This is a genomic window from Halalkalibacter sp. APA_J-10(15), assembly GCF_023017105.1.
In the GTDB taxonomy this organism is placed as follows: domain Bacteria; phylum Bacillota; class Bacilli; order Bacillales; family Bacillaceae_D; genus Halalkalibacter.
Map to the genome: position 1 here is coordinate 57,672 of NZ_JALKEV010000014.1, position 57,671 is coordinate 115,342.

48 protein-coding genes and 1 pseudogene (2 of these 49 cut by a window edge) are annotated in these 57,671 nt (G+C 37.3%); 40 read left to right on the forward strand and 9 right to left on the reverse strand.

Translation table 11 applies throughout. The annotated features are described in order from the left end of the window. From MW695_RS16075 to MW695_RS16105, 7 genes are all read left to right on the forward strand, one after another. Positions 1–850: the 3' portion of a PucR family transcriptional regulator gene (locus MW695_RS16075; RefSeq protein WP_247106379.1), read on the forward strand. The gene continues 812 nt to the left of window position 1, outside the view; only the last 850 of its 1,662 coding nucleotides appear in the window; the start codon falls outside the window, past its left edge; its stop codon occupies positions 848–850. Between the two features lie 13 nt (positions 851–863). Next, the gene (locus tag MW695_RS16080) at positions 864–2,084 is read left to right on the forward strand and encodes an amidase (protein WP_247106380.1); all 1,221 of its coding nucleotides are present in this window, start codon (positions 864–866) and stop codon (positions 2,082–2,084) included. Further along, positions 2,050–2,904 carry a fumarylacetoacetate hydrolase family protein gene (locus MW695_RS16085; protein WP_247106382.1) on the forward strand — a complete coding sequence of 285 codons (855 nt, stop codon included), beginning with the start codon at positions 2,050–2,052 and terminating at the stop codon, positions 2,902–2,904. The genes MW695_RS16080 and MW695_RS16085 overlap by 35 nt, the downstream gene beginning before the upstream one ends. 38 nt (positions 2,905–2,942) lie before the next feature. After that, complete coding sequence (ggt, locus tag MW695_RS16090; protein WP_247106383.1) at positions 2,943–4,574, forward strand: gamma-glutamyltransferase; 1,632 nt, start codon at positions 2,943–2,945, stop codon at positions 4,572–4,574. Between the two features lie 18 nt (positions 4,575–4,592). Continuing rightward, a complete protein-coding gene (locus tag MW695_RS16095) occupies positions 4,593–5,165 on the forward strand; it encodes a chromate transporter (protein WP_247106385.1) in 573 nt (190 codons plus the stop codon). Beyond that, complete coding sequence (locus tag MW695_RS16100; RefSeq protein WP_247106386.1) at positions 5,162–5,692, forward strand: chromate transporter; 531 nt, start codon at positions 5,162–5,164, stop codon at positions 5,690–5,692. Before MW695_RS16095 ends, MW695_RS16100 begins: the two co-directional genes overlap by 4 nt. Positions 5,693–5,781: 89 nt before the next feature. Further along, positions 5,782–6,498 carry a potassium channel family protein gene (locus MW695_RS16105; protein WP_247106387.1) on the forward strand — a complete coding sequence of 239 codons (717 nt, stop codon included), beginning with the start codon at positions 5,782–5,784 and terminating at the stop codon, positions 6,496–6,498. Between the two features lie 106 nt (positions 6,499–6,604). Here the strand turns inward: MW695_RS16105 and MW695_RS16110 are convergent, their stop codons facing one another. From MW695_RS16110 to modA, 3 genes are all read right to left on the reverse strand, one after another. Further along, on the reverse strand, positions 6,605–9,973 hold the full coding sequence (locus MW695_RS16110; RefSeq protein ID WP_247106389.1) for an efflux RND transporter permease subunit: 3,369 nt from the start codon (positions 9,971–9,973) through the stop codon (positions 6,605–6,607). 355 nt (positions 9,974–10,328) lie between these two features. After that, positions 10,329–10,991, reverse strand: coding sequence for a molybdate ABC transporter permease subunit (gene modB / locus MW695_RS16115; RefSeq protein ID WP_247106391.1), 663 nt, complete (start codon positions 10,989–10,991; stop codon positions 10,329–10,331). After that, on the reverse strand, positions 10,988–11,740 hold the full coding sequence (gene modA, locus MW695_RS16120) for a molybdate ABC transporter substrate-binding protein (RefSeq protein ID WP_247106393.1): 753 nt from the start codon (positions 11,738–11,740) through the stop codon (positions 10,988–10,990). Before modA ends, modB begins: the two co-directional genes overlap by 4 nt. Positions 11,741–12,162: 422 nt before the next feature. Between modA and MW695_RS16125 the strand changes: the two genes are divergently transcribed. The 8 genes from MW695_RS16125 (at position 12,163) to MW695_RS16160 (ending at position 17,132) form a co-directional block, all read left to right on the forward strand. Continuing rightward, on the forward strand, positions 12,163–12,831 hold the full coding sequence (locus tag MW695_RS16125; protein ID WP_247106394.1) for a response regulator transcription factor: 669 nt from the start codon (positions 12,163–12,165) through the stop codon (positions 12,829–12,831). A gap of 1 nt (position 12,832) precedes the next feature. Next, positions 12,833–14,179, forward strand: coding sequence for a sensor histidine kinase (locus MW695_RS16130; protein ID WP_247106396.1), 1,347 nt, complete (start codon positions 12,833–12,835; stop codon positions 14,177–14,179). Between the two features lie 124 nt (positions 14,180–14,303). Further along, positions 14,304–14,471, forward strand: a complete 168-nt coding sequence (locus tag MW695_RS16135) for a hypothetical protein (protein WP_247106397.1) — start codon at positions 14,304–14,306, stop codon at positions 14,469–14,471. Between the two features lie 48 nt (positions 14,472–14,519). Beyond that, positions 14,520–15,200 carry a zinc metallopeptidase gene (locus tag MW695_RS16140; RefSeq protein WP_247106399.1) on the forward strand — a complete coding sequence of 227 codons (681 nt, stop codon included), beginning with the start codon at positions 14,520–14,522 and terminating at the stop codon, positions 15,198–15,200. A gap of 28 nt (positions 15,201–15,228) precedes the next feature. Next, on the forward strand, positions 15,229–15,711 hold the full coding sequence (locus tag MW695_RS16145) for a DUF5392 family protein (protein ID WP_247106401.1): 483 nt from the start codon (positions 15,229–15,231) through the stop codon (positions 15,709–15,711). 114 nt (positions 15,712–15,825) lie between these two features. After that, positions 15,826–16,101, forward strand: coding sequence for a hypothetical protein (locus MW695_RS16150; protein ID WP_247106402.1), 276 nt, complete (start codon positions 15,826–15,828; stop codon positions 16,099–16,101). A 65-nt stretch (positions 16,102–16,166) separates the two neighbouring features. Beyond that, a complete protein-coding gene (locus MW695_RS16155) occupies positions 16,167–16,346 on the forward strand; it encodes a YwbE family protein (protein ID WP_247106403.1) in 180 nt (59 codons plus the stop codon). Positions 16,347–16,406: 60 nt separating this feature from the next. Then, a complete protein-coding gene (locus tag MW695_RS16160) occupies positions 16,407–17,132 on the forward strand; it encodes a hypothetical protein (RefSeq protein ID WP_247106404.1) in 726 nt (241 codons plus the stop codon). A gap of 82 nt (positions 17,133–17,214) precedes the next feature. Here MW695_RS16160 and MW695_RS16165 read toward each other — a convergent pair whose 3' ends face one another. Beyond that, positions 17,215–18,291 (reverse strand): M42 family metallopeptidase, encoded by a 1,077-nt coding sequence (locus tag MW695_RS16165; protein WP_247106405.1) that lies wholly within the window; start codon positions 18,289–18,291, stop codon positions 17,215–17,217. Positions 18,292–18,697: 406 nt separating this feature from the next. Here MW695_RS16165 and yiaA point away from each other — a divergent pair, with 406 nt between their 5' ends. Continuing rightward, positions 18,698–19,168, forward strand: a complete 471-nt coding sequence (yiaA, locus tag MW695_RS16170) for an inner membrane protein YiaA (protein ID WP_247106406.1) — start codon at positions 18,698–18,700, stop codon at positions 19,166–19,168. A 515-nt stretch (positions 19,169–19,683) separates the two neighbouring features. On the opposite strand, the gene MW695_RS16175 is transcribed toward yiaA, so the two are convergent. Beyond that, a complete protein-coding gene (locus MW695_RS16175) occupies positions 19,684–19,944 on the reverse strand; it encodes a hypothetical protein (protein ID WP_368859661.1) in 261 nt (86 codons plus the stop codon). Positions 19,945–20,174: 230 nt separating this feature from the next. Here MW695_RS16175 and MW695_RS16180 point away from each other — a divergent pair, with 230 nt between their 5' ends. From MW695_RS16180 to MW695_RS16210, 7 genes are all read left to right on the forward strand, one after another. Beyond that, a complete protein-coding gene (locus MW695_RS16180) occupies positions 20,175–21,548 on the forward strand; it encodes an MATE family efflux transporter (RefSeq protein ID WP_247106409.1) in 1,374 nt (457 codons plus the stop codon). Between the two features lie 614 nt (positions 21,549–22,162). After that, a complete protein-coding gene (locus MW695_RS16185) occupies positions 22,163–23,434 on the forward strand; it encodes an extracellular solute-binding protein (RefSeq protein WP_247106410.1) in 1,272 nt (423 codons plus the stop codon). Between the two features lie 69 nt (positions 23,435–23,503). Continuing rightward, the gene (locus tag MW695_RS16190; RefSeq protein WP_247106412.1) at positions 23,504–24,385 is read left to right on the forward strand and encodes a carbohydrate ABC transporter permease; all 882 of its coding nucleotides are present in this window, start codon (positions 23,504–23,506) and stop codon (positions 24,383–24,385) included. A 22-nt stretch (positions 24,386–24,407) separates the two neighbouring features. Beyond that, entirely contained in the window at positions 24,408–25,277 is an 870-nt protein-coding gene (locus MW695_RS16195; protein WP_483299867.1) for a carbohydrate ABC transporter permease, read from the forward strand. A 68-nt stretch (positions 25,278–25,345) separates the two neighbouring features. Beyond that, the gene (locus tag MW695_RS16200; protein ID WP_247106413.1) at positions 25,346–25,777 is read left to right on the forward strand and encodes a hypothetical protein; all 432 of its coding nucleotides are present in this window, start codon (positions 25,346–25,348) and stop codon (positions 25,775–25,777) included. Positions 25,778–25,855: 78 nt separating this feature from the next. Further along, entirely contained in the window at positions 25,856–27,337 is a 1,482-nt protein-coding gene (locus tag MW695_RS16205) for an alpha-N-arabinofuranosidase (RefSeq protein WP_274169712.1), read from the forward strand. Positions 27,338–27,591: 254 nt separating this feature from the next. Next, on the forward strand, positions 27,592–30,396 hold the full coding sequence (locus tag MW695_RS16210; protein ID WP_247106415.1) for a GGDEF domain-containing protein: 2,805 nt from the start codon (positions 27,592–27,594) through the stop codon (positions 30,394–30,396). 143 nt (positions 30,397–30,539) lie between these two features. On the opposite strand, the pseudogene MW695_RS16215 reads toward MW695_RS16210, so the two are convergent. Next, positions 30,540–30,801, reverse strand: a pseudogene (locus MW695_RS16215) (transposase domain-containing protein); the annotation flags it as partial. A gap of 119 nt (positions 30,802–30,920) precedes the next feature. Here MW695_RS16215 and sufU point away from each other — a divergent pair. The 3 genes from sufU to MW695_RS16230 are packed head-to-tail and all read left to right on the forward strand — an operon-like array spanning position 30,921 to position 32,727. Further along, positions 30,921–31,343 carry a Fe-S cluster assembly sulfur transfer protein SufU gene (gene sufU, locus MW695_RS16220; RefSeq protein WP_247106416.1) on the forward strand — a complete coding sequence of 141 codons (423 nt, stop codon included), beginning with the start codon at positions 30,921–30,923 and terminating at the stop codon, positions 31,341–31,343. Positions 31,344–31,358: 15 nt separating this feature from the next. Beyond that, on the forward strand, positions 31,359–32,288 hold the full coding sequence (locus tag MW695_RS16225) for a CobW family GTP-binding protein (RefSeq protein ID WP_247106417.1): 930 nt from the start codon (positions 31,359–31,361) through the stop codon (positions 32,286–32,288). Between the two features lie 52 nt (positions 32,289–32,340). Beyond that, positions 32,341–32,727: a (2Fe-2S) ferredoxin domain-containing protein gene (locus MW695_RS16230; RefSeq protein WP_247106418.1), complete on the forward strand. Its 387-nt coding sequence runs from the start codon at positions 32,341–32,343 to the stop codon at positions 32,725–32,727. A gap of 501 nt (positions 32,728–33,228) precedes the next feature. On the opposite strand, the gene MW695_RS16235 is transcribed toward MW695_RS16230, so the two are convergent. Next, on the reverse strand, positions 33,229–34,410 hold the full coding sequence (locus MW695_RS16235; protein ID WP_247106419.1) for a GTP-binding protein: 1,182 nt from the start codon (positions 34,408–34,410) through the stop codon (positions 33,229–33,231). Positions 34,411–34,570: 160 nt separating this feature from the next. Here MW695_RS16235 and MW695_RS16240 point away from each other — a divergent pair, with 160 nt between their 5' ends. The 12 genes from MW695_RS16240 to MW695_RS16300 all read left to right on the forward strand — a co-directional run bounded on the left by MW695_RS16240 (position 34,571) and on the right by MW695_RS16300 (position 50,205). Continuing rightward, entirely contained in the window at positions 34,571–35,776 is a 1,206-nt protein-coding gene (locus MW695_RS16240) for a GTP-binding protein (protein WP_247106421.1), read from the forward strand. 13 nt (positions 35,777–35,789) lie between these two features. Next, positions 35,790–36,326 carry a dCTP deaminase gene (dcd, locus tag MW695_RS16245; protein WP_247106422.1) on the forward strand — a complete coding sequence of 179 codons (537 nt, stop codon included), beginning with the start codon at positions 35,790–35,792 and terminating at the stop codon, positions 36,324–36,326. Between the two features lie 865 nt (positions 36,327–37,191). Further along, positions 37,192–39,231, forward strand: a complete 2,040-nt coding sequence (locus MW695_RS16255) for a methyl-accepting chemotaxis protein (RefSeq protein WP_247106423.1) — start codon at positions 37,192–37,194, stop codon at positions 39,229–39,231. Positions 39,232–39,347: 116 nt separating this feature from the next. Then, a complete protein-coding gene (locus tag MW695_RS16260) occupies positions 39,348–40,595 on the forward strand; it encodes an MFS transporter (RefSeq protein WP_247106425.1) in 1,248 nt (415 codons plus the stop codon). Between the two features lie 146 nt (positions 40,596–40,741). Next, a complete protein-coding gene (locus MW695_RS16265; protein ID WP_247106427.1) occupies positions 40,742–43,027 on the forward strand; it encodes a glycoside hydrolase family 95 protein in 2,286 nt (761 codons plus the stop codon). Between the two features lie 138 nt (positions 43,028–43,165). Continuing rightward, positions 43,166–44,059 carry a fumarylacetoacetate hydrolase family protein gene (locus tag MW695_RS16270; RefSeq protein ID WP_247106429.1) on the forward strand — a complete coding sequence of 298 codons (894 nt, stop codon included), beginning with the start codon at positions 43,166–43,168 and terminating at the stop codon, positions 44,057–44,059. Positions 44,060–44,321: 262 nt separating this feature from the next. Then, complete coding sequence (locus MW695_RS16275) at positions 44,322–44,828, forward strand: DUF2243 domain-containing protein (RefSeq protein WP_247106430.1); 507 nt, start codon at positions 44,322–44,324, stop codon at positions 44,826–44,828. Then, positions 44,828–45,628 (forward strand): cytochrome c oxidase assembly protein, encoded by an 801-nt coding sequence (locus MW695_RS16280; RefSeq protein WP_247106433.1) that lies wholly within the window; start codon positions 44,828–44,830, stop codon positions 45,626–45,628. Before MW695_RS16275 ends, MW695_RS16280 begins: the two co-directional genes overlap by 1 nt. 125 nt (positions 45,629–45,753) lie before the next feature. Continuing rightward, positions 45,754–46,398: a helix-turn-helix transcriptional regulator gene (locus MW695_RS16285; protein ID WP_247106435.1), complete on the forward strand. Its 645-nt coding sequence runs from the start codon at positions 45,754–45,756 to the stop codon at positions 46,396–46,398. Positions 46,399–46,409: 11 nt separating this feature from the next. Beyond that, complete coding sequence (locus MW695_RS16290) at positions 46,410–47,222, forward strand: pyruvate, water dikinase regulatory protein (protein ID WP_247106436.1); 813 nt, start codon at positions 46,410–46,412, stop codon at positions 47,220–47,222. 498 nt (positions 47,223–47,720) lie between these two features. Continuing rightward, positions 47,721–48,275 (forward strand): glycerol-3-phosphate responsive antiterminator, encoded by a 555-nt coding sequence (locus tag MW695_RS16295; RefSeq protein WP_260505920.1) that lies wholly within the window; start codon positions 47,721–47,723, stop codon positions 48,273–48,275. Positions 48,276–48,552: 277 nt separating this feature from the next. Further along, complete coding sequence (locus tag MW695_RS16300; protein WP_247106437.1) at positions 48,553–50,205, forward strand: glycerol-3-phosphate dehydrogenase/oxidase; 1,653 nt, start codon at positions 48,553–48,555, stop codon at positions 50,203–50,205. Between the two features lie 170 nt (positions 50,206–50,375). Here the strand turns inward: MW695_RS16300 and MW695_RS16305 are convergent, their stop codons facing one another. Together MW695_RS16305 and MW695_RS16310 are read right to left on the reverse strand one after the other, a co-directional pair. Continuing rightward, positions 50,376–52,040, reverse strand: a complete 1,665-nt coding sequence (locus MW695_RS16305; RefSeq protein WP_247106439.1) for an L-lactate permease — start codon at positions 52,038–52,040, stop codon at positions 50,376–50,378. Between the two features lie 183 nt (positions 52,041–52,223). Continuing rightward, complete coding sequence (locus MW695_RS16310; protein WP_247106440.1) at positions 52,224–53,027, reverse strand: UTP--glucose-1-phosphate uridylyltransferase; 804 nt, start codon at positions 53,025–53,027, stop codon at positions 52,224–52,226. A 643-nt stretch (positions 53,028–53,670) separates the two neighbouring features. Between MW695_RS16310 and MW695_RS16315 the strand changes: the two genes are divergently transcribed. Then, positions 53,671–55,752, forward strand: a complete 2,082-nt coding sequence (locus tag MW695_RS16315; protein WP_247106442.1) for a flagellar assembly protein A — start codon at positions 53,671–53,673, stop codon at positions 55,750–55,752. Positions 55,753–56,056: 304 nt separating this feature from the next. After that, positions 56,057–57,671, forward strand: partial view of a bifunctional aldolase/short-chain dehydrogenase gene (locus tag MW695_RS16320; protein ID WP_247106443.1) — the 5' portion only. It continues 455 nt past the right edge of the window; 1,615 of the gene's 2,070 nt are visible here — the first part of the coding sequence; the start codon lies at positions 56,057–56,059; its stop codon lies off the right edge, out of view.

The following is a 57,671-nucleotide window of genomic DNA, read 5'->3' on the forward strand; positions in this document are numbered from 1 at the left end:
TGCCAATATTGCGGCAAGGAAGCAGATTGAAAAGAGGTACATGGATCAATTTTTGAAAGATGTCTTATTGGGTGAGGTGACATCTGATGTAGATATGGAAATTCGAACACAGTCTCTTGATTTAGACTTTGAGAGAAAGTGGTATCAAGTGTTTATCATGGATGGGAAAGATAAAGGAGCTATGAAAGAGGAACTTTCATACATGGTGTCGACGTTATCAAAAGCGATAAAGGGACAGTTATATGGAACAATTTTACTAGGAGAGTTTACTTTTTTACTTATTGATCATACGAAAAAATCACTAGAAAGAAGCTTTGGTCTTATTCAAAAGGAAGTCGATCGATTTATAAGTTATAAGAATATGCAGGAGTCTTATACGTTATGTGTTGGTGATCACGTAAATGATATAAAGAATATTCAAGAAAGCTATCATAAAGCGGTTAAAGTGAACACGATTCGTCAGCAATATACAACGGATAAAAAGGTGATTCATTATCAAGATTTACATTTGTATCGCTTGCTCTATTTAATTCCGGAAGGAACTGAGGTGATTCAATATACAGAAGAAATGCTCGGAGTTCTTGAACAGGCATCAAAGAAATCAGTCAACTATATTGAAACACTAGAGGCTTATTTCCAAGCGAATCGAAACATTCGTGTGACAGCTGAAACACTTTATACGCATTATAATACGGTTGTTTATCGGATGGAAAAGATATCTGCATTATTAAATGTAGATATTGATGATCCTGAGGTGAGCCTTGAACTGCAGGTGGCACTTAAGCTACGAAAAATGAATCAGTCGCAATTGAAAAAAGTGAAATCACTTGCGCAGAGAATGTATTCATAGAGGAGGAGAAGAGATGGACAAATGGAATGCATTTAAAAAGAATTATTTGAACTTGTATGAAGCCGAAGAAGGTTCTTTAAAAGGAATGACGTTTGCTGTGAAAGATGTCTTTGCAGTAAAAGGAATCGTTGCAGGTGCGGGGAATCCAGATTGGGAAAGAACACATTCATCATCTATTGAGCATTCATTTGCAGTAAAGCGCATGTTAGAAGAGGGGGCGATGTTAAAAGGAACGACACATACAGATGAACTGATGTTTAGCTTGAATGGAGAAAACATTCATTATGGGACCCCATTTAATCCAACGAGCATCGATCGAATACCTGGAGGATCATCAAGTGGTTCAGCTGTCGCTGTTGCGGCAAGTGAAGTCGATTTTGCTCTCGGAACAGATACAGGTGGCTCGATTCGAATTCCGGCAAGTTATTGCGGTGTGTACGGCTTCAGACCAACTCATGGTCTCATTTCAGTAGAAGGAGTCATTCCACTTGCGAAGCGTTTTGATACAGTTGGATGGATGACGAGGGAGCCAGAGTTGCTTTACAAAATCGGTACAATTTTAATGAATCAAGATTATAGTTTGCCTTCCTTTAGACGTATTATCATACCAGAGGATATCATTGAGCTATGTAGTAGTGAATGTCAGCACGCATTTTCTAAGCAAAAAGAACTGATGAAGCCATTCGTTGAAACGATAGATTCTATAAATTTGGCCTCTGAAGGAATGGAGATTTGGTTAAACACATTTAGAACGCTACAAGGCTATCAAATATGGCGTGAGCATGGTCAATGGATTGAGGAGCATCAGCCTACTTTTGGTACAGATATTGATCAACGTTTCAAATGGGCAAAGACGATTAAGAAAGAAGAGTATGATCAGGCAGTATTGCAACAGAGAAAATTAAAGGATCAATTTGTTCGACTTCTTGGTGAGGACAGCTTACTTATGATGCCAACAGCTCCATCGATTGCCCCTCTTCTAAGAGCAAAAGGAGAGAAGTTAGAAGAACAAAGGAAGCGAACGTTATTAATGACATGTGTAAGTGGCTTAATAGGTGCGCCGCAAGTATCAGTTCCTGCTATGAGCATTGATGGACTACCGGTTGGCCTTTCCTTTATTGGATCTACACATCAAGATTTACGCTTACTCCATTGGGTAAAGGAATACCATGAAAAGGTACAGAAGGGAGCATCCACCATTGAAATTAGCGACCATTTTATATCAAGGAAATGAGCAAGCTGCGATTGCTGTAGAGGATGGATATGTCTTAATTGAGACGATCAATCAATATGAACAGTTACAATGGCCGAATACGGTGTTTGAATTAATTACAACAGAAGTGATTGATGATTTGACTAGCTGGTATGAGCAAGAAGGGTGTCAGAGGCTAGAGCGTTATGACAAGGTTGAGGGCAATAAAGCACAGCTTGCTCCGCTTTATCGGCGACCTCGAAAGATTTGGGGAGTCGGTATGAATTATTTAGATGAGAAGCCTAAGCATGTTTCTACCTATTCAGATCCTGTTAGCTTTATGAAGCCGGATACGACGATTATTGGGATGGATGATGCAGTTAAAATCCCAAAAGGGTCAACGAATACAACAGCCGAAGCAGAGTTAGCCATTATCATTGGCAAGCGATGTAAAGAAATTGATCAATCAGAAGCAAGCTATTATATACTCGGATACACCTCTGCGTTAGATATGACGGAAGCAGATATCCATGCTGAGAACCACCGTTATTTAACACGTGCTAAAAGCTTTGATACGTTTTTTAGTTTTGGTTCGTTTTTATTAGTTAATGAAGTGGAAGATGTGAAACAATTATGTGTAGCAACTGTACTGAATGGCAATGTTACGTACGAAAGGAAAGTGGAGCAAATGCGTTATGATCCAGCGTACATCGTCGCCTTTCATTCAAAGGTGATGACACTATTGCCAGGTGATGTGATTTTAACGGGGACTCCAGGTGCTGTCGTTATAAGAGATGGTGATGTGATTGAAGCTCATATGACCGGAACGAAGCCGTTAGTAAATACTGTTGAGCAGCTATAAGGGCACTGAAAAAGTCCAAAAAGAGGAGGTCATCGAGGATGAAAGCATACCGACCGACGACGATGGCACCGGAAGTAATGGTGACAAGTCCTCATTACCTAGCATCACAAGCAGGAGTACGTGTGCTACATGAAGGAGGGAATGCATGGGAGGCAGCGATTGCTGTTGCTTCGACACTAGCAGTTGTTTATCCGCATATGAACGGAATCGGTGGTGATAGCTTTTGGCTTATGTATGATGCGAAGTCAAAATGCATGCGTGGTTTAAATGCAAGCGGTCGTTCTGGAGAAAAAGCAACGATTCCATTTTATCACGAACGAAACTACCAAGATATACCGACACGAGGTTATTTAGCAGCTAATACGGTTCCTGGTGCGGTTAGTGGCTGGGAACAGGTCTTTCATTATTCACAGAAGCACTTGCAAGGAACAGCACGTTGGTCCGACTTATTTAAAACGGCTATTTCGTATGCAGAAAATGGATTTCCAGTTACACCAAGTCAACACTATTGGACAACGTGTAATGTATACAATGAAAGCACGAACCTACAAAACTATCGTGAGTTTAAGAAAACGTTTTTAAATGATTATTGTCAGCCTTTTCAGACGGGTGAGGTTATGACGTTACACGATCTAGGAAGCACACTGGAGGAAATCGCTGAAAAGGGGGCACGGACGTTTTATGAGGGTAGTATCACAAAAGCAATGATTGAAGATATTGAACAGCATGATGGAATGCTCACATTAGATGATTTTGCCTCACATCAATCAGAGTGGGTGACACCTCTCTCTGTTCCTTATCGGGAATATACAGCTTTCAATCTCCCTCCCAATACACAGGGAATGACGTCGCTATCGATTTTAAATATATTGAATCAATTTGACTTCCGTCATGTTGATGTTGATTCAGCCGATTATGTTCATCTCATTCTAGAAGCGACGAAGCTTGCCTTTTCTGATCGTGATCAATGGCTAACAGATCCTCACTTTGTAGATATTCCGATTGATGAATTGTTGTCAGGGGACAGAGCAATCCAAGTAGCGAAGCAAATTCAAATGTCATCAGCACTAAATCATGAAAAGCTCCTTGACCCTAAAGGGGATACGGCTTGGTTTGGAGTCGTTGATCGACATGGACATGCTGTATCTTGTATTCAAAGCATTTATCATGACTTTGGCTCTGGTATTATACCAAAAGGAACGGGGGTGCTTCTGCAAAACCGAGGAAGCTTTTTTTCACTAAATCCAGAACATATTAATAAGCTTGACCCCCATAAGCGGACGTTTCATACATTAAACCCGGCAATGATGACATATAGCTCTGAACCTCTCCTAGTTTATGGTACAATGGGCGGGGAAGGGCAACCGCAAACTCAAGCGGCACTCGTTACGAAAATGATCGATTACGGAATGTCTCCTCAAGAGGCGATTGAAGCGCCGAGGTGGTTATATGGACGAACATGGGGAGCACAATCGAATACGGTTAAAGTTGAGTCGCGGTTGCGCGAGAATGTTTTTAATGAGCTAAAAAGACGAGGACATCCAATTGAAAGAGTAGAGCCATACACAGATATGATGGGTCATGCTGGAGCGATATGGATTGACCCGGAAAATGGGATGAAATATGGTGGAGCAGATCCAAGAGGAGATGGCATGGCAATTGGATATTAATAAGGAGACTAAAGGGGAATGAAACGTTATTGGGATCTTTTTGTCGCTTTTTTTCGATCGGGTATTTTAGGATTTGGTGGTGGCCCATCTGCTATTCCGCTTGTCCAAAAAGAAGTTGTCGATATTTATCAATGGATGAATAATGAAGAATTTGGTGATGTACTAGCTTTAGGAAATACATTACCTGGTCCAATAAACACAAAGATGGCGGGGTATATTGGCTATCGTGTTGCTGGTGTGTTAGGAATGATTGTGGCTGTGTTAGCTTCTATCGTTCCGACCATTTTTTTAATGATAATTCTGCTTGCGTCATTAACTAATTTCAGTGACTATGCATGGGTAAATGGAGTAACAAATGGTGTATTGCCTGTTGTCGGTGTCATGCTGGCGCTTTTGACGTGGGACTTTTTGAAAAATGCAAAATCAGGATTAGGATGGATGGTGTGTATTTTACTTGCGGTCATTAGTGTTGTCATGATCGAACTACTCGGATTGCACCCAGCTATTTTAATCGTGATTTTATTATGTGTTCCTTTTTTCCAGCGATCAAAAACAAAGGAAAGCGTTCAAGAAGGAGGGAGAGCTAAATGATTTATGTTGAGCTTTTTATTGCCTTCTTCATTCCTGGTATAATCGGTTATGGGGGCGGACCTGCCTCGATTCCGTTAATTGAGTACGAAGTCGTTCATCGTTATGAATGGATGACGGTAGAGCAATTTAGTGAAGTGCTCGCACTCGGAAATGCGCTTCCAGGTCCAATCGCTACAAAAATGGCCGGCTACATTGGCTATGACGTCGCAGGTGTGTTAGGAGCGACGATTGCTGTCTTTGCGACTGTTGCACCTTCTTTGATTTTAATGATTGTATTGTTAAGCTTCTTATATAAATTCAAGGATTCTCCGAAAGTGAAAAAGATGACGGCACTGATACGACCAACCATTGCTGTATTACTAGGTGTCATGGCTTACCGCTTTTTTGAAAGCTCCTATGATCATGCAGGAATATGGCAAACGCTCTTACTAGTTGTAATGAGCTATCTTTTATTACATAAATGGAAGGTGCATCCGTCTCTTGTCATCGTCGGTGCGATTGGGTATGGAATTATATTTTTAAGTTGAATAGTAGGAAGCTAGGGGATATAGCCTAGCTTTTTTTGTAAGGAAAAAATATGATTAATAATAAAATCATTGTTGGAAGGAAATAGTGGATGAAGATAAAATGGAATTTAATTTATGAACTCATTATGGTAATCTTAGCCTTTATATCGGTGTTAGTTATTTGGTCAGAGCATTCTAAATGGTATTTTTTAGATCGTATCGTTTGGTTCATATTCGTCATTGATATTTCTATTCGTTTCTTAAGTAGTAAAGAGAAAATTAAATACATGAAAAGATATCCTTTCGATTTAATTGCTATTATTCCTTTTGATTCTATTTTTCAATTAGCACGTATAGCTAGATTGGCTAGAGCTGTGAGACTAATAGCTATAAGTGCCCACTTTTTAAAACCATTTTATACGATACTTAAAACAAATGGCTTACATAAAGTGATTACTTTTACTTTGTGTTTAATCTTTTTATCTGCTATTCCAATAAAGAGGTTAGAGCCTAGTATCGAGACGTATTCAGATGCTCTTTGGTGGGCAGTTGTTACGGCAAAAACAGTAGGCTATGGAGATATTTCGCCAGAGACAGAATTAGGTAGGGTTATTGCCTTTATACTAATGTTATTTGGAATTGGATTAATTGGCATGATCACAGGTTCAATTGCTACTCACTTTCTATCAAATGATAGTAAGGATAACAAAACAATTACACATATAAAAGAAGAATTATCACGTTATGATCAATTAACAGAGGAGGAGCTTGAAAGGTTAATTATTTTAATGGAACAATTAAAAAAAGAAAAAAGGAACATTAGTTAGTGGATGGAACTAAAGTGAAATTCCTAATATTGTGCGTTCCATACCTCATGGAAGTATGAGGTATGGAACGGCGCACGATCATCCAATCTTAAAAAAACTTTGTATTCTATTCTTGATCCTCTTTCTTTCGACGGTCGCGATCTTTTTCTAGCACATCTTCTAGTAAATCTAGTAATTCGTCACGTGAAATACGTGGACGTTGCTCTGAGTCTGAATCGACTTCACGAGTTTCACTGGAATCAGAAGAAGTGTAGACCTCCTCATCTTTTTCTACTTGCTCCAATTCTATTTCATATTCTACCTCTGATAATCGTCTTTCACTGCGCTCTTCTTCATGATAAGGTAAAGCTTTGCGAGAGCTTGAACGCTCATCTAGATCGTACTTTTCTTCGAGTAAATAAGCTGGAATAAGCTGTCCGTCTGGAGTAGCGTATTTTTTATTCATTCGTCTCGTATCTTTATCGAAAAAGCTATAAATAACCGGAATGAAGATTAACGTTAAGAATGTAGAACTAATTAACCCACCAATGACTGTAATCGCCATAGGCTGTTGGATTTCAGCACCTTCACCCATTCCTAATGCAAGTGGAACAAGTCCTAGAATCGTTGTAAGTGACGTCATGAATATTGGTCGTGCACGGTTCTTGACTCCTTCGATGATGGCATCATAGCTTCGTATTCCTTCTTCTTTCTTCTTATTGATATAATCAACTAAAACAATGGCATTGTTGACGACAATCCCAGCTAAGACAATTAAGCCAATGAACGCCATAATGCTAAGTGGTGTTAATGTAAACGTTAGACCGAGAGCAACACCGATGACGACGAGTGGTACACTGAACATAATAACAAGTGGATATTTAAATGATTCAAACTGTGCTGCTAGAACGAGAAAGACAAATACTAACGCAAGTAACAAGGCAAGTGTCAGATCACCGATCGCATCGTCTAGCATTTGCTGATCACCTGTATAAGAAATCGTCGTCTCATTAGCAATATCTAAATCGTCAATCGTTTGTTGAACGAGCTGTGACATTTCCCCTAATGTGTACTGATTTCCATATTGTAAACTAAATTGAACGGCTGATTCTTGGTTGATCCGATTGATCGTAATCGGTCCTTCTCCCTCAACGACTTCAACGACATCTTTTAATGTCACGTATTCTCCTGTTGGGGCTCGAAGGATTAAATCTTCAACAGCTTCAAGTGTTGTAATATATTCCTCATCGTAACGAACATGTACTTCGTAAATGTCATGATCATCTGTCACAATTTGCGTCGCAAAAGCCCCGTTCATCATTTGATTTAGAGATTGAGCTATTTGAGCTGGTGCAAAGCCATTTTCTCTCGCTGCTTCTTCATTTACAAGGAATTGAATTTCTGTCACTGTTTCAGTTAAGTCATTCGTCACCTCATTAAATTCACTCATATCTTCAAATTCTTCCGTTATTTCCATAACGACATCTTCTAAACGATTAGGGTCAGAATCAAGTACGTTAAACGTAATCGTGTTTGGCGCACCGCCCATCATCGCTTGTTGCTGTATCGAAATATCTGCATCTGAAGCAGCTCGTTCCACATCACGGCGAATTGAATCAGCAAATTCAGCGGTCGATATGGACCGTTCATCTAAAGCTCTCATCGTAATGAAAATGGAGGCTTCGTGTGTACTGGAGCTACCTAGGATGGCACCTTCTCCTCCACTTGACCCAACCGTACTCACATAATGAAGAATATCACGCTCATCATCTAACACATCTTCTATGCCTTCAACTGCTGTTAACGTGTCTTCAAGCGGAGTTCCCCGCTCCATTTCGACATCAATTTGGAAAAAACCTTCATCCGTATCAGGGATGAATTCAACACCAACTTGGAATACGCCTATTGCACCAGCTACTAATAGTAAGAAGGTGATACCAAGTACACTTAATCTACGCTTTAAAGCCCATTTAATCGTTGAATCGATCGTAGTGATGAATCGACCTTGCTGGCGTTTTTCTTCAATATTTTCTTTTGGTGCCTTTAACATCCGACTGGCCATCATTGGAACAACGGTTAAAGCAACGGCTAATGACGCTAATAAGCTAAATGAGACTGTCAGTGCAAATTCCATAAATATATCGCCAACGATTCCTGAAATAAAGACAATCGGTAAGAAAACGGAAATGGTCGTTAACGTTGAAGCTGTAATCGCTCCACCTACTTCTTTCGTTCCATCATAAGCGGCTTCTCTAGCAGTCTTTTTCATTGATAAGTGTCGATATATATTTTCAATAACGACAATCGAGTTATCAACAAGCATTCCAATCCCAAGAGCTAATCCACCTAATGTCATAATATTTAGCGAAAGGTTGGTGAAATAAAGTAAGACAAACGTAACGATGACAGAGAATGGGATCGCAATGCCGACAATAAATGGTGTTTTGAAGCTTCTCAAAAAAGCAAACAAAACAATGATTGCGAATAAGCCACCTAAAATAAGTGCAGTCATGACACTTGAGATCGCTTCTTGTATATAGTCTCCTTGATCAAAAACGACAGCGACTTCTAAGTCATTATACTTCTGTTCATCTAATAGTTCGTTTAAACGGTCGTTAAAAGCCGTTGAAACCTCTGCTAAGTTCGCATTTGCTTGCTGTTGAACACTCATCATTATTGAAGGTTCCTGATTCGTTCTCGTAATAGCCCCACCATGGTCGGTAATGAGGTCAACATGAGCAATATCACCAACAGTAATGTCCTCACCTGTTGCTGGATCGACGGAGACAACAATCGTTTCAATGTCACGAATGCTCGTCATTTCAAACAAGACGCGACTTGTGTATTGTAAATCGCCACTTTCTACTAGTCCCCCTGGAGCAGTAACATTGTGGGCTTGGAGAATGGAAACGACATCAGCTTGTTCAAGGTTATATGTTTCGAGTTCATGTTGGTCAAGCTCCACAATAATTTCATCAACAGCTTCTCCTGTCACATCAATGGAAGCAACTCCTTCAGTCTTTTGAAGCTCACGTTCAAGATCAAGAACAAGCTCATTAAAATGGTCCTCATCAGATGATACTGTTAATTGAATGATAGGAAGCTGTGATGGATCAAACTTCAAAAAGCTAGGAGTACCAGCATCAGATGGTAAACTTGCTTGGTTCATTCTGCTTATAATGTCATTTTCAACATCCTCAATGGTCGTATCCCAAGAAAATTCTAAAATCGTCATCGACGCATTTTCCATAGAGATCGAACTAATATTGTTCAAGCCTGGAACGGTAGCTAAGCTATCCTCTAACGGCTCCGATACTTTATCTAATACTTCTTCTGGGCCTGCATTAGGGTAGCTTGTAACGACAGCACCTATCGGCGGGTTAATGTTAGGCATTAATTGTAGCGGAATATTTGTTAAAGAAATCGCTCCTAACAATAGAAATAAAATCATTGCTACCATTGTAAAAATCGGTCTTTTAATTGAAAATTTCGTCATGTTTCCTCTTTTCCTCCTTCATCTACTTACAACGTAAAAGCATCTCCTTCGTTCATTTATTCACAAAAGATGACTACAGCGTCAAAGGTAACATAGGATTATGAACTGAATATGAACACGAAAAATTTAAAGGAAGAATGTAAGGACTGTTTAGAAGTCAACAGGGAAGGTTTATTTTGATGGAGAGGGAGGATGAATGTTATTTATGGTGATTGTCGTTTATTGGAAATTAATTTGATTATGAAATCAATGAGCCTTATGAGATGTGATCGCCATCTCATAAGGGTCATGATCTAAATATAAGAACATGTTCAAAAAGGTCAAAAACCGACCTTTTTGAACAATCACTATAAACTTAAGGTTTCAAACGTTGGACGATTGAGAGTAGGACAAGGGAAAATAGGATCAAAGTGATGACCCAAAAATAGGCCATTTCTGTTCTACCTGATTGAACAGCAGAATAAATAGCGCTAGGCATAGTCTGAGTTCGACCTGGTATATTTCCTGCGAACATAATTGTAGCACCGAATTCGCCAAGTCCTCTAGCGAACCCAAGCATGTAGCCTGTTAAAATATATCGCCACGATAATGGTATGATGATAAAACGGAAAATTTGCTTTTCGTCTCCACCAAGTTGTCGAGCTGCTTCAATCAATTCACCGTCAACAGATTCAAAGCCTGTCCGAAGTGTCTGGTAAATAAGTGGGAAAGCAACAACAGCAGCAGAAACAACAGCAGCCCAAAAGGAAAAGACTAGAGGCTGAGAAAATAGCCATTCGAAAGCTCTGCCAATGAAGCTTTGCCGTCCTAAAAGGATAAGTAAACCAAAGCCGACAACGGTTGGCGGCAGTACCAATGGCAACATTAAAAGCGTATCAAGAGCACTCTTGCCTTTGAATTTCTTGTCTTTCATCCACCATGCAATGAAGAGAGCTGTTATAAAGGAGACGATACTTGCGATAATGATCACTTGTATTGAGATAAAAATTGGAGAAAGAAATTTGTCAAGTGATGTCATGATTCAAACTCAAATCCATTTGATTTGAATATTTCCCTTGCTTCATCGCCTCTTAGCCAATCGTAAAATGCCTTTGCTTCTTCAGGGTGTTCAGTGTCTGTCAATAGTCCTATTGGATAGAGCACAGGATCATTTACTTGCATTTGCTCAATGATGGTCACGTTAGTTGATGCTATAGCATCTGTTTGATACACAAAACCCGCATCGACATTCCCAGTTGCTACATACGTTAGAACACCGCGAACGTCATTAGCAAAAATAAGTCGATCTTCAATATCGTCATACAGATCAGCAAGTGTTAGAGCCTGTTTGGCATATTCTCCAGCTGGCACGGTTTCTGGGTCTCCAATGGAAATCCCTTCGATATCATCATTCATTAGATCAGAAGATGATTCAATATTATGCGTATTTTCTAAATTTGTAATCATAACTAGTTCATTTCGTAATAAAGGTGTATATTCATTCAGAAAACCTTCTTCTTCAAGTTCGATCATCCATGACATTGCTGCAGAAAGAAAGATATCAGCAGGCGCCCCATTTTTGATCTGGTCTTTTAAATTTCCTGAGCTACTATATGTAGGCGTAATGGTTATCGTTTCGTTATCTTCCGTATATCTATCGATTAGTTGTTCCATAGCATCTGTTATACTGGCAGCTGTTGGTACATACAGTTCCACTGTTTGATTTTGATTATGACAAGCTGTTAGAAGTGGCACAGCGATCAAGAATCCTACAACTTTTTTTATCATTGATACTCCCCTTTTTAGAGATTGAGATGTGTGCGATTGGTAAGATCTCTCTTTGGAATTTGTATAAGCAGAGAAGGTCTCCTAAGCCAGCTTATATAATTATAACTAACTATAATTAGTTGTAAACAGATTCAATAGATCCAGTGTTAGATCTGTTGTCAGTACACACCTTATTGACAGTGTAGAAGATACATACAATCTGCCATGTGTTTTTTTCAATGATCCTTTCTATATAAGCAAAAAGGAAACAATTTATAAGTTTCTCTTTATTATATGTATGAAAATGAGAATCGGGTAAATCGGCCATGATGTCACAAAATAAGATCTAGAAGAAGTAAGAGGGTATTAATTCATAATCAGTTCATATTGAAGTGATATACTAAGTGGAAAAGTTGAACAATAATGAAAGCTAGGTGAGTGGAATGAACACCATTTTGGTCGTAGATGATGATGCACATATTCGAAAATTAATTCGCTTATATTTAGAAAATAGTCATTTTCAAGTGATTGAGGCAGCTGATGGGAAGGAAGCACTTACGATGTTAACGACGCATCCGATTGATTTAGCCATTGTCGATGTGATGATGCCGTATGTAGATGGGATTGAGCTAACAGAAGATATACGATCCTTTTTAGATATTCCAATCTTAATGGTAACGGCCAAAAGTGAATCGCGGGATAAAGTAAAAGGATTTAGAGCTGGTACTGATGATTATGTTGTGAAGCCATTCGATCCTGTTGAATTATTATTACGAGTCCAAGCATTATTAAAACGGTATCATGTGAATTCAACAAGTAAAGCGACAGTCGGTTCAACGACAATTGACGTAGATAAGCTCATTGTTCAATCTAAAGAGGAAGTTCTTTATTTGAAAAAGAAGGAATGCGAACTATTATTTACTCTTGCTCACTCATCAGGAAAAATCTTTACGAGAGCTCAGCTCATTGAAAAGATTTGGGGCTACGACTATGAGGGAGATGAACGAACGGTAGATGTACACATTAAACGACTTCGTGAGCAATTAACCGCATTTCCTGAATTGACGATTACAACGGTGAGAGGATTAGGATATCGTCTTGAGGAGGTGTAGTATGTTAAAAAAGAGTGTATACTTGCAAATTGTTATCATATTTATCGGAGTTGTTCTGATTAGTTTAGCGAGCGCTTTTTTTATTTCTTCATCTTTCTTTCATTATGAGGTGATTTTTGATGAGGAAATTTCGAATATGTCCTCAGGAGTTGCCGAAATTATCGAACTAACCGATGTAGATGATCTACCTCAACTAATGGATACCATTAAAACGTACTATTTTAATGCTGTAATTGTTAGTGAAGAAGGAGCAATGATTGGGGAAAACTCGCCATTTGCCAATGAAGTGTCTCAGGCAATTGTTCACCAAGTAACATCACTGAATCAAGGGGAAACGTATATATTACCGTATGAACATAAGGATGCTTACAGAATCATTGGAATTCCTGTTTCGATTGTTGATGACGAAATGCATGCTTTATTTGTTTTTGTAAATTATGAAGAGGAATTTGAATCACTTCAGAAGGTGGTTTTTTTCACGTTATGTCTCGTCCTTATGATTGGCAGTGGGCTTATTTTACTTGCTTCTCGTTATTTGGTGAATCCCGTAAAAAAATTAACGAATGCAGCTAGGGAAATGGCGAAGGGGAATTTCTCAGTTCGAATGGAGACGAAGAAAAAAGATGAAGTTGGAGAATTGATTTCAAGCTTTAACCATATGGCCTCAGAAGTAGAGAAAATTGATCAAATGCGTGAGGATTTTGTTAATAGCGTTTCACATGAGATTCAATCGCCGATTACGTCGATTAGAGGATTCACGAAAGCGATTAAAGACGATGTTGTCCCAAAGCAACATCAAAAGGAATATTTAGATATTATTTATCAAGAAACAGAACGGCTATCTCGTTTGAGTGAGAACCTATTACGACTCGCTTCTCTTGATTCTGAGCAGCATCCCTATCGTCCTGAGACGTATCGTTTAGATGAACAATTACGACGAACTGTGCTTGCAACAGAGCCTTTATGGAAAGAGAAGAGTATTTACGTGTCATTAGAGTTAGAAAAGGCTGAAATTTATGCAGATCAAGATTTGATGGGGCAAGTATGGGTAAATCTACTAACAAATGCGATTAAATATACTCCTGAAAATGGACAAGTCACTATTGAAATTGAACGTGAAATGAGAGGTTTAGTAGTTCGGATAAAAGACACTGGAAAAGGAATTCCAGAAGATTCAATACCTCAATTATTTGATCGCTTTTACAAAGTTGATAAAGCGAGAAGTAGTGCCGTTGAAGGAAATGGACTTGGATTGTCGATTGTAAAAAGAATACTCACTATTCATCAATACTCAATTGAGGTAATGAGTGAGGAAGGGAACGGTTCCATTATTATGGTTCGATTATAAAGTGAAAAAGAGGATACTCCCTATATTCTATGATTTTACATATTTCTTTGCTGTTTGTTCATACTCAGTTCATATATTATTTTTATAATAGTATTAAAGGATACAGTTGGAGGGTGGAGTGTTTATGAAACATGAATTTGTTGGTAAGAATGTGAACAAAGAGAATTCTACAGGACACAAGATTCAAGACGTTGTATCAAAGTCAGTTAAGCAAATAGTTAAGGAATTACAAGACAAAGGAATGGAAGCAGAAGTTTGTGATCGGACAATTTTGTTAAGTATTCAAAGTTGATATGTACCGATGCTTCTATTGCTTCATTAGAAAAGGAGTATGGGTTAAATGATTTTTCATCCAATGGATTTTTTGATTTTTGCTGCTTTAGGATTAGCACTATGGGCACAAACGAAAGTAAAAGGGAATTTTGAGAAATGGTCACGCGTACGAGCGTCTTCTAATTTAACTGGTGCGCAAGTGGCACGTTTGATCTTAGATAAAGAAGGCTTATCTCATGTGAAGGTCGAGCATTCACGAAATGGGACATTATCTGATCACTATGATCCGACAGCCAAAACGGTCCGATTATCAGATCCAGTATTTGCAGGGAATTCAATTTCCTCATTGGCTGTAGCAGCTCATGAAGTCGGTCATGCTATTCAAGATGATACACGTTACGGAATGCTACTACTCCGTCATCGATTGTTTCCAGTCGCTAATATCGGCTCGCAGGTTGCTCCCTTTTTATTCATTGGTGGTTTTGTCCTTGATATGATGAATTTAATTGGTGTCGGAATTGTTTTATTTGCTGCAGCTGTTCTATTTCAGGTGGTCACTTTGCCAGTCGAATTTGATGCAAGTAATAGAGCTAGAAAGAAACTAGTTGATCTCGGTTTAATCGCGAATCAAGAAGAAAAAGGGATAAGCAATGTCTTAAATGCAGCTGCCTTAACTTATGTCGCAAGTACGTTAATGGCTATTTTACAATTAATTAAGTTTATCCTTATTTTTAGAGGAAGAAGATAAAGAAACGAGTAAAGAGGTGTATGAGATGATGTCTTTTAAAGCAAATCAAAAGCAATCACCATATATAGCAAAAGAACTCGCAAAAATTCAATCGAAACTCAAACCATTTATGAAAAAAAGCACCATATATACCTTTATATCGATTCCACTTATCACATTTTCGATGATGAATTTAGGCATTATATTGTTTCAAATTGGGATTAGTCAAGAAATGATGCTGATCGTGGTCATTGCTGCTTTATCTGGTGCATTTGGATTAGCATTATTTAAAGAATCAATGCATGTGAATAAACAAATGTTTCAAACGAGTGTGGATTATATGACTGATCGAATTACGAAAAGTACGAGAATTCCTGATCAATCAAGGGAGCAATATTTAGATCAAATCCAGGCCGAACCTACGAAGGCTGTCAATACGTTTTGTTTATTTTTAGAACAAGAGGAAAGAATCAAGAAAGTAGAAGAAGGTACAGTATCGATTTTCGAAAAGACAAATGATAGGACTAAATAACTCCTAAAAGGTGTATAACTCTTTTGGGGGTTTTTCTATCTGTATGCTAAAATAAAGTGGAAAAAGAAAACGTCATTGTGCATAATTAGCCAAAGTTAAAGGGAGTCGAACGAAATGGAAACGGTTTGGCGAGAGAGCCTTAAGTCTTACTTAAAATTAACTCTATTCATTATGATGGTTATCTCTACTTGTTTAGTTATTTGGACAAGCTTTACAAAAAAAGAAGAAATAGTTCCATTTTTACTGAGTGTTACCTTGTTTTTATGGATTAGCCAGGTGCACATAGAAAATAAAGATGCTAATAAAAAGAATTTGTATCGATTCATATTTGCCATTTCGCTTCTGTCTGTAGTATTTGGAGCGTTTCATATCTTATTTGTTTTTCGTTGATATAGGGCAAATAGCTTATAAACTGTTCATTATGTTACGCTATCATTGAAAAAGGAGAGAACAAAATGCAAATCAAACAAGGTTTAAAAGTAAGGGTCGTTCAAAAGCAAGACCAACGTACAGGCCAGCTAACAGAAGGGATTGTTGCCAAAGTTTTAACAAAATCAGCAACTCATCCTCATGGTATAAAAGTGATGCTTGAAAGTGGTATTGTAGGAAGAGTGAAAGAAGTTATTAGTAATTGACATAGATTTCAAATGATGGAAGGATGCTAGAGAAAGGATTTAAAATGAAGGAGACAGCGTATGTCAATTGATGCTTTTATTATGGGACTCGTTTTTATTATCATTCATTTGTTTGCAAATGAATTAATTCCATCTAAGCGGATCCATCGCTTGAAATGGTTTTCTTTTTCAGGTGGTCTAGCTGTTTCCTATGTATTTGTTTACGTACTACCGACCTTACATAAAGAGCAATTGCACGTAAAACAGTATGGAGATTACTTTAGTATGGAATCTGAGCTGTATTTTATTGGGCTTTTAGGTGTTCTGATCTTTTATGGAATACAGAAAGTCGTTAGAAATGCAGAAAGGGAGGATGAAACTAAAAAGGTGCGTACGCTATTTTGGTTACAAATTCTCTTTTTTGGCTTCTATAATATGCTCGTTGCTTATACGATTATTTCACATGATGTATTGGGAATTCAGGCTGTATTTTATGGCTTAGCGGTAGGTCTTCACTTTGTTGCGGTTGCTCATGATATGTGGCGAGAATATGCAGATATTTATAATAAAATGGGCCGTTATGTGTTAGCGTTAGGAATTGTAGCAGGCTGGGTGATGGGGATGACCGTTCCATTATCTCCATTGACGGAATCGATTATTTTTGCTTTTATTTCTGGAGCTATGATTTTGAATGTTCTAAAATATGAGCTACCTCCTGATGAAGAGTCACACTTTATTACATTTGCTATCGGTGTTGTTGCCTATACGACGATTACGATGTCATTAAAATTTTTCTTTCAATGGTGAAGAGAATGTTCGAAAAAAACCTGCTTTCAACAGATTAGTTGGAGGAAGGAACCTATAAAGTAGAACTTCCTCCAGATTGATGTTAGGATAAACCGATAATCGACTGAATTGTCTTATCATCAAGCTGTTTAATGACCTCGCATAATAAGGTGACAGCATGTTCTAAGTCGTCATAATGAACAATGGAAACATGGCTATGAATATAACGTGAGGCCACACTGACGACTAACGTTGGTACACCATGATGGTTTAAATGGAATTTACCAGCATCCGTTCCCCCGCCGGTCATAATGTCAATTTGATAAGGAATTGAATGCTCTTTTGCGATATTTACAACAAAATCCCGAAGCTTACGGTGAGGAATCATTGATCGGTCCATGAAGCAGAGAACAGGACCTTTACCTAGCTCTAAGCTCGTTTCTTCCTTATTCATCCCTGGTATATCACCTGCAACACCTACATCTGTCGCAAACGCTATTTGAGGCTGAATCATATTGGCTAACGTCTCTGCTCCACGTAAACCAACTTCTTCTTGAACGGTTGCACCTGAATAAAGTGTGTTTGGAAGCTTTTCCTGCTTTAACCTTTCTAAAACCTTTAAAGCGATGTAGCAACCTGCTCGATTATCCCACGTTCGACTTAATAGCATTTTTTCATTAGATAGTGACTCGAATGGGCAAATGGTTGCAATTGGGTCACCGATAGCAACTCCATATGATTCTACTTCTTCGCGAGAGCTTGCCCCGATATCAATAAACATTTTATCAAGAGTAAGAACCTTTTTTCTCTCCTCAGAAGTGAGTACATGAGGAGCCTTTGAGCCGATAACACCAGTAATATCTTTTTGTTTTGATAATACTTTAACACGTTGTGAAAGAAGAACATGCCCCCACCATCCTCCTAATGGACGAAAGCGAAGAAAGCCATTTTTCGTAATGCCGCTAACGATAAAGCCAACTTCATCTAAATGCCCTGCTAACAATATTTTTGACCGACCTTCACCTATTCTTCCAACGATGCTGCCTAAGTGATCGGATTCGATCTGACTCGTATGAGAGGCAATTTCGGTTTTCATCACATGGAAAATACGTTCTTCAAAGCCAGGCAATCCTTCTGTTTCGGTAAGTGTTTTCATTAATTGCAGGTTAGTCTGCTCCATTTAGGAACCTCCTTGTATGTGAGACCTCTGAAAAAATGTAACTTAACTTTTTCAGTGCCATTTATGTACTAGTCATAGGATCACGAATATTAATGAAATTTATTCAAGGGAAAAAGGGGTACTATTTTCAATATTCCTTTATTAAACTGTTGAGAATAAGAAAGTAGTGGATAAGATGAACGTAAACGAAGTAATAAATGGACCTTTTTTGAAGAATTTCAATCACAAATCGTCTAGCTTCATCAAAATTAGTTATGCGTACAAAAATTTTTAATCTGTTATTAATAACAAAATTATCTATGATTTATAAAAATTTTCTATATAATAGAAATAGATAGGAGCGCCGGTACCGTGTATCTGCAAGTGCTCTATTTTATTCGATAAAATGAGGGAGGCGAAACATTCAATGTCTAATGATGATGAAATTTTATTAGTTAAAGGAAAACAAAATGAGTTAAAGCTGAAAATAGAAAGGAAAGAGGGAGAACCGACTCCAGCTTTCAAAGGGGCTTCTTGGGCAGCGTTGTTAATAGGCGTTACTGCTTATCTAATTGGTTTGTTTAATGCATCGATGCAATTGAACGAAAAAGGATATTACTTTGCCGTTTTAATATTTGGACTTTATTCAGCAGTATCTTTACAAAAAGCAGTAAGAGATAAAGACGAGGGGATACCAGTAACTGGTATTTATTATGGTATTAGTTGGTTTGCACTTGTTGTAGCTGTTTCCCTAATGGCTATCGGCTTGTATAATGCAGGGAGTATTATTTTGAGTGAAAAGGGTTTTTACGCTATGTCATTTGTTCTTAGTTTATTTGCTGCTGTAACGGTTCAAAAGAATATTAGAGATGCACAAAGAGCAAAGGAAAGAGATTGAGTTATTATTCATTAATTTTAGTGTAGTGATAAGTCTGTTTTTCGTCATAAATGGTATTTTAGGACGGGGAACAGGAGAATATATCTTGTATTCTTCAATGGTCGGGTGCTATAAATCGAACAAGAATTAAATAAGGATCCACACTTATTTAGAAATATCTAAAATGTGTGGTCCTTTTATGAACATGTGTTAGGGGTTCAGGCTGTATTTAAGACTTGAAGTAGGACTCTAGTTTATTGTGCGTGCTCTTGGTATGTGACGAAGCGGATATATATAATAAAGTGGGTCATAATGTTTTAGTATTAGGGATTGTAGTTGGCTGAATCATGGGAATGATCGTCAATTTATTAAAAAAGGTGGCCGCTCGCCCGTCTATGAGACGTTTTTCTCATAGACGGGCTTAAAACATGTCGCTACACCAGTGACATTAAGATAAACTAACTATCGTTTGGATCGTGTGCTCAACAAGCTGTCTAATGTCCTCTCATAATAAATGAACAGCATGGTCTAAGTTGTCATAATGAACAATGGAAACATGACCATGAATATAACGTTTTGAGTTTGATAACACCAGAAATGTCTTTTTGTTTTGATAATACTTTAACGCATTGTGAAAGAAGAACATGCCCCACCATCCTCCTAATGGACGAAAGCGAAGAAAGCCCATTTTTCGTAATGCCGCTAACGATAAAACCAACTTCATTTAAATGCCCTGTTATTTTTGACCGACCTTCACCTATTCTTCCAACGATGCAGTCTAAATGATCGGATTCGATCTGACTTGTATATCACATGGGAAATACGTTCTTCAAAGCCAGTCAATCCTTCTGTCTCAGTGAATGTCTTCATTGGTTGTGGCTATATGTTTACTAATTATTGTCGAACATAAATTTCTAGTTTCGAAATATTTATGCTTTTGTTATCGTTCGATATTTAGTAAAATGAATGAACCTTGTTAATGATTTTATTGTTTAGCGAATATTTTCATCTTGGAGAAGGAGCGTTTATGTCGAATGCAAATGTGAAACAAGTATCGTTAATTGCAGTTACATGGCCGATATTTATTGAATCATTGCTTCATTTTTCGTTACGTACTGCAGATACATTTATGTTAAGTCAAGTATCTGATGAAGCGGTAGCTGCAGTTGGAGTGGCGAATCAGATTATTATGTTTATGTTCTTTTTGTTTCAATTTATTGCTACTGGCACTTCAGTCGTTATTGCTCAGTATATCGGAGCAAAAAAATATGGAGAAATTAGAAAGTACACAGGTAATGGTATTCTTATTAATTTTTTATTTGGGTTACTTGTAGCTACCGTTCTTATTATATGTAGTTCTCCGTTACTTAGTATTTTTCAATTAGATAAAGAGTTGTTTTCTCAAGCGCAATTATTTTTAATGATTGTTGGTGGAGCGCTTGTTTTTCAAGCGATGATTGTTACGATGTCTGTTGTGATCCAAACTCACGGTTTTACAAAGGAAACGATGTATGTAAGTGGTGGAATGAACATCATGAATATTTTTGGGAATTATTTGTTTATTTATGGAGCGTTTGGTTTTCCACAATGGGGGGTTCTCGGAGTTGCGATTTCAACAGCAACTAGTCAATTTCTTGCTCTTATTGCATTTGCATTAGTTTTATATTATCGAGTCAATCTTCGCTTAACTTGGAATGATTTCATTCATATTCAGAAAGAACGATTAAAAAAAGTATTAAGCATTGGAATTCCTTCATCAATGACAATCATTTCATATTCTAGCAGTCAAATAGTGACAACTGCATTTATTACGTTACTTGGTACTCAAATGCTAGCTACGAGAATTTATACGTTAAATGTTCTGTTTTTTGTCATGGTGTTGGGGATTTCTCTCGGTAGAGGGTCACAAATATTAACTGGACGACTAATTGGTGCAGGGAAAATGGAAGAGGCGTATCGTCAAGGTATTCGAAATACACGATGGAGCATGGTTCTTGCTTTAGCGATGACAGTACTTATTGTCCTTGTTCGTGAACCTTTACTTAGTCTTTTCTCCTCAGATCCCGAAATTATTCAAATGGGAGCAGTTTTACTATTAATGGGCTTCTTATTAGAACCGGGGCGTTGTTTGAATCTAGTATATGGCGCTACTTTGCAAGCGTCTGGGGATGCTCGTTACTTAATGATCGTGTCCGTACTCGTTATCTGGATGTTCAGTGTTCCTCTTTATTACATGCTAGGTATTCATTTTGGCTGGGGACTAATAGGGATTTGGGTTGCTTTTATCGCTGATGAATGGGTTCGTGGGCTTGCATTATGGGCAAGGTGGCGTTCAAGAAAGTGGGAGAAAAAAGCTTTAGTCAAACATGGGAAACAGGAAAAAATCGATACGGCTTCATAGTATAGTGGCGGTATTACAAAGGGTTAGCAACCTTCCTTTGTAATACTTTTTTAGTTTCGGATTGAGGTTGTATGATTTAATGACTAATAAATTCATTAAATTAATGATGGGTATCATAAACAATAAAGTTAAATAAAAGATAAAAAATTTTTGATTGTTTTTTATAGTTTTTTTTATATTTTTAGTGTGAATTGGTTGAAATCCTAGTATAATAAACGAAAAAGTAGTTATGATTACTTTGAAATGACCAAATTAGACGGAAGTTTAATTAGTTACTATAATAGTTTATTATAAATGAAAATATTAACTATAATCAAAATATTAATTATTAATAAAAATAGTGAAAAAAGTATTGCTAAACATAATAGAGTTATATATAATTACTAACAACAGCTCATAAGTACAAATTTTTTATTAAGCGTTTTCAATACTTTACATGTTCGTACATATTGGAAGGCTATTCATTTGTACTTTTTCGATAAAGAAGAGGCTTGACAATTACCTTTATTCAAAATGTAAACGATACCAACTATTATTCTACTTAGTTGGAGTTACGCCATCTATATTATCGACTGAGCGAGTTAAAACGAGACATTTAATAAGGGGGAAGAAACATGAAAAATCCAATGAAATTTTTATTAGGGCTTTCTTTGCTTGTCGTTGTATTAGTAGGTTGTGGCGGGAATCAGAATCAGGTTGAGTTCTGGACGCCGTTAACTGGTGAAGACGGAGCTAACATGGACGCTCTCGTTCAAGCCTTTAATGAAACAGAGCCAGAATTTGAAGTGAATCACGTCGTCACCTCGGATCTATATACGAACCTTTACACCGTATTGAACTCTGGAAGTGGTATTCCTGATTTAACGTTGATTCATGCCGATCGTGTTCCGAACTTTGTGAATCAAGACTTATTAGAAACAATGGATGAAGTGATGGCCCAGCAACCTGAATTAAAAGAAGAGAATTATATTGAAGAAGCATGGAACTCTGGGGTTGTTGATGGAACTGTTTATACGATTCCATTGGATATTCATAGTAGCGCGATGTACTACAATCAAGACCTATTAGAAAAATATGGCGTTGAGCATTGGCTTGACGATGATGTTGTGACCTTTGATGAAATGCTTGAACTTCAAGGTCAAATGGATGAAGGACAGTATGTATTAAATGATGCGTTGTTAGGTTGGGTTGTGTTAGCGCAAATCCAGAACCTTGGTGGAGACGTTGAGGATGAAAATGGAGATCCTGCTGTTAACACTCCTGAAATGAGAGAAGCGATTGAAGCGATTAAACAACTAGCAGATGCTGGGTTAATGACACCGTATGGTGAAGATGGTTATTTATCATTCCAAGCAGGAGATGTCATCTTCTCAACGGATGGTACGTGGAGCTCACTTGGACACGGTATGGTGGAAGATTTAAACTTTGGTGTGACGAACGTATACTCATTTGAGCCAGATGTGTTCCATAATCGTGCTTCTTCACACTTATTCTCGATGCTGAGAAGTGAAGATCGCACTGATGAAAAAGTAGAAGTTATTGCTGATTTCTTAGAGTTTGTTCGTGAGAATTCAATTGAATGGGCTGAAGCTGGTCAAATTGTTGCCAGTGTCGATGTGATTGAAAGTCCAGAATATGACAACTATATGCAGTCATTCTTTACTTCGACTGAGCAACAAACGGAAGGTCTTCACATTTATACGTATGAGCATTATCCGTATGTAGCAGAAGCAATTGATACGTATGTCGCTGATCTTGTTCATGGAGAGATGGACATTGATCAAGGGTTAGCGGAAATGCAATCCTTTGTTGTTGACCGAGTAGAACAGGGAACGTTAGATCTAGAAAATGTAATTGAAGAGCTTGAGGAAGCAGAAGAGGAATAGATGTACGTAAGTAATGTGCCATTTCTTTTGAATGGCACATTACTTTTAAACAAAGGAGGTTGTATAACGGTGAAGAAAAAGATAAATTGGGCTCCGCTTGCCTTTATTGGCCCCCATCTCATTTTATTTATCGTCTTTATTTTAATACCGTCGGTTTACGGTATTTATGCGTCTTTTACAAGATGGAACATGGTATCTGACCCAGTGTGGGTTGGTTTAGATAACTATCGTACGATTCTCCTTAATGAGGAATCGACCTTTTACCGTCAATTCTTTAATGGGATGAAGAATACGTTTATTTTTGTCTTCTTTAGCGTTCCATTTATGATTATTATACCATTATTAATTGCCGCTTCATTGGAACATAAAGAAGTGAAAATGAAAAATCTCTTTCAGACACTTATCTTTATTCCAGGTCTTATTTCCATATCTGCTGCAGCTCTTATTTGGTCCCTTATTTTCAATCGGCAATTAGGGATTGTTAATAATTTGTTTGGATCTGATGTCGTTTGGGCTGCCACTCAACCATACGCTTGGATTACGATTGTTGTTATTACCGTATGGGCTGGTATTGGAGGTAATATGATCATTTATCGTGCTTCGATTAGTAGTGTATCTGAGGAATTATATGAGTCAGCAGAAATTGATGGTGCAGGGCCTGTCCGTAAGTTTTTTAGTATTACGTTACCGTCTATTCAGTTTCCGTTAATTTATACACTTATTATGACAACGGCGGGTGCTTTCAATGTCTTTGCTCAACCGTTAATGATGACAGAAGGTGGTCCGAGACAAAGTACGACCGTATTAATGATGTATATTCGTGATTTGGCATTTAGTCATGGTGAATCGATTGCGGGTATGGCTTCGGCAATGGCTGTATTACTTGGATTAGTTATTTTAGTTATCTCTGCAATTCAATATTATTTAATGAATCGCCATTCCACTTCCTAAGTGTCGTGTAGAATTTTAATTGATGAAGAAAGGTAGGGATAACCAAATGTTTGAAAATATAAAAGTGTCAAAGTATTTATCGTATCTCTTTTTGATTATCGTGAGTGCGATTTGGGTCATACCTGTATTATATGGGATTACGACTTCCTTTCGTTCTCAGACGGAAGTTGTTAGTGCGGGATTCCGGTTGTTACCAGTAAACTGGATCGTTGATAACTATGTGGCGATTTTAGAAAACACGTCTACTGCACCTATTCTCCAATGGATATGGAATTCCATTTTTATTGCGACAACACATACGCTGCTAGTTGTTATTGTCATTGCGATTACAGGATATGGTTATACGCGTATGAATTTTAAAGGACGAGATGTGTTGTTCTTTACATTGCTAGCCATTTCCTTTTTTCCGAATGTCGTCAATATTATCCCATCTTATATGATCATTGACATATTAGGTTGGGTTAACACACCGTGGGCGATGATCGTACCAGGGGTAGCTGGAATGGCTAACATATTCTTAGTGAGGCAGTTTATGAAGGGAATTCCTAAAGAGTTAGATGAATCTGCACGAGTTGATGGTGCAAGTGATTTTAGGATTTTTATTAGTATTATCGTGCCATTAATTAAACCAATACTAATTGTCTGTGGTTTGTTCTCGTTTGTAGGATCATGGAATGATTTCTTATGGCCAGTTATCGTGTATACGGATGTTCAGAAGATGCCAGTAACGGCAGGTTTATTATTGCTTCAAGATGTATATGGTAACTACCGGATGATTGGACAACTAATGGGATCAGCAATCTTAGCGATTATTCCGACGCTATTATTGTTCTTCTTTGCTCAGAAATATTTTGTTCAAGCGATTAAATTAAATGCAGGTTTGAAAGGATAAAAGCCTTTACAATCATTGGAATGCATAGTACTCTTCAACTGAATTCGATTGCAAAGGACTGATTAACAATGGGTGCTAGTGTGAAAGTAAGTAGAAAGCTGGAACGAACCTTTATCATCATTGGTGCAGCATGGAACCTTGTGATTGCGCTCGTTACGATGTTTCAATATTATACATGGTTTCAACGAGAAGGAGCCCTCAAACTAGAAGAGACAGATATGAATACGATGATTGCAGGTTCACAAATGGTGAATAATGTTCTACAAGTGATCCTAATCTATTCTCTATTTATCTTTGTTGGTGCAATTGTGAATTTCTTAATTGCTGTTAAATTACAAGATGACGAGATTCAATATAAAGTATTAATTTGGATAGGTGTCTGGGCTGCTATCATGCTTACGATGACGGATATCATTGGCTTTGCATTGTATTCAATTGCATTTGTTATGTATTTAGCAAAGAATAAAGCGATTAAATTAGCTCATACGAAAACCCATTAGTATAGTAAGCTATATATAAATGTGATTGATATTGTACGTACAAAAGAAGATTTAACAAACAGGATGGAGGGAGACATGATGACAAACAAAGTCATTATTAACACAGATGTTTCAAAGGGAAAGATTAATAAAAATATTTATGGACACTTTGCTGAGCACCTCGGTAGATGTATTTATGAGGGTTTTTGGGTCGGCGAGGATTCTCATATCGAGAATACAAATGGAATTAGAAATGATGTGGTAGAAGCGTTAAAAAACATTAACATTCCAGTTCTACGTTGGCCAGGAGGATGTTTTGCCGATGAATATCATTGGAAGGACGGAGTAGGCCCTAGAGAAGATCGAAAGAGAATGGTTAATACGCACTGGGGCGGAGTCGTTGAAAATAACCATTTTGGTACACATGAATTTATGATGTTATGTGATATGTTAGGAGCAGAGCCTTACATTTGTGGAAACGTTGGTAGTGGAACAGTTCAAGAAATGTCAGAATGGGTTGAATATATGACCTTTGATGGCGAATCACCGATGGCGAACTGGAGAAACGAAAATGGTCGTAAAGAGCCGTGGTCATTAACATATTTCGGAGTAGGTAATGAAAACTGGGGTTGTGGTGGAAACATGCGCCCTGAGTTTTATGCTGATTTATATCGTCAATTTCAGACGTATGTACGTAATTACGGTGATAACAAAATTTATAAAATTGCTGGTGGTGCTAACGTTGATGATTACCGTTGGACGGAGGTACTCATGCGTGAAGCGGCTCATTTAATGGATGGATTAAGTCTACATTATTATGTTCATCCTCACGGCTTTTGGAATAAAGGCTCAGCACTAGATGCGCGTGAAGAAGAATGGTTTATTACGATGAAGAAGGCTCTTCATATGGATGAGCTGATTTCTAAACACTCGACGATTATGGACAAGTATGATCCAGATAAGCGAATTGGAATGATTATTGATGAGTGGGGAACATGGTTTGATGTTGAGCCAGGTACAAATCCTGGATTCTTATATCAGCAAAATACGATTCGCGATGCATTAGTTGCGGGGTTACATTTTAATATTTTCCACGAACATAGTGACCGAGTTCAAATGGCTAACATTGCTCAAACTGTTAATGTACTTCAAGCAATGGTATTAACTGAAGGGGAAAAGATGATCTTAACTCCAACTTATCATGTGTTTGAAATGTACAAAGTTCATCAAGATGCTGAAAAATTAGATTTATCTATTGAAACCGATACGTATCAACTAAATGATGAGAATTTACCATCAGTCAGTGCAACAGCTTCAAAGGACGCTGATGGAAGGATTCATCTTAGCTTATGTAACCTTAATCCAAGTGAAGAATCTAAGGTTACAGTTGAATTGCGAGGGATTTCAAATGTTGAAAATATCGCAGGGCGTGTCCTAACTGCCGAAGAACGTAATGCACATAATACATTTGATAACCCTGAGAATGTGAAACCAGTAGCGTTTGATGGTTATGAAGTGGAAGGTGAACAATTAACGGTTACGTTACCGAATATGGCAGTAGCTGTCATAACAATTGGTTAATGATAACGCGTTTAATTACAGTTTAATCGTTTGATCGTAAGACCACTGAGAAGATAAGATGTCTTTTCAGTGGTCTTATGTTTTTAATTTTATCTTATCATTTTTCATTATAATTTTTGATTTTAACTCTTTTTACCTATTAAAAAACACAAGATTAAGGTAGAATATAGTAAAAATATAGGTTTATTTGACTAATACGTATGAATGTATAGTCGTTGGTGTGTTGAGAATGAATAAGAAAAGGGAGGCGAACAATGGGATCTTCTAGAAAATCTGCCTTGAAATTAAGTGGAACTTTTTTTATCATTTCGTTTTTGTGGATATATTTTTCTGATATAGCCGTTATGAGATTAACGAATTCAACTGAATTTATTCAGCTGTTTCAAACAACCAAGGGAATTATTTTTATATCGATTACAAGTTATATTCTGTATGTCACCACGTACAAGGATTTGAATCAATTAGAAGGTAAAATTCAATCGATTACAAAGCATCAACAATTGTTATCGCAATCTGAAAGAACATATCGAAGGCTGAATGATGGGAATTTCGATACAATTTGTATGATTAATCAAGAAGGGCTTATTACTTCTGCAAATAAGCAGGCTGAAGTATTTTTACAGTTACCAAAAAATAAAAAAATTAATTTGTTTGAATTTTTCAATCGTGACGAGGAAAAGCAATCAATTATTGAATGTATTCAACAGCAGCAAACATCTTCGCAATATTTTAAACAGATGACTATTTCTTTAAATCATGAGGAAAAAAAGGTCGACATTAACATTATTCCAATTGATGGCCATGACAATGTAGCGTTTTTCATCGTTATGAAAGATATGACATCTCTTCTCCAATCTCAACAGCTATTCGAATATCAATCTTGTATTCTTCAACGCTTCTTACAATCAACGGAGTTAAATGAAGCACTCCGAAATGTTATTACAATATTAGAGCAGAAATCAGACTGTAAGTATTCCATTATGATCTATGATCAAAGGAATAAATCTTTAAGCTTTGCAGCAGGACAATCGATTCCAAGTTTATTCGTACAAATGGTAGATGGAATTAAAATTGGGAGAACTATAGGGACATGTGGTCCGGCGATTCTTGATAAGAAAACAGTCATTTGTGAAAATATTGAACAGTGTTCGAACTGGGAAAATTTTAAGGCAATTGCATTGGAATGTAACATTAAATCATGTTGGTCTACGCCTATCTTATTGCCTAGTGGAGAAGTTATCGGGACGTTTGTCGCGTATCATTCTACTATAACTAAACCTACTACGTTTGATTACCGTTTAATGGAATCAGTGGCAAGTGTGATAGGAATGGGGATGGCATACTTTAATAATATGCAAAATACGTTGAAACGAGAGCGAGCTCAGGAGCTTTTGGCAAAACAAACATCTGATTTTATGTGTATTATCAACCATGACTATACGATCACCTATCAAACATCTGCTTCACAGCTATTCTTTCAATCTGAATTGGCAACGTTGTGTGACTTGACAGCTGAGATGACACAAGAGGAAAGGAAGCAGGTAAAAGAAATAATAGACCACATGTTTTCAGGTCTGTTAACTCACAGGGACATGCTTTTTACAAAAAGAAACAATGGGAGAAATCATATTTATCGTATTCATCTAAGTGCCATGCAAATCGAAAATACGATTCAAGGAATAGTGATTTCATTACAAAATGTTACGGAAGAAATGGAGTTAAAGGATTATGTTGAACAGTTGACTTCCACGGATTCGTTAACGAAATTACCAAATCGTAAGAAATTACAAAATTACTTGAGAGAGTTAACGAAACAAGAAGTTTCGTTTTATATTGCGCTCTTAGATTGCTTGAAGTTGAGTCGAATTAATGAGTCGTATGGTCATCAAATTGGTGATGAATTTCTTGTTCAATTATCTACATATTTATTAAATTTAGAAAATGAAAGTATTCGAGTGTTTCGTTCAAGTGGAGATGAATTTTATCTTGTCATTGAATCGGATGATGAAGTAACGGCCAGAAGCTATTTAAATAAAGTCATCGGCTTTTTTATAGATACATCAGTTGTCCGAACACAAACATTACATATGAATTGTAATATAGGGGCGGTTCAATACAAAGGAGAATCACTAACTGTAGAAGAACTATTCAAACGTTGTGAAACGACATTAGCATATGCGAAAAGACAAGGTGCTAATATGTTGGTATTTTATCATGACCAAATGAAAAGCTCTTATGAAGAGATTATGATTGAAACAGAACTTTATCAAGCTATTGGAAAAGAAGAGCTTATTTTATACTATCAACCATTAGTGAATGTCCATACTCGTGAAGTAATGTCAGTGGAAGCACTTATACGTTGGAACCATTCAAAAAAGGGATTCATTCCACCTGATCAATTTATTCCAATTGCTGAGGAAAATGGATTTATCCGAGTATTAGGTGACTGGATTATAGAGCAAGTATGTAAGCAGTTATGGCAGTGGGATCAAGAAGGATTTGTAATGCCGAAAGTTTCGATTAATCTATCATATGAACAATTAAAGGCAGATGATTTCGTCTCGCGCGTTTTTACTCACCTCAATACATTTAACATAAGCGGAAAACGTTTAACTTTTGAAGTGACAGAACGTATACTTGTTGAAGTCTCAACAGAGACGATGCAGAAGGTTCATGCATTAAGGGAAGCTGGTATTACATTAGCCATTGATGACTTTGGAGTTGGTTATTCCTCACTTTCATATATTGAACGATTCCCTGTAGACACAATCAAGTTAGATAAAGTGTTTGTGAATGAGATTCCAATACCAGATAAAAAGCTAGCGATCATTAAAGCGGTATTTCATTTATGTGAGCTGTTAAATATTCAAATTGTTGTTGAAGGAATTGAGTCAATTGAACAACTTAATCAAATTCCGATTCATCTAGAAGCAACTATTCAAGGGTATTTCTTTGCTAAACCGCAAACAGCGTCGGAATTAATGGAAAATATGAATGAGATTAAACAACTCGTTTATCTTGCTGCATCTAAATTAGAAGAAAGGGAATATAGACTATAAAGGTCAAGAGAGCTCATTCTTTACTAGTATGACTTACTAGTAATAATGAGCTTTTTTTTGTGAAATGATAATCGTAAGCATCAAATAGTCCCCACCAATGACGAAGATGGGGACTATATTAAAATTTAGTTATCCGTTTTCACTTAACAGTGCTCTGGTAGAGTTTCGAACCAAGGCAGTAACTGATCGAGTGTTTTTTCATTAGTCGTATCCATGTTAGGAAGCTCCTCGAAAAGAAACATCAAATATTGATAAGATTTAGCCCGTTTTCCTTCGCTGTTTCAACGGTGCTATAGGTTACGGCACTTGCCTTTGCACCTTTTGGTATATTGGCAAACAGCCAATTCTTCGGCCGATCACGAATGGTTTAATCGATCATTCACTTTGGCTATTATCGATCTCCAATCACTTTTTTCATCGTTAAGCTTGAACGATGGCAAAGCCGCGATTTGCTAAATTCGAAATAATCCTATAAACTATTTATTAAATCGTAATAATTACGATTTATGGAGAGGAGAGGTAAAATGCTTAGTGACCTTTACCGAAAAGTGGTAATGGATCATGCGAGATATAAGAGAAATTACGGACAGCTCACAGATTCAACAGCCACACACATTCATTATAAGAATCCGACTTGTGGTGATGTCATCACACTTTATATTCAAATTGAACAAGAAACAGTTGAAAATGTAGCCTTTGAAGGAGAAGGATGCAGTATTAGTATGGCATCTTCATCAATGATGACGGAGTTAATTAAAGGTGAGAAGTTAAATACAGTTTATGCACTAATGAATGAGTTTGAAGCATTGATCAAAAAAGGCGAAAGACAAAACAGTCAGCTCGATTTAGGAGATGCAGAGTCGTTAGAAGGTGTTCACAAGTTACGTGCTCGTCATAACTGTGCATTAATGAGTTGGCAAGCTTTGAATAAGGTATTACGGCAATAAGGAAGTGGGAAATAATTGAAAAATAAAACGGAACTCATTATATTAACGGGATTTTTAGGAAGTGGCAAAAGTACATTGTTAAAGCGATTATTGAAAGAAGAACAGCAAAAAGGAAGACGCATTGCTGTGATTATGAATGAAGTAGGGAAGGTGAGTGTGGATTCAGCTACTATTCCTGAAAAAACCCCTATAAGAGAAATGTTAAATGGGTGTATATGCTGTTCCATTCAAGGTGACCTTACGGTGCAAATAAAAGGTTTATTAGAACAATATGAACTAGATACGATTTATATTGAAGCAACAGGAGTCGCTCATCCGTTAGAAATCATGAATGCGTGTACCCATCCCCAGCTTATAGGAACGTCCTACTTGAAATCTGTTATTACAACTGTTCATGCTAAGCAGTGGTTTGAGAAAAAAATGTCTATCAAACTGAGAAAGCTGATGAATGAGCAAATACGCTTTGCTGATTTGGTCATTATCAATCATACTGACCGAGTGGATTCAAGCACCATAAGAGAAGTAGAAGCAGGAATCAAACATATTAATGAAAATGCGCATGTTTATGATACTTCTTTTGCTTCTATTCAACTTCCATCTAATGAACTAGATAAACAGAAGAGTCATTTGACTAATGAAGAAGCAGAATTTGACGCCCATATCCATCACAGTCTACACATTAGAACGGTAACCTTACCAATTCTCTCAGCGGTGGAAAGAGTGGCTTTTACAAATTGGTTATGTCAAAAAGATCAGCTATATCGAGCAAAAGGTTTTATTCAATTACATGAGACACCAGGTATGTTTCTTTTTAACCTTTCCTATGGTGATGTTGCTTTTGAGCGTTTAAAAAAAGTAAGACAGCAACAACCAATTCTTGTTTTAATTGGAGAACGGTTAGACCGGGAGATGATTGAAAGTGAATTAAGCAGGATGTACGTGTGAAACTGGAATGAAAAAGAAGAGAAACGAACATTAATTTGAATGGAGGATGAGAATGGCAACATGGAATTTGGAAGAAACGACGCATCATATTTTAATTTGTAATGGAAGTAGTTGCAATAAAGCTGGTGCAGAATCGTTAACGTCAGCAATACGAAGAGAGATAACAAATCAAGATGTAAATAACATCATTCATACTTCTAGAACATTGTGTAACGGAAGGTGTCATGATAAATGCGTCGTGATTGAATATCCGCATGGACGTTGGTATAAAGAGATGACGGATGAAGACGCTTATGCTTTTGTTCAATCTGTAGTTGAGAATAAACCGTTAATTGAGAAGATCAGCCACACGTATGAAGAGACGTTTGTCCGTACAGGTGGTACTGTTAAGGGTGTTACAAAAACAGAAGAAGTTGTTAATAAAGTTTCAAAGCTTTGACTTGAGTCGCTGAATAAATGAAGAGGCTGTGACAAAACAAAAGTGTTTAGCCCGAGAATGCGAACATTTAGATAATGTAGCGAAGTATATTTCAGGAGCGGTGAAGGTGCTCCACTCTAGATTTGTTCGGTATCTCTCTTATGAAAATACTTTTGTCCCAGCCTCTTCATGATTTTGGGGTTCTTCAGTATCTTTTTACGGAATATGTCGCCCTTACCTCTATTTCCAGTAGGAGCCGAGTGAATTCCTCTCCATTTCACTATGTGAAATATCCACCGTTCAGACTCATCATCTTTATAAAAAATAGCTTGTTTTTACAAGGATATGAACCAAGTTATCGTACATTGATCAATCCCGTGTAGAATCGGAAGTAAAGGCATTCATTCGCTACTATTTTACTCAATTCCGTTGCCGAATAGTCGATGATAAGCTCATTGATCAAGAATCGATATTTCTAGAAAGAATAGTTATACAACTATCTGCTCGGACTCTTCATTGATATTAAGCTTCTACAAACTCTGGTAATGGGTCATAGAATGATGACCAGTCCTGGTTCATTTCTTCGTCAGTTAATGTACACAAATCAAGGGAGTGTTTCACTGCTTCATGATCCATATCGACACCAATAAGGACAAGCTCTGTTAACCGATCTCCGAAGGTAGGGTCCCATTTTTGTTGGAGCTCTACTTCTTCAGCTAGGGCTTTCTCTCGTTCTTCATCGCTATAGGCCGCAACCCATTCTCCCGCACCTTGTAATGTTACGGTGGATCCAGTTTGAGAAATAAGACCAGCCATAGAGTTTCTGGTCGCTACCCAAATAAACCCTTTTGCTCGAACGACATCCTCAGGCCATTTCTCTAACCACGACATAAACCGTTCTGGGTGGAAAGGGCGCCGTTTTCGATAAACAAAGGAGGAAATTCCATATTCCTCAGTTTCTGGGATGTGCTCTTCATTTAGCTCTTTGATCCATCCTGCCGCTTGGCTTGACTTTTCGAAGTCGAATTTACCAGTGTGTAGTACTTCTTGTAAATCAACTTCTGAATAGGAGGTTGGAATTATCGTCGCATCAGCGTTTAATTTTTTTATGAAATCAATGAGCTCTCCTTTGTCAATGTCGTTTAACGTTTCAATATGATTAACAAGTATAACGTTAGCAAATTCAATTTGATCAATGAGCAAATCAGAGATATCACGTGTGTCATTTTCATCGGTTGCTTGTTTACGGTCTAAAAGTGTTTCTCCTGAAGCGTAATCCTCCCAAAATTGAGCAGCATTTACGACTGTTACCATTGTATCTAATTGACATTTATTCGTTAAATCGATATTAAACTCTTCATCTATATAAGTAAAGGTTTGTGCGACAGGGATAGGCTCGCTAATTCCCGATGATTCAATGACAATATAATCAATTCCTCCCTCATCGATGATTCGTTCTACTTCTTTCATTAAATCTTCACGTAATGTACAGCAAATACAGCCATTTTGTAATTCGACTAACTTTTCATCTGTTCGTGAAAAGCGTTGGTTTTTTACTAAGGTAGCGTCGATATTGATTTCGCTCATATCGTTTACTATGACAGCTACTTTTAATCCTTGACGATTTTTTAGTATATGAGTAAGTAATGTTGTTTTTCCTGCGCCTAAATAACCGCTTAAAACTGTTATCGGAATTTTTTTCATAGTAAGTTCCTCCTAGTGGATAAATAGTAATTATTACGATTTAAATTGTAGACTTAATTGTTTTAATTGTAAATAGATAAGAAAAAAGTTTTGACAAAAGCTATATAATTAAGGTAGAGTTATGTAAATAGTAATCATTACGATTTACAAGGAGGAAAATATGGAAAAGCAAATTCCAGTAACTGTACTAAGTGGATATCTAGGATCTGGCAAGACAACTTTGTTAAATCATTTGTTGAATAATCGTGATGGATTAAAAATCGCCGTTATTGTCAATGACATGAGTGAAGTGAACATTGATGCTGATCTAGTACGTCAAGGTGGTGGGCTATCGCGAACAGATGAGAAGCTAGTAGAAATGTCGAATGGGTGTATTTGCTGCACGTTACGCGAGGATTTATTAATGGAGGTAGAGCGTTTTGCGAAAGCAGGAGATATTGATTATATTGTGATTGAGTCGACTGGTATTAGTGAGCCAACACCTGTTGCTCAAACTTTTTCTTACATAGATGAAGAATTAAATATTGATTTGTCAACCTATTGTCGCCTAGATACTATGGTGACCGTAGTGGATGCGAATCGATTTTGGCATGATTTTCGTTCAGGGGAAAGATTACTTGATCGAAAGGAAGCAGTTGGAGAAGACGATACACGAGAGATTGCTGACTTGTTAATAGAACAAATTGAATTTTGTAATGTGCTTATTTTAAATAAATGTGATTTAGTTGATGAAGAAGATTTAAATAAGCTTGAATCTGTATTGAGAACATTACAGCCAAAAGCGAAAATGATAAGAACAGAGCATTCGAAGGTGGATCCAAAAGAGATCTTACATACACATTCATTTAATTTTCAGGAGGCAAGTCAATCGGCTGGTTGGATTCGCGAGTTGACGCAAGGTCACAAACACCATACACCAGAAACAGAGGAGTACGGTATATCTTCATTTGTTTATCGAAGTCGGTTGCCCTTTCATTCTGAACGGTTTCAAAACTATATGAGTCAACTTCCTCATAATATTGTGCGTGCAAAAGGCATTGCATGGTGTGCGACAGAAAATGACCTTGCTTTACTCGTTTCTCAAGCAGGTCCTGCTGTTTCTATTGAACCTGTTTCTTATTGGGTCGCTAGCTTGCCGAAAGCTGAGAGGGAGAGAATTTTACTAGACAATCCGCACATTATGGAAGAGTGGGATCAAGTGTATGGAGATCGACATACGAAGCTAGTCTTTATCGGAACTGAATTAGATCCGGATGAAATTAAGAGAGAAGTGGATCAATGTTTATTAACCGATTCTGAACTGGAGACGGACTGGAGTACCTTTGATAACCCATTTAATTGGGATATTCAACGGGCACACTCATAAGGAGTGAGAGAATTTGATATTATCAGGTAAAAGTATTCAAGAAAGGTGGGAGAAGAGAGAAATATCTATATCTCCCTTTGAACGTACAAGACAAATTCAACCTGCATCGGTTGATTTAAGGCTAGGAAATGAGTTTAAAATCGTTGATCAAGATAAAGTTGAATTATTAAAAATGGATCAGCCTTCAATATATAAAAATATAGAGGTTATTCGTAATCGTATTGTTATACCACCACACTCGTTTATGCTTGCGACAACACTAGAAACCATTAAACTACCCAATCATTTGACAGCATTTGTTGAAGGAAGAAGTTCTATTGGAAGATTAGGGTTATTCATTCAAAATGCTGGTTGGGTTGATCCGGGATTTTCTGGTCAAATTACGTTGGAATTGTACAATTCGAATCAAGTGCCAATTGAGGTGCAGGTCGGTCGGAGGATTTGTCAACTTGTTATAGCAGAATTAGACGAAAAGACTTTCCCATATAAGGGCAAGTATGCCGGACAATCAGGGGCAATGGAAAGCAAAGTTTATATGGATGTCGAATAAGAGGGGGGAAATGAATTTTGCACTTTTCAACATCAAATAAGTATCGGACTCGTGGATTCGTATCTTTCCCTTTTCGTTCATCATATTTTTTGTGAGCAGCCGTATGTCAAGCTTTACAAACATACATCCCGGCATCTTTATTAAATTTGAATTCACCTGATATCATTCGATTCCCCTGCATCTATGTACGACCTAAATGATAAAATAAAATGACAGGGTAGTGTTTGATAAAATGAAACTTCAAACTGTAGATAAAAGTCCTTTGAGTCTCATTTCTCAAAGGCCTTTTTAGGCTATTTCTCTTATTTTTTTATCGTTGAAGAGTAGGGAATGTCTATCTTACCTCTCAACAAAGCGTGCCCCCCATCCCGGGAGCGAGGGAAAAGCTCTCCTTCAAGTCCGAAGTAAACGATCCCTTTTTCAGCGGCCTCCATATGTGGCCTTTGGAGATAACCTCCTCTTATTTTCGTATTCTGAACATAATAAACATTCTAGCGTCCATTTGGGGAATAGTGTTAATCGTTTGTTAAGGAAGTGAAGAAGTTTAAAACCTTCTACATGTATGTTTTATTTCTATTGTTAGTTAATTAATTCAAGTTATAATTTTTGCCCCTTTAGCAAGCCATATCTTCCCGAGCGTATGTTGGTGAATCGTCTTTAGATGGACTATTTTGTTGTTTGAGGATTATTGAATTGTAAATGTTAATGAATATTAGAGGATAAATAAAATGAGTAAATAGTCATATGTTTTATGAAAAATAAGATGAAACTAAATAAATATACCAAAAATATTAAATTAATACTATACATTGTTAAGAAAATCTACCTATAATGAAGCTTGAACTGAACATGTGGAGGGATTTTTTTGTCAATTAAAGTAAAATTAATGATTTTATTTACCTCACTCATAGTATTTATCGCAGCTGGAGTTGGAGGACTTTCGATTTGGAATAGCTCAAATACGATTGAAGGTGAAGCGGAGTTAAATCTTTCAAGTGTTGCAGTGGAAAGTGCCTCGTTAGTTAATGCAACCTTAAGGCAGCACACGAACTTTTTAGAAGCTTTAGCAGAGAATTCAATCATTACAAATGAAGAAGATCGGATAGGGTATTTTAATGAAATAGCGAATAAATATGAGTACATTGACTTTTCATTTGCGGGCTCATCAGGTCAAGTTGAATCTTTAACGAATCATAGTGAATGGACAGATGTAAGTGGGGAAGCTTTTTTTGAAAGAGCGATAACAGGTGAACCGGCTACGTCTGACGTTTTTTTAAGTGTAGAAAACCAAGCTCCTCTTGTATCATATGCAGTTCCTGTCTATGAAAATAATCAAATTTCTGGTGTACTTATAGGTACAAAGGATGCTAGTCACTTAACTGATATCATTTATGAAATTAAATATGGGAACTATGAATCGACGCGAGGGTTTATTGCTAACAAGGCTGGAACATTTCAAGCACATCCAGAGTATATGCTAGTCGAGTGGCAACTAAATTTAATTGAAATGGCTAATATGCGAGAGATGGTCGAGCAAGGCTTTATTGATGAAGAAGAAGCTGATTTTTCAGTTGAACCTTTAGGTCAATTGTTCGAGCAAAGAATTAGTCAAGGTGAAGTAGGCTTTGGTGAACATTCCTTTGACGGTATTCGTACATTAGTTGGATATGCTCCTGTCACAGGAACAGATTGGGTCATTGTTGTTGAGGTAGATGATCATGAAATCTTCCAATCTTTAAACGAATTGGTTATTTCATTAATTATTTTTATCGTTATCTTTATCATTATTGGAGTAGCAAGTACATATTGGGTTAGTCATTCAATGAGTAAACCTATTAAAGCTGTAACGACTGAACTAAATAAGCTTGCCAATTTTGATTTGCAATCTAAAGATGCACTTCAAAAGTTCGAGAAAAGAAAAGACGAAATTGGTAAAATGATTGCTGCGCTAAGCAAAATGCAATTAAATTTTGTTGATTTAATTAAGGCTTCTAGAACGCTTTCTGGAAGAGTCTTAACTTCTTCTGAAGTTCTAACTGAAAGAAGTCTACTTACAGAAAGAGCCTCTACTGAAGTATCACAAGCAATTGACGGTATCGCTTCTGGTGCAGTAGAACAGGCGGAGGATACGGAAAAAGGATCGAGTCAAGTGCAAGAATTAAGCGATCATATGAATAACAATTTGAAGCAACTGATTGTATTAACAAAGGCGATCAAAGAGGTTACGTCGTTAAAGGAGCATGGTGAAAAGAATTTACATGAATTAATGGACAAAACAGAGGCTAACTCTAAATCGATCCAAGATATAAAAAAAATTATCGTCAATACGGATGAGAGCGCAGAGAAAATTGAAGCAGCGAGTCATATGATACGGAGTATTTCAGAACAGACCAATCTACTTGCATTAAATGCTGCGATTGAGGCAGCTCGTGCAGGGGAAGCAGGAAAAGGTTTTGCTGTTGTAGCAGATGAAGTTCGTAAGCTTGCCGAACAATCCAATACGTTTACAGAAGAGATTGTTCAGATTATTCAAGAGTTAATTAGTAAGACAGACCACGCTGTTTCGACAGTTGGATTAGTAGAAGAGCATGCCGTTATTCAAACTAGAAGCATAGAAGAAACGCGTCAACAATTTGGTGAAATGGCAAATGTTATCGAGAATATGCAAAACTCTGCTAATCAAATTACGAACTCTAGTGATCAAATGCAGATGAAAAAAGAAGAAATAATAGGGTTAATTAATAACCTATCGGCGATTTCAGAGGAAAATGCAGCAACGACAGAGGAAGCTACGGCCTCCGTAGATGAACAAACTTCATCGATTAAAGAAATTGCCCGAGCGAGTGAAGAGTTAGCAGAGCTAGCAACAGAAATGACTAAAAGTATTGAGCAGTTTAAAATTTAAGTTTTATAGGCCATAGGAGAAGGTACTTCTTTTCCTATGGCCTTATTCATTTCTCAATAATGAATAACATGATACAATGTGAAGGATGCGTTTTCATAAAAGGAGAAGTTCTATTGATGCAATCAAGTTCACTATTAAAGCTGCACGAAGAAGGTCGATCACAAACGCTAGCAACGAAAAAAGATCATGTTATTTTTTCTTGTGTGATATTTTGTTTTTGGTTTTGTACATATGTTTATATTCCGGTATTTTCTCTTTATTTAGAATCGATTCATTTTACTTACTCAATGATTGGAGTCATTTTAGGAAGCTATGGTTTAACACAAATCTTATTACGCTTTCCACTCGGCGTGCTTTCTGACAAGCTCTTTGGTATTCGTAAGCATCTATTGACATTTGGTTTTTTAGCTGGGATTGCAAGTGGTCTAATTCTTATATTCTCTGAATCATTTATTTCGATTTTCATTGCGCGCTTGTTAGCTGGAGTGACGGCGGCAATGTGGGTAATGGCAACCGTTTTATATTCTCATTATGTGAAAGAGCAATTTGCAGCTAAAGCGATGAGTCGTATTCAATTTTTAACCGTGTTTGCTCAATTTATCAGTATGATGATAAGCGGCTACCTCGTTTATTATTTTGGTTGGAAGGCACCGTTTTGGGTGGCGACAGTAGCTGCTGTTATTGGAACGATCCTTGTATTACAAGTGAAAGATTTCTCAGTAAAAAGAGAGAATGCTTTACCGCTAAGTTATTATTTTAAACAAACGTTTCGAATAAGAGGGTTACTTTTCATTACATTGCTTTCATTAGGAGCACATTCTATATTGTTTATTACGATATTTGGTTTTTCACCTATGTATGTTTCACAGCTCACAGAATCGTCATATGCTGTGACGGTGTTAGTGTGTGCTTTCTTCATACCGCATGCTCTGGCAGCTATTTGGCTCATGTTTCGTACCATTAAACAGCAAAGTCAAATGAAAATCTTAATCATCAGCTTTATTCTAACAGCTTTTTTTGTTTTACTTGTTCCATTTGTTCAAGCGTGGATATTTGTCGTGCTTTTACATGCTGGCTTGGGGCTATCGCTTGGCTTTATTTTCCCGTTGCTTCTAACGATAGTCATACAAGTAAGTGATGAAAAATTGAAGAATTCAGCAATGGGCTTTTATCAATCCTTTTATGCGCTAGGTATTATGGTTGGGCCACTTATAGCTGGAGAGGTAGCTGAATTAACGAATTTACTAAGTATATTCTATCTTTGCGGAATCATTGCTATTTTCTGCACCATTGTTGTTGTACTAACTCAGAAAAGTCGTGTTGTTTATAAGAAGAGGGAGGTTAAAGAGGCTAAAGAACAGTGACATTCGGATGTAAGGCTCTTTTATTGTTTGCTAAAAAATATTGACAGATAAACGTGTGTTCTATCATTGTTTGCCTTTAGGAGAAGGTTGGAAAGAATGATGCTTCAAATAAAAGCTAATCAAATCGATTTTTGGAGGAGATTAAGATGAATCAATCGTTATGGTATAAGCAAGCTGCCAATGATTGGAACGAAGCTTTACCAGTTGGCAATGGACGTTTAGGGGGGATGGTTTTTGGTACGGTTCAACAGGAGCACATCCAATTAAATGAAGACTCTATTTGGTATGGTGGTCCCATAGATCGAAATAATCGTGATGCTAGAAGGAACCTAGATCAAGTAAGAAGACGATTAAGAGAAGGCAGGTTGAAGGAAGCTGAAGAGCTAACAGAATTGGCATTTATGGGAACGCCTGAATCACAACGACATTATGAACCATTAGGAGATCTCTATTTCCAGTTTAAAGATCACGATGATTTCGAGGGATATGAAAGGTCTTTGGATCTGCAACAAGGGATTGCAAATGTACAATATCAACTAAAGAGAGAATCTTATCATCGAGAAATATTCACTAGTTATCCCGATCAAGTGATGGTTATTCGATTAACAACTTCAAAGAAAGAAGGTCTATCTTTTAGGACATATTTGGATCGAGGGAACGCAAAGAATTTCGATGAAATGAAAGCGATTACTAATAATCGATTAATGCTAAATGGAAAGACTGGCGGTGTTGATGGAATTGGATTTGTGATGATGATCGATGTGAGAGCGGATAGTGGATCAATTGAAACGATAGGTAATCGCTTGATGGTCGAAAATGCACATGCGGTGACCATTTGTTTAGCTGCTGCAACAACGTATCGTTTTACAGATCCTACAGAGCAATGTAAGCAATTGCTAGACGTTGCAACGAAAACAAGTTACGAGACATTAAGAGAAAGACATATAGGTGATTATCAATCTTTGTACAAACGTGTTCAGTTTAAATTACACGAAAATGAAGACTTAGACACGTTGGCAACGGATGAACGTCTCGAACGTATGAAGAACGATGATGACGACTTTGGCTTGATCACAACGTATTTTCATTTCGGACGATATTTATTAATCGCTTCTAGTAGAGTGGGATCGTTGCCAGCAACGTTACAAGGTATTTGGAATGACCAAATGAATCCCCCATGGGATAGCAAATATACGATTAATATTAATACCGAAATGAATTATTGGCCTGCAGAGGTTTGTCATTTACAAGAATGTCATCAGCCACTATTTGATCATATTGAAAAAGTACGGATTAATGGAAGTGTAACAGCAGCTAAAATGTATGGGTGTCGAGGCTTTGTTGCTCATCATAATACTGATATTTGGGGAGATACTGCTCCGCAAGATCGATATATGCCAGCTAGTATTTGGCCATTAGGTGCAGCTTGGCTGAGCCTACATATTTGGGAGCATTATGAGTATAACTTAAATGAAGACTTTCTTGCCACATATTACGATATATTAAAAGAAGCAGCATTATTCTTTGTCGATTTTTTAGTCGAAACGGAAGATGGCTATTTGATCACGTCGCCATCGGTTTCTCCCGAAAATACGTACTTATTACCAAATGGTGAGAAAGGTGTCTTATGCGAAGCGCCATCGATGGATAGTCAGATCATCTTTTCATTATTCAGCGCTGTTGTTGAGGCAAGTGCTATTTTAAACAAAGATGAAGACTATCGTCAGCAATTAATAGACTTAAGAAGTAAGCTACCTCGACCACAAATAGGTAAACACGGTCAAGTTCAAGAATGGCTGGAAGATTATGATGAACTAGAACCCGGACATCGTCATATTTCTCACCTTTTTGCTCTTCATCCAAGTAATCAAATTGCTCCTAGAAAAACTCCAGAATTGGCTCATGCAGCGAAAGCCACATTGCAACGGAGATTAAAGTATGGCGGCGGACATACGGGATGGAGTCGTGCGTGGATTATTAACATGTGGTCACGATTAGAAGAGGGTGAGAAGGCCTATGAAAATATTGTACAACTACTAACACAATCAACACTGCCAAACCTTTTTGATAATCATCCTCCTTTTCAAATTGATGGGAACTTTGGTGGGACAGCCGGAATCGCTGAGATGATCGTTCAAAGTCATCTGAACGAAATTCATCTACTACCTTCCCTCCCTGAAAAATGGGAAGCTGGTTATGTAAAAGGTTTACGAGCAAAAGGTGGGTTTGAAGTGGACATTCTGTGGGAAATAAATACACTTGTAAAGGCAGAAATACTCTCATCAAAAGGGCAACGCTGTATAGTGCGAACCAATAGAAAAGTACACATCACAAATCAACAGAAGCAGGTGAGATATATTGAGGTTGAACCTAACGTCTACCAATTTGCGACAAGTGTGAATGGAAGGTATGAGATTGTAGGAGTTGGATAACAGGAAAAAAATAAATTGCTTACATTCATTTCTTAAGTGAGTGTAGGCTTGTTCTATTACCTAGCGTGAATTGAAGCTAGAACATAAAAGTATAGGAATGATAAATAAGTATTTAATCGATATAATGGAGGGATTTAAATGAAACTCTTGTCTATGAAGAAAAATGGACAACTTAATTTAGGTGTGAAAGTGGAGCAAGGGATTGTAAATATTAATGAAGCATTACGACATGTAAAAGGAGAAGTAGGTACGTCGGTAATGGAAATTTTACGTGGAGGAGAAAAAGCTTTAGCTGACTTACAGGTGTATATTAATTCCTTACCTTTATCTGAACAGCCTCCCTACATTGTCCCTGAAGAAGAAGTTGAATGGGGAGCGTGTGTGCCTAAACCAAATAAAATTATTTGTGTTGGTTTAAATTATCGAAAACATGCCGATGAAACAAATGCACCATATCCGGAAGTCCCTATTCTTTTTAATAAATTTAACAATACGTTAACAGGTCATCAATGCGACATCGCAGTTCCGAAAGTGACAAATAAGCTAGATTATGAAGTTGAGCTAGCCGTTGTCATTGGGAAAAACGCTAAAAATGTAAGAAAGGATGAAGCACTGAATTATGTTGCAGGATATTGTACAGCAAATGATTTATCAGCACGGGATCTTCAATTTTTAACTCCTCAATGGTTGCTTGGAAAGACGTGTGATGATTTTTCCCCATTAGGTCCTTATTTAGTAACAGCAGATGAAGTTGGCGATCCTAACCAATTAGCGTTAAAAACCTTTGTGAATGGAGAAATCCGTCAAGATTCACATACATCAGATATGATTTTCTATGTGGATGAAATCGTCAGTTACATTTCTAAACATATGACATTAACACCAGGTGATATCATTTTAACAGGAACACCTGAAGGCGTCGCGCTTGGTTTGCCAGAAAACGAACAAGTATACATTAAACCTAGTGATGAAGTAACTGTGGAGGTTGAAAAGCTTGGTGCTTTAACAAATCGTTTTGTAGCAGAAAAGTAGATGTTCATTTAAGCTATTGTAAGAGCAAGATGCTAGCTCTTACAGGGGATATATTTTGATTTGCAACATTCGAACGATATTATGCGGTTAGGATAATTGGATGATTCGCGTAAAAATACAATCATGTATAAATGATGACGGATGCCTAAAGGCTAGCATGTTCCTTTAGGCATCTTTTTTATTTAAGTTTCTGGATAAAAAAGGATTAATATACAAATGGTAATAGATGGTGAACGTAAACTAATTTAGAAAGGTGTTAAAAATGAAGACTGTGAAGCAAACAAATGAAAGAACACCTCGTCTCAATTCAAAACGAGTTTATCGCAAACGAAATTTTTGGTCAGGCTTTCTGTTTGGAATAGGGTTAATTGCTTTTATTGATGAAATGATTTTTCATCAATTACTCCATTGGCATCATTTTTATGACTTAGCGACGACCAATATTGGACTTATTTCCGACGGACTGTTTCATGCCTTTAGTTGGTTCGCGACAATTGCCGGGCTATTTTTATTTGCTGATTTACAACGTCGTGGTGGAATTTGGATGAGGAGATGGTGGAGTGGCGTTTTGATTGGAGCGGGCTTATTTCAATTATATGATGGTACGATTCAGCATAAAGTAATGGGTATCCATCAAATACGTTATGTGGAAGATGTGTTTGTTTATGATGTGACGTGGAACTTATTAGCTACATTACTTATTGTTATCGGAACCATTATATTTTTGGGATCGAACTATGAAATAAATCGTTCAGGGGCAGCAATTTAATGACAGGTCATCAGTACGATCCAATTACAGAAAGCCTGCTTGCAATGCCTTTTGTTGTTGCTTGCTTTATATATTTGGTCTGTGTGTTTATTTCAAATCGTCGTTTCAAAAAGTGGAGTGTGCTACGTACTTTATGTTGGAGTACAGGTTGTATATGTGCGCTTTTTTCACTTTATGGACCAATAGTACATTGGGCTCATGTTGACTTCAAAGGGCATATGGTCGCTCATTTATTATTAGGGATGCTTGCTCCGTTGTTAATGGTATTGGCGGCTCCGATCACATTACTATTACGAACTTTACCAGTAACAAACGCAAGAATACTTGCAAAATGGTTAAAGATTAAACCGATTCATTTCATGATGAATCCGATCGTTGCCTCTCTTATAAATATCGGTGGCTTGTGGTTATTGTATAATACAGAATTATTTATGTTGATGCATCACAATTCAGTCATTTATATGATTATCCATGTCCATATCTTTTTGGCTGGTTATGTGTTTACAGCCTCGATGCTACAAATAGAACCATCACCGCAACGGACAAGCTATTTGTTTCGTTCCATAACTTTAATTGTTGCTCTAGCAGCTCATGGTATTTTAGCAAAGGTTATCTACGTATTTCCACCAAAAGGGGTTGATCGTATACTAGCTGAAAAAGGGGCAATGCTGATGTACTACGGTGGAGATCTTATTGATGCTGTAATTATTTTTATTTTATGCTATCAGTGGTATCGACACTCAAGACCGAGAGGAGTAGATAGCGTAGGCTCTACTATGAATGAAGGAAATTCTATCTAAGTGATGAATCAGTGAGCTTCAAGTATGATAAGTATTAATTAATGTACATAAATAAATCAATATGATACACTTTAAAGCGATAAAAGATAGATAAAGGATGTCCTTTATGCCGTAAGAGTCAGGGGATGGTCAAAATAGAGCTTTCCAATCGCCAACTGGAGATTATCGAAATATTAAAAAAGCATGAGCCTATTACAGCAGAGCAAATAGCAGAGATGTTAGGAGTAAGTCGTGCAACATTAAGATCAGATTTAGCGGTTCTCGTCATGACCGGCTATTTAAATGCTAAACCTAAGGTCGGCTATTTCCTTGGAACAACTGCCAAAAGCGATGGAAATATTAAAAATCGCTTAAAGGAGATCAAGGTTAAAGATATACAAGGACTACCCGTTGTCATTCAGAAAACGACGACGGTACAGGATGCTGTTGTTTCATTATTTATTGAAAATGTTGGCTCGCTGTTAGTCGTAGATGAAGATGGGTTATTAGAAGGGATTGTAAGCCGGAAAGACTTATTAAAAGTCACACTAGGAAATGCTAATGCGTTAACGATACCGGTAGATATGGTAATGACTCGTCATTCGAAAGTTGTGATCGTTACACCAGAGGAATCATTAATTGAAGCAGCACGAAAAATGATTCATACCGAGGTTGATGGTTTACCAGTTGTTCAATTTAAAGATGGAGACAAAGAAAGAAAGCAAGTTGTTGGGAGAATTACTAAGACCAATCTGACTAAGGTATTATTAGAAATAGCGACTGAAGCCTAGGGGGATTCATAGTGGGAGAGAATCAGCAAAAACCAATTATATATGTTTGTTCAGATGCTGTTGGAGAAACAGCAGAAGCTGTCGCAAGAGCAACGATTCGTCAATTTTCTAGTAATGTAATTGAAATTAAACGGTTCGGTCATATTCAATCTGACGAGGAGATTGTGAAAATAGTTAACCAAGCAGTTGCAGCTAAGGGTATTATTGCCTATACGCTCGTACAGCCGGAATTGCGTGAAGTCATGAAGCAAGAGGCGATTGCTAATGGAGTTCGAGCTGTTGATGTAATGGGTCCGCTTATGCAAGCGTATATTGATACATATAACGATTCACCAAAACAAGAGCCAGGCTTGCGACAAGTACTCGATGATGAATATTTTAGACGCATAGAAGCAGTTGAATTTGCTGTCAAGTATGATGATGGGAAGGATGTTCGTGGGCTCTTGTTGGCAGATGTTGTACTAATTGGTGTTTCACGAACATCTAAAACACCCCTTAGTATTTTCATGGCTCATAAAGGATACAAGGTAGCAAACTTACCGATTTTGCCAACTGTACAATTACCCAATGAAATATATGAAGCAACAACGAGTAAGCTAGTTGTTGGCTTAACGATTGATCCTGAACATTTATTGAAAATCCGCAAAGAGCGCTTAAAGTCTTTAGGGCTGCCAAATGAATCCTCCTATGCTGCCTTAGACCATATTAAAGAAGAGCTTAGACGTGCTGATTCGATTATGCGCCAGTTGAAATGCCCTGTTATTAACGTATCCGATCGATCGATTGAAGAAACAGCTAGTATTATTATGGAATACTTGGGGTAATAGTTGATGGTAAAATGAAATTAATAAGTTGTCATTCATCGTGTTAGCCATTACAATAATGTTCAAAGTTAATAATAGTGTTGAGATTAAGAGAAGCACACATAACAAGGGCACTGAAAAAGTTTAGTTTTCGAGGCCACTGAAAAAGTCCTTTCTAGTAACTCAAAGAAGAGTAATGGCTCCGCTCGTTGCACGCCTTTCTATGAGAAACCCACTCATAGCAAGGCTTTCAAAATCGGGCAACGGCTACGCACATTACTTAAAGGGCCGCTGAAAAAGTGAAAATCACACTTTTTCAGCGGCCTCTAGTTTTCAACTTTTTTGGTGTCCTTTCCGCAATGTGTGACCCCGTTGTCTGTCTTGCAAGCATGATACGAGTGAAGCCATTGCGAGTCAAATAAAGAAAGATGGCCTTCTATGTTTCACGTTTCACTTTCATAATAGATCAGGCCTTTATAATTGCTCAGCACAACGCATAAAAGAAAGGATGTGGATGTCTTGTTTGAAAATCAAAAAATCCTTCCCGCCGTTCGTAATATGAAAGACTTTGAAACATTTTTAAAAAGTCAATATGATTATGGCGTGTTTTTGGAGCTCCATATGTCGCAAATTAAAGCGGTGTTTGAAATGGCGAAGATGAAAGAGAAAAAAATGTTTCTTCATGCGGACTTAGTACAAGGATTGAAAAATGATGAATACGCAGCTGAATATTTATGTCAAGAAGTGGGGCCGTATGGTCTCATATCCACGAAGGCTAATGTCATATTAAAAGCGAGGCAAAAAGGGGTGAAAGCGATCCAACGTATTTTCATCCTTGACTCTAATGCGCTAAAGCGGAATATTATGTTAATACAGAAGGCACAGCCCGATTTTGTCGAAGTTCTTCCTGGTTTAATTCCGAAAGTGATTAAAGAAATTCACGAAAAGACAGCTCGCGACGTTTTCGCAGGTGGGTTAATTGATACGGTGGATGAAGTGGAAGAGGCATTGAATGCTGGAGCAAAGGCTGTAACAACGTCTAATACGAGCTTATGGCGTCGCTTGTATTGTTAGATTACTTTCTTTAAATGATTGTTTATGTATGGTATACTCATTAATAAGTTAATAGATTCGGTTGGAGACAAGGAGAGACCACACTCACAATGGAAGAAATTCCTTTGTGTTTGTAGTGGTCTCTCCTTTTTTCGTTGAACGATAGAAGTTTAGTCAAGGAGGGCGTCGGTTCCGTACGGTTACACGTCGATCGGAAAGTGCTCTTCTTTCTGGTCGACGCAATTAAGGGAGAGCCTGCTGCACAGGCTTTCTTATAAAAAAAAGAGGAGTGGTTTAAATGCGGGTAGAATTTTCTAGTAAGAAGCGCCAAGAAATGATTCATACAATGGGGAATAAAGAATATGATTTGTTTATAATTGGAGGAGGAATCACAGGTGCTGGTATTGCACTTGATGCTGCAGCACGTGGTCTGTCAGTTGCTTTAATAGACATGCAAGACTTCGCAGCAGGAACATCAAGTCGTTCCACGAAGCTTGTGCATGGTGGATTACGTTATTTAAAGAATTTTGAAATAGGTCTCGTTGCAGAAGTGGGGAAAGAAAGGGAAATTGTCTATGAAAATGGCCCACATGTTACATCACCAGAGTGGATGCTTCTTCCTATTTATAAGGGAGGTACCTTTGGCAAGTTTGCAACGTCGGTTGGCCTAAGAGCGTATGATTTCCTAGCCGGAGTGAAAAAGCATGAACGGCGTAAAATGCTAACAACAAAAGAAACATTACAAAAGGAACCGTTGCTCAACCAAGAAGGGCTTCTTGGTGGCGGCTATTATGTTGAATACAAGACAGATGATGCTCGATTAACGATTGAAGTATTAAAGGAAGCTGTCGAATTTGGAGCATGTGCGATTTCGTATGCTCAGGTATCGAGGCTACTGTATGATAATGGAAAAGTCATTGGGGGAGAGGTTAAGGATTTGCTGTATGCTGATCACACTTTTCAAGTGAAAGCAAAAAAAACGATTAATGCTACAGGCCCGTGGGTCGATTCAATCAGAGAGATGGATCAATCAAAAAAAGGCAAAGTGTTACGGTTAACAAAAGGAGTCCATTTAGTTATCGATCAAGCGCATTTTCCATTAAAACAGGCCGTTTATTTTGATACTACAGATGGTCGTATGGTGTTTGCCATTCCTCGTGATGGGAAAGCATATGTCGGTACAACGGATACATTTTTTAATAAGGATACGAGTAATCCATATATGACGGATGAAGATCGAGAATACATCATTCGAGCGATCAATGGTATGTTTCCTAATGTTCATATAACAGCTGAAGAAATAGAATCAAGCTGGGCAGGGGTAAGGCCTCTTATTTATGAAGAAGGAAAAGATCCTTCTGAAATTTCACGTAAGGATGAGGTTTGGCATGCTGAATCAGGCTTAATGACGATCGCAGGTGGAAAGCTAACAGGTTATCGAAAGATGGCGGAAACAGTAGTGGATCAGGCAATAAAAGATTTGGATCAAGATTATCCACGATCTAATACGAAGAAGCTGCCGATTTCTGGTGGACATGTGGGTGGTTCTAAAGGTTTTGAGGATTTTATAAAGGAAGCGAATAATGATGCTCTAAATGAAGGGTTGACGAAGCAGCAAGCAAGATATTTAGTCCGATTATTCGGTTCAAACGTGACGACAGCACTTGACCTTAAGAAAGCTCTCAAAAATGAAGACCGTTTTGGTTTACCAGATGAATTATTTCTTGCTCTCCATTATGCAATGAATTATGAAATGATCGTAAAACCTGAGGATTTTTTTATAAGACGTACAGGGCTGCTCTATTTTAATTTGCGCTTAGTTGAACAATGGAAAGAGGGTGTGATTGAGTGTATGGCTCATACGTTACGATGGACACCAGATCAAAAGGAAAACTATGCGCATGGTCTGATGAAGCATATTCACCAGGCAATGACACCGATGAAGGAATAATTGTATAAACGAGGCTGGGACATAACTAAAGTGTCTATCTGGAAACCCGAACAAAAGATGAACGTAGCGAAGTATATGTCAGGAGCGGTTTACGTCGACCATCTATCATTGTACGGCTTTTCTTTTAGTTAAACCACTTTTGTCCCAGCCTCACACTTCCATTCTTTTGATTAGAAAATAAGAATATAAAGAAAACCAATCACTCCAGCTAAGCTCGCATAAAAGAGCATAGGTAAAATTGTTAGTCGAATAATGGTTCCTTCTTTTCCGATTAATCCTACAACGGAAGCTGCTGCGACTACATTTAATACACAAATCATATTACCAGCATTAGAGCCTAACACTTGAAGAGCAAGAATTCGCTCAGGAGGCAGTGCTAATTGATCAGCAACTGAAAACTGTAAAAGGGAAAACATCATATTACTGAATGTGGCACTTCCTGAAATAAAAGAGCCGAGTGCGCCAATAAAAGGAGCTACAAGTGGCCAACTGTTACCTAAATAATGTGCAGCTTGATTAGCAAGTTCTATCGGCATACTAACTAACTCCGCATTATTAACACCCGAGTTTATAAAAATTCTAACCATAGGAACAGCAGTGAAAAGTGTAACAGCACTCCCAATTAACATACCACTTGATTGTTTAACGGCTCGAGCTATCATCATTCCATTCATTTGATGAAAAAAGAATGTCAAAATTACAACGATAAGAAAAATAGTACCTGGTAAATAGAGTGGCGAGAATGTCGCACTAATAGACGTCCCAAAAATGTTCGTCCAGCCTATAACAACTCCTTCAAGCCAAGATTTAAAAGGTAACACTTCAAGTCTTGTCAGAACGAGTAAGAAACCGAGAGCTAAATAAGGAATCCAAGCTAACCATAAAGGAAGTGACCTGGAATGACCTTCCTCTGTTTTTAATATAATGGAACCAAGCCACTCTTTATTCCAATGTTCTTTTTTATCAAAATCCCAATTTTCCTCTGGGAGAAACCAGCTTTTTTTAATTGCTAATAACACAATGAACAATCCGATAAGCCCACCAAAGATAGAAGGGAATTCAGGACCAATAAACGTCGCAACTAGTAATGCAGGTAATGTAAAACTAATACCTGCAAATAATGCAAACTTCCACACTTTAAGTCCTTCTAGCCAGGATTGATTTTTTCCAAAAAAACGGGTTAACATCATTACTAATACAACTGGCATTAACGTACCGATAATAACGTCAATTTGCATGACCTGTGAAGCGATTATTCGCAAATAACTAGAGAGAGAAGCTTCGGTCATATAATTGTTAGTAATCGCGGCTAACTGCGATCCCTCTTGTAAACCTTGACCGATACCTACAATAACAGGCGTGCCAACTGCACCAAAAGAAACTGGACTGCTATCAGCAATTAGTGCAAGTGAAACAGCTGCCAATGGAGGGAACCCAAGTGCAACAAGAAGTGGAGCACCAATTGCTGCAGGAGTACCAAATCCGGCTGCTCCCTCAATGAAAGCTCCGAATAGCCAAGCAATTAGTATAAGTTGAATTCTGCGATCTTGACTTATGTCAAAAAAGCTATTTCGAATCGCATTAATCGCTTTACTTTCTTTAAGAGTATTAAGTAGTAAAATAGCTCCAAAAATAATATATAAGATTGATAGGCCGATTAAAACCCCTTCTATGGATGATGCTACTAGTTGCACGAAAGGAACTTTCCAATAATAATAAGCAATGACAGCTGTAAAAAGTAAACTAATTGGCATAGCCTTTATTGCCGGCATTCTCAATACAATTAATAATAATAATACGATTGCAATTGGAGATAGTGCTATTAAAGTAGTCATTTTTCATCACCTTTCAGTTAACATCATTATCTGTTACATTTAGTATACTATATCTTGCTCATTGTTTCACAATCTTATTTATAAAAAAAGGCTGAATGGTGACTAAGTATACACTTCTTTTGTTTATACGAATTTAATGATGATTAGAAAGGATACTAAGTAACTAGCATCCTTTATGATGGATCATGAGTTGTGTAATAATTGAATTAATTGTATATAATCTTCTTCTAACCCGATATCAAATCGTTTCCCAGTTAATTCGTTAGCAAGTAGGGGATTATTGGTAAGAAAGGCTTTAAGAGCATCTGTTAATTGAATTTCACCAGAGGGATCAGGCTGTACAGTATCTAAATGCTTAAAAATAGTAGGTTGTAAAACGTAACGCCCAACTATTGCTAAATTTGAAGAAATTGGTGAACGAGGCTTTTCTACTAAATGGTTAATTTGATGTAGCTTATGTTGTAAAGGCTGACTCATTACAACTCCGTATTGGTGTAGGCGTTCTTTTGGTACTTGCATTACTCCTATAACAGATGCTTGTTTTTCAACATACGTATCGGTAAGGGCTTTTAAAGCAGGCTGATCACTAATGATTAAGTCATCAGGCAATAAAACGGCAAATGGTTCATCTTGAACAAATCGCTTAGCGAGTGAAAGCGCATGACCTAATCCCTTTGCCTCTTGTTGTCGGACATATTCAATGTGAACATTTGGTAATGTCAATTTACTTAACAGGTGTGATTTTTGTTGTGCTTGTAAAAAAGCTTCAAGCTCTAACGAACGATCGAAATAGTCAATAATCGTATGCTTATTTCTTGAGACAATCATTAAAATTTCTTCAATGCCACAACTTATCGCTTCCTCTACAACATATTGAATGGCAGGCTTAGATTGAATAGGAAACATTTCCTTAGGTATAACTTTGGTTACTGGGAGTCTTCTCGTTCCGTAGCCTGCTGCTGGGATGACTGCTTTTTTTATTTTCAATGATATCCTCTCCCATAAATGATCATCGTTAAAAGTAGTTTATTCTCATTCATATGACAAGTAAGTTGTCCGACTGAAAACAGGCTTTTTTGTATGAAAGCGTTAAATAAATAGACGCTTGAGGAAGAAAAGCGAAAGAAAAAAAGTAGAGTCCCGCAATGTACTAAAATGTTCTTATAAATGCTCTCTCAGAAGCTGAATGAAACGGATTCAACATGTAACGGTTTTATTAAGTGCATTTGTCATCATTTAGTAAGAGAAAACAACCAAATATTACTAGTATATTGCAATCGGTACAAGGTGTGTTGACGCATTCCGAGTAAATGAGCTCTTCTATTGAGAATATATTGTTTCTGTTTCAGAAGAGTCTGTAGCGGGTATAGAAGAAGTATTAACAACAGCTTAGCAATCAAATACGTCAGTGGGTCATGCTTCAAATAGTGTGAAGAAATTAGATGAGGAAGTAGTGAATTTAAATAAGTTGATACAGTAACTAAAGCTTGCATAACTAATTTGAACTGGTTATTCGGTGACATAGTTGATAAGTAGAGTGAGGAAGAGTGGTTGATACGAACGAATGAGTTTGTTGAAGCACTCTTCTTTTTTAAAAATAAAGCATTGTAAAGTAGAAAGGGGGATTGTCATGAACAGTATAGTGTCAAAAGCTAGGTCAGTTGAGGAAGCGATTGATATCGGCTTACAAATGCTAAATGCCAAAGAAAAACAAGTTGATATTGAAATTTTGCAAAATGGATCTGAAGGATTTGCTGGTATGAAAAAAAAGAAAGCCGTTGTTAAGTTGTCCATACGTCAACCTATGAAAACTGAAGTGGTTGACCCCCTTGTAGAAATGGAAGCGTTCTTTAAGCAAATTCAAAATGAAAGCGTAATTACGGATGAAGATAGTCAAAGTCAACAATTAAATAAGGAAGATACAAGTGCTCAACTACTTACTAGTAAACGATCAGGACCAGAGGTGTGGGTGGAGAATGGTCAGTTTTTTGTTAAAGGCAGTATTGATTGCTACGCAAGTGTTTCGCTAAGTGAAGAAATTATACTCTTAAAAAATGGTGAACGTATGACTGAAAAGAAGGTGTTCGTTTCGGAACATGATGTGATTGACATTCAAATCGTTAACGAATATGAGCAAGTAGACACAGAGTGGTTCTTTATGGTGGACGAACAAAAGTTAAGAGCAAAGTTAATCGTACACCCAGGTTATAAAATCCATCGATACTTAAAAGATGCTCCTCCGAATAAACATATTTATTTACAAATCAATGAGAAAAAAGAAGTAACAAATACTTTAACCTTCGAGCAAATCATTCGAGAATTAGAAACGTTGAAAATCGTTTATGGTATCAATTATAAAGAAATATCAAAGGCCATTCAATCAATGGTCCCTTGTGAATATGATGTAGCTTTAGGAAAAGAGTCAAAAGATGGACAAGATGGCTCGTTTGAAATCAAGGTTGAAACAGAAACAAAGAAACAGTTGGTCGAAGATGATCAAGGAAATATTGATTATCGTCAATCAATGAACATTCCTACTGTTAAAGGAGGACAAGTTATTGGGATTGTTCATCCACCTACCGAAGGGTTCGATGGAAGGACCATATTTAATGAAGTGATTCAAGCCAAGGAAGGTCAGTCCGTGAACATGAAATTAGGAGAAGGAGTCGAGTGCTTAGCAACTGGGAGTGTAATCGCATTACGTGAAGGTAGACCACAAATTGACAAACATGATCTATCTGTGAAGGTAAATGTTTACCCAAAACTTACGTATCAAGAGGATGTCACGATTCGAACAGGGAATATAGCATTTGATGGTGACATAGAGATATTAGGTCATGTAGTTGAAAAAATGAAGGTTAAAGCAGGGGGAGATATTTACATTTATAAGTCGGTAACTGAAGCGCAAATCATTTCACATAAATCCATTACAGTAAGAGGAAATGTAATCGGTTCTGAACTATCTGCAGGAAAGAACAGTAAGATAGCTGGTGAGTTAGGTCTTTTATTAAAAGTGATACTAGAGCAGGTTAATAGAATGATGGATTTATTAAAGCAGTTATCCGTGTCTCCATCGTTTCAAACAATTGATTTGAGGGCAAATGGGATTCAACCAATTGTCATTATGTTATTAGAAAAGAAATTTACTAGATTAAAAACAGTCATTGGTACGTTTATGAAAAAGGTTTACAACGATTATCAGTATATTGAGGATCGTAAATGGGGCGAAATTTCACATGAGCTTCGGAGAAATTTTTTAACGTTAACAAATAAGAAAGTGACGATTAAAGATTTACAAAAATTAGCACGACGTATGGAAAAAGTCATTTCCAACACGATCATAGCTGAAAAGGTTCAAACTATTACGGTTTCAGATGCTATCAATAGTCATTTATTTAGTAACGGAGCTATTCATGTCGTTGGTAAGGGTTGTGTCAATACAAAAATTTATGCGAACGGAAAAGTTGACATACTCGGTAAGTTTAGAGGAGGTTCGATTTATTCAGAAGAGGGAGTAAAGGTAAAGGAATTAGGCACATATGTAGGTACAAGAACAGTCGTTACTGTGCCAAGAGATAAACAGATAAAAGTAGGAAATGCCTATGAGGGAACGATTTTAAAGATAGGTGAGCAAGTATTTAGAGTGACTGATAAGCAATCCGACTTTATCGCAAGCTTCAATGGTGAGAGAATCATTTTGGACTATGAGTAATGTCGTAATATTTTTACTTTGATTGGAATGGTTTTGATTAATAGGAAATCTAAAGGACACTGAAAAAGAAAAGTCAACTTTTTCAGTGTCCTTAACCTAGAATGGGAGTTACACTCATGATTTGATGTTCCGTATTAGCTGGAGCTAATACTTGTAATGCTTAGACAAGAACAAAAATTATTATTTTTACGCAGATCTGTGCTTTTAAGTTAATAAAAAAACAAAAATAAACAAACATATATACAAGGCAAAACAAAGGTGTTATACTTTATTCAGAAGAAAAAACAACTAATCGGAGGTAATTATGGTACAAAATCTTTGGGATGAAGCAAATGCAGAAACGTTGAAGCCAGGGTTAGATGAACTTGTATATCGCTCTAACTTAATCGGTACTGACCGAGCTGTGTGTAACTGGGGTGGCGGTAATACGTCTATGAAGACGACGGTTAAGGATTTCCGTGGGCGTGATGTTGAAGTGATGTGGGTTAAAGGTAGTGGGTCTGATTTAGCAACAATGGGAGCGAAGAATTTCACTGGTTTAAACCTTGAAGATATTCGTCCTTTAATCGAACGTGATGAAATGTCCGATGAAGAAATGGTTGCTTATTTAACACATTGTATGATTGATCATACACATCCACGTGCATCAATTGAGACGTTATTACATGCTTTTTTACCATTTAAGCATGTAGATCACACACATCCTGATGCGATCATTAGTCTATGCTGTGCTCATAATGGGAAAGAGTTGGCAAAAGAGATTTTTGGTGATCGGTTTGTATGGGTACCATATGTAAGACCAGGGTTTACTTTATCAAAAATGATTGCAGAAGGTGTGGAGCTAAATCCGAATGCTGAACTTGTTTTAATGGAGAAGCATGGCTTAGTCGTGTGGGGAGATACAGCTCAGGAAAGCTATGATAAGACGATTTCTGTCATTAATGAAGCAGAGGCATTTATTAATAAACAAGCAAAAGGAAAGCAACCATTTGGTGGTCAGAAATATCAATCATTAACTGGTGAAGAGCAGCAAGAGTTGCTAGCGCAAGTTATGCCAGTCATTCGTGGAGCGATTAGTGATGAGAAGAAGATGCTTTTAACATATGATACGGGTGATAAGATTGTAGAGTTCGTTAATAGCTATGATGCAGCTGAACTATCACAAGTAGGAGCAGCTTGCCCTGATCATCTCGTTCATACGAAAATGAAGCCTTTGTTTGTTGATTGGGATCCATCATCGAAAAATGTGGAAAGTTTGATCGAAGCAATTAAAACTGGTGTTGAAACATTTAAGAGTGAATATCAAAACTATTTCAATGAAAATAAAAATGAAGGCGATGTTATGTTTGAACCAGCACCAAGAGTCATATTAATTCCAGGAATCGGTATGGTGAATACAGGGAAAAATGTCACAATGGCTAACGTAAGTGGAGCTCTTTATCACCGCGCAATTTCGGTTATGAAAGGTACGACTGCATTAGGAACATTTGTCTCTTTAAATGAAAACGAGTCTTATAACATTGAGTATTGGCCATTAGAGCTTTATAAACTATCATTGGCACCAGCAGAAGCAGAGTTTTCTAGACAGGTGGCATTTGTTACAGGTGGAGCTGGTGGAATCGGAAGTGAAACATGCCGCCAGTTTGTTGAACAAGGAGCCCATGTTGTTATAGCAGATTTAAACCTTGAAGGTGCTGAAAAAGTTGCATCAGACATTAATGAACAGTATGGTGACAAACGAGCTCTAGCTGTTAAAATGGATGTAACGAGCGAAGAACAAGTACAAGTAGCTTTAAAACAAGCAACTCTAGCATACGGTGGAATAGATATCATCGTTAATAATGCGGGACTAGCTACTTCTAGCCCTATTGAAGAAACAACTTTAAAAGAGTGGAATTTAAATATGGATGTTCTCGGTA

Coding starts and splice junctions, on each gene's coding strand:
- MW695_RS16185 (WP_247106410.1), top strand. CDS start 22,163: ATGAAAAATCCAATGAAATTTTTATTAGGGCTTTCTTTGCTTGTCGTT.
- MW695_RS16285 (WP_247106435.1), top strand. CDS start 45,754: ATGGTCAAAATAGAGCTTTCCAATCGCCAACTGGAGATTATCGAAATA.
- MW695_RS16195 (WP_483299867.1), top strand. CDS start 24,408: ATGAAGAAAGGTAGGGATAACCAAATGTTTGAAAATATAAAAGTGTCA.
- MW695_RS16230 (WP_247106418.1), top strand. CDS start 32,341: ATGGCAACATGGAATTTGGAAGAAACGACGCATCATATTTTAATTTGT.
- MW695_RS16080 (WP_247106380.1), top strand. CDS start 864: ATGGACAAATGGAATGCATTTAAAAAGAATTATTTGAACTTGTATGAA.
- MW695_RS16100 (WP_247106386.1), top strand. CDS start 5,162: ATGATTTATGTTGAGCTTTTTATTGCCTTCTTCATTCCTGGTATAATC.
- MW695_RS16130 (WP_247106396.1), top strand. CDS start 12,833: ATGTTAAAAAAGAGTGTATACTTGCAAATTGTTATCATATTTATCGGA.
- MW695_RS16270 (WP_247106429.1), top strand. CDS start 43,166: ATGAAACTCTTGTCTATGAAGAAAAATGGACAACTTAATTTAGGTGTG.
- MW695_RS16210 (WP_247106415.1), top strand. CDS start 27,592: ATGGGATCTTCTAGAAAATCTGCCTTGAAATTAAGTGGAACTTTTTTT.
- ggt (WP_247106383.1), top strand. CDS start 2,943: ATGAAAGCATACCGACCGACGACGATGGCACCGGAAGTAATGGTGACA.
- MW695_RS16145 (WP_247106401.1), top strand. CDS start 15,229: ATGTCTTTTAAAGCAAATCAAAAGCAATCACCATATATAGCAAAAGAA.
- MW695_RS16235 (WP_247106419.1), bottom strand. CDS start 34,410: ATGAAAAAAATTCCGATAACAGTTTTAAGCGGTTATTTAGGCGCAGGA.
- MW695_RS16125 (WP_247106394.1), top strand. CDS start 12,163: ATGAACACCATTTTGGTCGTAGATGATGATGCACATATTCGAAAATTA.
- MW695_RS16300 (WP_247106437.1), top strand. CDS start 48,553: ATGCGGGTAGAATTTTCTAGTAAGAAGCGCCAAGAAATGATTCATACA.
- MW695_RS16135 (WP_247106397.1), top strand. CDS start 14,304: ATGAAACATGAATTTGTTGGTAAGAATGTGAACAAAGAGAATTCTACA.
- MW695_RS16315 (WP_247106442.1), top strand. CDS start 53,671: ATGAACAGTATAGTGTCAAAAGCTAGGTCAGTTGAGGAAGCGATTGAT.
- yiaA (WP_247106406.1), top strand. CDS start 18,698: ATGTCTAATGATGATGAAATTTTATTAGTTAAAGGAAAACAAAATGAG.
- MW695_RS16095 (WP_247106385.1), top strand. CDS start 4,593: ATGAAACGTTATTGGGATCTTTTTGTCGCTTTTTTTCGATCGGGTATT.
- MW695_RS16150 (WP_247106402.1), top strand. CDS start 15,826: ATGGAAACGGTTTGGCGAGAGAGCCTTAAGTCTTACTTAAAATTAACT.
- MW695_RS16200 (WP_247106413.1), top strand. CDS start 25,346: ATGGGTGCTAGTGTGAAAGTAAGTAGAAAGCTGGAACGAACCTTTATC.
- MW695_RS16180 (WP_247106409.1), top strand. CDS start 20,175: ATGTCGAATGCAAATGTGAAACAAGTATCGTTAATTGCAGTTACATGG.
- modA (WP_247106393.1), bottom strand. CDS start 11,740: ATGATAAAAAAAGTTGTAGGATTCTTGATCGCTGTGCCACTTCTAACA.
- MW695_RS16165 (WP_247106405.1), bottom strand. CDS start 18,291: ATGGAGCAGACTAACCTGCAATTAATGAAAACACTTACCGAAACAGAA.
- MW695_RS16110 (WP_247106389.1), bottom strand. CDS start 9,973: ATGACGAAATTTTCAATTAAAAGACCGATTTTTACAATGGTAGCAATG.
- MW695_RS16240 (WP_247106421.1), top strand. CDS start 34,571: ATGGAAAAGCAAATTCCAGTAACTGTACTAAGTGGATATCTAGGATCT.
- MW695_RS16105 (WP_247106387.1), top strand. CDS start 5,782: ATGAAGATAAAATGGAATTTAATTTATGAACTCATTATGGTAATCTTA.
- MW695_RS16305 (WP_247106439.1), bottom strand. CDS start 52,040: ATGACTACTTTAATAGCACTATCTCCAATTGCAATCGTATTATTATTA.
- MW695_RS16140 (WP_247106399.1), top strand. CDS start 14,520: ATGATTTTTCATCCAATGGATTTTTTGATTTTTGCTGCTTTAGGATTA.
- modB (WP_247106391.1), bottom strand. CDS start 10,991: ATGACATCACTTGACAAATTTCTTTCTCCAATTTTTATCTCAATACAA.
- MW695_RS16260 (WP_247106425.1), top strand. CDS start 39,348: ATGCAATCAAGTTCACTATTAAAGCTGCACGAAGAAGGTCGATCACAA.
- MW695_RS16280 (WP_247106433.1), top strand. CDS start 44,828: ATGACAGGTCATCAGTACGATCCAATTACAGAAAGCCTGCTTGCAATG.
- sufU (WP_247106416.1), top strand. CDS start 30,921: ATGCTTAGTGACCTTTACCGAAAAGTGGTAATGGATCATGCGAGATAT.
- MW695_RS16265 (WP_247106427.1), top strand. CDS start 40,742: ATGAATCAATCGTTATGGTATAAGCAAGCTGCCAATGATTGGAACGAA.
- MW695_RS16155 (WP_247106403.1), top strand. CDS start 16,167: ATGCAAATCAAACAAGGTTTAAAAGTAAGGGTCGTTCAAAAGCAAGAC.
- MW695_RS16160 (WP_247106404.1), top strand. CDS start 16,407: ATGTCAATTGATGCTTTTATTATGGGACTCGTTTTTATTATCATTCAT.
- MW695_RS16275 (WP_247106430.1), top strand. CDS start 44,322: ATGAAGACTGTGAAGCAAACAAATGAAAGAACACCTCGTCTCAATTCA.
- MW695_RS16205 (WP_274169712.1), top strand. CDS start 25,856: ATGACAAACAAAGTCATTATTAACACAGATGTTTCAAAGGGAAAGATT.